This is a genomic window from Chryseobacterium sp., assembly GCF_041914225.1.
GTDB lineage: Bacteria > Bacteroidota > Bacteroidia > Flavobacteriales > Weeksellaceae > Chryseobacterium.
Window position 1 is genome coordinate 1 of record NZ_JAYSDT010000006.1, and the last position, 57671, is coordinate 57671.

The window sequence follows — 57671 nt, forward strand, 5'->3', positions numbered from 1 at the left end:
GCCCACGCTTTCTCTTTTTGTACCTTGAATTGTAATAGATTTCATTTATAAAAAATTTAAGGGTGCAAAGATATGTATTATTATTTAAATAAAGCAATATTTTAAAAAAAATCAGAAATGGTTTTTATTTTTGTTACCTTTAGCCTTCAGTACTTTATACACAATTATGAATAAAAATTTATGCAAGAAGGAATAAAGGAAAAACCAGCCGGCCAAAGAAAAGTTTCAATAGATATATTGAAAATAGTTATGGCTTTTTTAGTTGTCGGGCTGCATGGCAATAATTTTTTAGCGGATGTCAATCCACTTTTGGCTTATTTTTTCCGGGAAGGAATAGGCCGCACCGCCGTTCCAATGTTTTTACTGATCAATGGTTTTTATTTTTTTGAAATCAAATCAGAAAAACAATTCTTCAATTTGATAAAAAGACTTCTTTACCTATACTTAATCTAGGTTTTCCTATATTATCCTTTATGGTATTCACCTGGATCCAATATCCTGAAAATTGTAAAACAGTTATTAATCGGACCTCTTCATTTATGGTACCTTATAGAATCCTTATTTGCATTTATCATGCTTTGGGCTATAAGAAAATTGAATTATAAAATATTATTTTCAATATTCATTATATGTACCATCTCAGGCATCTGTCTTCAATATATGGATATTTATAACTTAAGAAAAATAACAATGACAGCGTACCGAAATTCTCTTTTCTTTTGCTTTCCTTTTATTTTTATAGGCTATAGTCTTAACAGGTTTTCATTTCAGGAAAAAAAAATGAAATGGGATATGTTGTTTTTATTAAGTATTATTATACTAATCGTTGAGGTTTCCCTGAATTATGCGTTTGGAAAAGGAAGCTTTGATATACTTGTGAGTCTTTATTTTATTTGTCCGCTGTTATTCTTAATAGCTTTAAACATAAATATCTACTCAAACAAGAAAACATTAGCATTATATTCTACAGGTGTTTATTTAGTTCATTGGTATGTTCTTAAATTACCTGTTTTAAATATTTTTAATTTACAGGGCACACCACGTATTATTTTTGCATTTATCCTATCTTTAATCCTATCCTGGTTTTTAATTCAAGTAAAGAAAAAATTCAAATATATTTTATAAAACCCCAACGATCAGTATTTTTTATCTAAATAATAAATTTGTCACTGATTGACTGATGCTCATGAACGCTCTTCATCACATCTGCAAATAACGGAGCGCATGATAGCACTTTGATTTTAGATGACATATTATCTTTAACAGGAATTGAGTCAGTTACAATAACCTCCAGGATTTTTGAATTCTCGATATTATCATAAGCTTTTCCTGAAAGCACACCATGCGTTGCCATAGCTCTTACCGTTCTTGCTCCTTTTTCAATCAAGATATCTGCAGCCTTGCAAAGTGTACCTGCAGTATCAATCATATCATCAATAAGGATAACGTTTTTACCTGTAACGTCACCGATAAGGAACATTTCTTCTACAACATTTGCCTTTTTTCTTTCTTTATAAGCAATTACCACTTCAGCACCTAAGTGACCGGCATAGTTTTTAGCTCTTTTTGCACCTCCCATATCCGGAGAAGCAATGGTAAGATTATCAAGGTTCAGAGATTTGATATAATCTACGAAAATAGTGGAAGCATACAGGTGATCTACCGGAATTTCGAAGAATCCCTGAATCTGATCTGCATGAAGATCCATTGTCATGATTCTTGTTGCACCTGCTGCAGTAAGAAGGTTGGCAACTAATTTTGCACCGATCGGCGCTCTTGGTTTGTCTTTTCTGTCCTGTCTGGCAAGTCCGAAGTAAGGGATTACTACGGTAATGCTCTTTGCAGAAGCTCTTTTTGCTGCATCAATCATTAGAAGAAGCTCCAAAAGATTGTCTGCAGGAGGGAATGTAGATCCAATCAGGAAAACTCTTCCTCCTCTTACAGATTCGTCCAAAACAGGCTCAAATTCCCCGTCGCTGAACTCCTGAAAGTTGATTTTTCCTAATTCTTTCCCATAATTCTGGGCAATTTTCTCTGCCAAGTCCCTGCTGGTTCTTGTACAAAATAGATAACTTAACTGATCGGCCATTTTTACTTTTTAAAAGATTTTGCAAATTTAAAAAAAAACCACAAGATTTACTCTTGTGGTTTCTAAGTTTTTATTTTATCAATTATTAAGGGAATTTAACTCCTGAATATTTGTTTGGATCTACCTGCGGAAGTGTAGAGTTGTATTTTGCATTGATAGACTTAATAAATTCATTAGCAACAATACCGTATCCACGTCCTGTCAGGTGAACTCCATCTAAAGAGAAAGCTCCTCCTGTTACAAATTTCGCAGTATATCTTACCCCGTCAAATAAAATTCCTGACTGGGCATTCAACTCCACCATCTTGGAATTCGCATCTACAAATGCAAGTCCATAAGAATCTGCAAGTGATTTTATGGAAGCATTATATGCATTTGTCGCTGTTTTCACATAGCCAGCCTCTGTTTTTGTTAATACATGCTGGTTTTGTAGCGGGTAAGAAATTCCATAAACATTTACCGGAGCAGGAACTCCCGCCGCAGTACTTCCAATTACAGAGCTTGTTGTAAGTAAAATATAATCATCCGCCGTTGCTTGTCTTGCCTGACCGAAGATCTGCCCAAACACCGTAGCTGTAGGCAGTCCTAAGGAAGGAGTAAGCGCAACTGTAAGCTGTGCCGATAAATCTGTAAGCGCAACATCTTTAATCAGAACCGGATTCGGACCTGTTGCAGAAAGTAAATTAATTCTATCCCCTGCACCAAAAGCGGTAAGTGCCTGCTTCAAAGGTCCGTACAGATTGGTATTAAGAGTTGTCAGATTTGATCCTAAAGCAGCAGGCGTCAAAGGGTTATATGGAACCGTCGTGAAAAAAGGAACGGAAGTAACTGAAGGAATGTTAGCAATAACACCTTTCGTTGTTCCAACACTTTTCAAACCGTCTAAGATTGCTTTAATAGACCCGGCAACAAGTGCAGGATCAGAAATATCATTTGATTTATACGTTGTAGGATTTGTATTTCCTGTCTGAACCGTAGCAGGCGTATAAGTTGTAACCCCTCCTACTGTCTGGGAATTTGTACCTCCATTGGTAGCATAAGACAATACATCATTGTTTCCTATCCAAAGAGAGAAGAATGTCGCTTTCTGAGCCATAGCATCTGCCAGCACACTTGTTGTAGCGGAAGAAGCAAATCTCACAAAATAAGGGTTAGCTGTTCCTGTTGCAAGACCTGCCTGGCTACCATAGCCCGGAGCCACTAAGTGGAATGACTTTGCACCAGGTACTCCCATATTATTATAGGTACCGCCACCGGATAAGATATCTAATGCCGCTGCAGGAGCGCTTGGAACCAGAGATAAAGAGCCGTTAACCACCTGAAGGGTTAGTTTTCCGGCAAATCCCGGAAGATTGTTGAATCCACCTACGTCATTAGGCATCAACGGTTGTTTAAAGTCTCCTCCACCCGCAAGCTTCATCTGTGCAGCAATCATACTTGGATAAGATTCATTCTGGCCGCTGCTGTACAGGGCGCCATCACGATATCCGGAAGTAAGGGAATTTCCCAGTGATATATATTTTGTAAAATCAGCGTCTCCTTTTGTTACCGGGATATCTTTCACATCCGTATCGAAATCCGTATTACAGCTTGTTACCGTAAAAAGAAGTGCAGAAACTGCAATTGTCGATATTATAATTTTTTTCATAGTCTTCTAAAATTAAAATGGATTATAAGAGAAACCTAGACCAAAGTAGAAAGCTATTGCTTTAGATTGCCCGTTAAGTCCAATATTAGCATTGTTTACCTTTCTGTACTGAGGCATTGCATATCCTCCCGCAACATCAATTCCGAATTGTTTCAGCTTGAAACCTACCCCTCCTGTAACCACATAGGTATCATATGAAGGTGTTTCCGGAATAAAGTTATCAGTAGTATAAGGTGCTTCGTCATAATAAGCTCCCAAACGTCCGTAGATCATATTTGTGAACGCATATTGAGTTCCCAGTCTGAATGTTTTGGAGTTTTTGAAATTCTTAGGATTGGTAAGAATTGTCGGATCTGAAGGATTGTTTCCGATAGGTGCATTATCAAAATCCAATGTCAGCTTACTGTATCTCTCCCATCCATGATAGTTAAAGTCTGCAGAAACCTGCCATTTCGGTGTCACTTTATAGGTTAAACCAATGGTATATTCTTCAACCAACGGAAGTGTTGCGGAGAAGCCATCTTGTCCCGCTGCATTCAGTCTTAACTGATTATAAACAGACTGTGACGGGAACTGGAATGTAGCCGTTCCTTTTTTAGCTTTCATATCTATTGCAGAACGGTAAGCAATACTCACATCTAATTTCGGATCAGGTCTGAAATAAAAACCGAATCCATATCCGTGACCTGTTGCGTTATTGTCATTAATATTAACCTTTCCGTCAAATTGTGTTACCGCTTTATCCCAATCTACTTTTCCTCTTGCGTAGATATAGCTGGCACCAAAAGATACCCACGGAGCCAGTTTCACAGAGACCATTGGCTGAAAATAGTAACTTTTCAGCTCCATCTTCTGTACCAATTCTTTACCTTCCCAGTTTTCTGGCCATTTGATTGTACTTCCAAAAGGCGTTGAAAAACTGAAACCTACGGATAGATTCTCTATTGGTTTATAAGTAATCGCTGCATATATAGGAGTTCCTATAGGATTGTCTGTTTCTGCACTTTGTAAAGTATTGAAGTTTTGAAAAGTAACTTTATTACTTGCACCGAACCCTCCTGCCACTACACTCAGTTTGGAAGGGATAAATGACATACCCGCCGGGTTAAAGAATGTCACACTCGCGTCTTCGGCATGAGCACTAGTATGCGCCATTGCCAATTGTTTTACCCCCTGCAGGGAAACTCTGAAGCCTCCTGCGTAAGATAGAACTCCCGCCAATAAAGCAGTTGATACTAATATTTTTTTCATAGACTATTATTATATAATCCAAATATAAAATTATTTTGAATACGTCTGTTAATATTTGCCAATATTTTAAACAATATCCTAAAAGAAAACTATGTTTAAAATAATATCTTCAAATAAATAAAAGATAAAACAGTCATTATTAAAGCATTAATACAACACAAACTCTATTCTAATTTTAATTGTTTAATTTTAAACGAATGTTTAATACCAACACTACAATGCTTTAAAAACCTATACGGAAGAACAAAATGATAATAAATGTTAAATTAAACAGCAATTGAAAAAAAATAATGAATTTAATATCTGTATCTTATTTATGTAATAACAATCTTTCCCGGCCTCCAGCATTCATTCTTGCTTAAAATACAGAAATGTTTTAACCTGAATTCAGGTTATTTGAGTATTTTAGAATCGCATAAAGATAAAAATACATAAATTTGCAGATTATAAATAATAGTAATATGAGTTGTGGATGTAAAACATCCGGCGATTCTGCACATTCTTGCGGCCCTAAAAAAACCGCAAATGGCTGTGAAAATGTAAATACCTGCGGGAATAGTTATAAATTAAGTGTTTTTGACTGGCTTTCTAACATCAACAATCCGGCACCAAACAGGTGTGATTTTGTAGAAGTTAGATTTAAAAATGACAGAAAATCGTTTTATAAGAATGTAAATAATATTCCTTTACATATCGGTAGTGTAGTTACAGTAGAATCAAGTCCGGGACACGATGTAGGCGTAGTAAGCCTTACGGGAGAATTAGTAAAGATTCAGATGAAAAAGAAAAAGTTTTCTGAAGAATCGGCACTTAAAATATACAGACAGGCCAACCAAAAAGACCTTGAGGTATGGCAGGAAGCAAGAAAAAAGGAAGACGGCGTAAAGCTTGAAGCAAGAAAAATTGCCCAGAGATTAGGCCTTGAAATGAAAGTTACTGATGTGGAATATCAGGGTGATGCTTCGAAAATCACCTTTTATTACACCGCTGATAACCGAGTGGATTTCAGGCAGTTAATTAAAGATTACGCCGGAGCTTTCCGTACTAAAATCGATATGAAACAAATCGGTTTCAGACAGGAAGCAGCCAAAGTAGGTGGAATCGGATCTTGCGGACGTGAACTTTGCTGCTCTACATGGCTTACAGATTTCAGATCTGTAAACACCAATGTGGCAAGGTATCAGCAACTAAGTATCAATCCCCAGAAACTGGCAGGACAGTGTGGTAAGCTTAAATGCTGCCTGAACTATGAACTGGACAGCTATCTGGATGCACTCAGCAACTTCCCTTCTTCTTCAACAACGTTGGAAACTGAAAAAGGAAAAGCATTCTGCATTAAAATCGATGTTTTCAAAAAGAAAATGTGGTTTGCCTATGTAGACAGCTCTATCGCATGGTATGATTTCGATATTGATCTTGTTAAAAAGCTGATTTCAAAAAACAAAAGAGGAGAGAAAACACTTCCTCTTGAAGATCTGAAACAGCCGGAAACTTCTATTCATACCATTGATCTGATCCAGGAAAACAATGTGGATCGTTTTGAAAAGAAAAACAGAGGAAACAGGAACAGAAACAACCAGAATAAGCAGCATAACAACCAACAGGGCCAGGGGCAAGGGCAAAAAAGAAACAGACCGGAGAAGCAGGAAAGACCGGAAAGGACTCAGAAAACCGAAAACCCAAATGCTCATTCAGCCAATCAGCCTAAGCCTCAGAAGCAGCAACCACAGCAAAAAGCCCCAGTGGAAAAAGCAGTGAGTAATGCTGATACTGATAAAAAGCCTCAGAGCAATAACCCAAACAAAAAGAAATTCAAAAAGAAATACCCTCCAAAAAAAGATAATAATGCGTAAAATTTTAGGATTACTTTCCCTTATCCTTTTCTTTAGCTGTAACTCTTCCTCAGGAGGAGATGTTATGATGAATTCCGTTGATAACAAATGGAATAAGAAAAGCGAGCAAAAATTTAATCTTGAAATTTCAGATCCGCAGAATCCTAAAAATATTATATTTGTTGTAAGAAATAACAACAGTTATCCTTACAGTAATATAAGGTTTATAGTGAATTTCACCAATCTTCAGAACAAAAAAAAGGAGACAGACACCCTGAATTATGTACTGGCAAAACCAAACGGAGAATGGCTTGGTACAGGGTTTGGTGATACGAAGGAAACTTTGTTTCAGTATAAATTAAATTATAAATTTCCGGGAAAAGGAAAATACGAAATCGGTTTAATTCAGGCGATGAGAAACGACAACCTTCCTGGAATTGAGGACATTGGTGTAAAAATAGAAACGGCTAAACCGTAACCATAAATGGAAGAGAACAAAAAAAATGCAGGAAATAAGGGGAAAACATTTCCTCTGCCTCCCAAGAAAAAGAAAGATACCTCCTGGAGAAAATGGGTTTCATTTATCTGGATCGGACTCATTGCAGTAGTTCTGGGAATTTCAGGGCTTTTCTTTTCAGTTTCTCAAGGGTTCCTTGGGGAAATGCCTGATGTAAAAGAACTTGAAAACCCCGATATCTTTGTTGCTTCTGAGATCATTTCTTCAGACGGAGTAACCCTGGGTAAATTCGAAAAGGAAAAAACCCAGCCAATTGTTTATAAGGACCTTCCTTCTTATCTTATTTATGCCCTTCAGGCTAAAGAAGATGAGCGTTTCAAAGAACACTCAGGAATCGATTTATATTCTGTTGCCAGAGCCGTGGCTTATGGTGGTGGACGTGGTGGAGGTTCTACCATTACGCAGCAGCTTGCCAAACTTCTTTTTACAGGAAATGCTTCCCAGAATAAAATTCAGAGAGCATTCCAGAAGCTTAAAGAATGGGTTGTGGCGGTAAGTCTTGAGAAAAGATATACCAAAGAAGAAATAATTACTCTTTATTTCAATAAGTTTGATTTCCTTTTCAATGCCAATGGTATTGAAATGGCTTCCAGAGTTTACTTTAACAAGAAAACCTCTGAACTTACATTACCTGAAGCGGCAACGTTTGTGGCCATGCTTGAAAATCCAAGAAAAAACAATCCTTACAGATACCCTGAAAAGGCAAAAGAAAGAAGAAATGTAGTATTGGATCAGATGCAGAAAACAGGATATATTGATGCTGCTACTTACGAAAAGGCAGCCAATACTCCGATTGAGGTGGATTTTCACCCGATCAAAAGCATCACTGACGGATACTCTGCTTATTATAAATTTTACCTGAGAAAAGAGATTGATAAATATCTTGAAACTCATGAAAAAGAAACCGGAAAAAAACTGAACCTTTACAAAGACGGTTTAAAAATATATGTGACTCTTGATTCTAAAATGCAGAAATATGCTGAGGAAGCCATCAAGGAACACTTAACAGACCTTCAAAAGAGATTTGATGCAGAACAAAGAGGAAGAAAAAACAGACCTTTCTACTATCTTACTGACAAGCAGATCAATGATGTGATGGTTCAGGCAATGAAAAGAACCGGCCGTTACAAGCTTTTGAAAGCTGACGGAATGCCTGAAGATTCTATCATGATGGAATTCAAGAAGCCTATTAAAACTTCACGATTCACCTGGAACGGAGAAGAAGAAGTTGAAATGTCTCCATGGGATTCTATCAGATATCATAAGCAAATTGCACAGGCAGGTTTGATGTCTATGGTTCCGGGAACCGGAGAGATCAAAGCCTGGGTAGGTGGTATAGACTGGCAGCACTTCCAGTATGACCACATCAAACAAGGTAAGAGACAGGTAGGATCTACCTTTAAGCCTTTCGTATACGCAACCGCTATTATGAAACTGGGAATGACACCTTGTTCGGCTGTTTCTAACGGAACTTATGATCATAACGGATGGCATGTACCGGGAAGAGGAGGAATGCTTACGCTAAAAGATGCATTGGCACACTCTCAAAACCCAGTTGCAGCAAGGCTTATTGAAATGACAGGAGTAGACGCTGTAATCCAGACCGCAAGAGATCTGGGAGTAACAGAAGATATTCCAAGAAACAATACAATCGCTTTAGGTTCATCAGATATTACGATTTACGAAATGTTAGGTGCTTACAGTACTTTTGCCAACTATGGTAATTACAATAAACCGGAGATGATCTGGAGAATTGAAGATGCCAACGGTAGAGTTATCAAGGAAGTAAACGTAGAACCTAAGGAAGTAATGAATCCAATGTATGCCTACACCATGATTGAACTGATGAAAGGTGTTGCACAGTACGGAACCGCTTCCGGCGAGCTTGGAAGAAGAGGGATCTCAAAAGCTGTAGAAATTGCTGCCAAAACAGGTACCACTCAGAACAACTCCGATGGATGGTTTATGGGAATTACCCCAAAACTGGCAACCGGAGCATGGGTTGGATGGGAAGACAGAGCAACTCACTTCTTTGGAACAGGAGAAGGTCAGGGTGCGAGAATGGCATTACCGATCTGGGCAATTTTCATGAAGAAAGTTTGGGCAGACAAGAGTTTAGGAGTTACTCCTGATGATAAGTTTGTTAAGCCTTCAGACTGGAAAGACGGCTGTTCAAACCTTAAAGGCCTTGGCGGAGGATATGGAGACGATGGAAGTCTTCAGACTATCGATGAGATTAAAAATCCAAGACCGGTAGATCCTACCCCTAAAAAACCTGCAGAGAAGAAAGAGGATAACATCAATGAAAACCTTCATACCAATGATGAAGTAGATTTCAATAAATAAATTCTCTTTTAGAAATATATAAGACCTTTCAATAATTTGGAAGGTCTTTTCTTTTATAATTAATACCTTTGAAAGATGAATATCGAACGTATCAGACAGCCATTTATTGAGAATTTTCCCGGTGATTTCTCCAACAATCCTATGCAAAGAAATACCCCAAAGGTTTTATTTGCCACCATCCGTCCTGCCGGCTTTAACAAGCCTGAACTGATCGCTTTTAACGAAGCCTTATCAGAAGAAATCGGTTTGGGAAAATACGAAGATAGAGACCTGGACTTTCTGGTTGGAAATAACCTTCCTGAAAACGTTCAAACCTATGCCACAGCTTATGCAGGCCATCAGTTTGGAAACTGGGCAGGGCAGCTTGGTGATGGAAGAGCTATTCTGGCAGGCGAGATAACTAATGAAAAAGGAAAAAAGACAGAAATCCAGTGGAAAGGAGCAGGAGCCACACCCTACTCCAGACATGCCGATGGAAGAGCCGTGTTACGATCTTCCGTTCGTGAATACCTGATGAGTGAAGCAATGTACCACTTAGGGGTTCCCACCACAAGAGCTCTCAGTCTCGCCTTTACCGGAGAAGATGTAATGCGTGACATCATGTATAACGGAAATCCGAAGCTGGAAAAAGGCGCGGTAGTAATCAGAACTGCTGAAAGTTTTTTACGTTTCGGCCACTTTGAACTGATGTCTGCCCAAAGAGAATACAATAGTCTTCAGGAACTTGCTGACTTTACCATTGAAAATTATTACCCAGAAATTACATCCGCTGACAGTAAGAAATACAAAGACTTTTTTGAAAGGATCTGCACCAGGACTGCTGATTTAATGGTTGAATGGTTCAGGGTAGGTTTTGTACACGGGGTTATGAATACAGATAATATGTCAGCGCTGGGATTAACTATTGATTATGGCCCCTATTCTATGATGGACGAATATGATTTGAATTTCACTCCCAATACAACCGATCTTCCGGGAAGAAGATATGCATTTGGAAAACAGGGACAGATCGCTCAATGGAATCTTTGGCAGCTGGCCAATGCCCTTCACCCGTTGATTAAGGATGAAAAATTTTTAGAAGATACTTTAAATAATTTCGGCACCTATTTCTGGGAAGCTCATGACAGGATGCTTTGCAAAAAATTCGGTTTTGATCAACTTCAGAAAGATGACGAGGAATTTTTCACCAACTGGCAGGGATTGATGCAGGAACTCCAGCTGGATTACACCTTATTTTTCAATCAACTGGAAAAAATAAACCAAAACACCAGCATAGCAGAACATTTTAAAGATGTCTCTTATATTAGTCTGAATGAAGAAAAGGTAGCGAAACTCGAACATTTTATCCGTAATTATGAAACCAGAATAGCATTGAACTCCATTTCAAGAGAAGCCTCTTTGGCAATGATGGAAAAATCAAATCCAAAATTTATTCTGCGGAATTATCTTCTTTATCAATGTATTGAAGAGATCAGCAACGGTAAAAGAGATATGCTGGAAAAACTTACCAAAGCCCTTGAAAATCCCTACCAGGAATTATATCCTGAATATTCTGCCAAAAGGCCATCCGGATATGATGATATTGCAGGATGCTCTACACTTTCGTGCAGTTCGTAATTAATAATATTCATAAAATATTAAATAATTAGTAATTATTTTCATTTTTTTATTACATTTACCACCAACTTTAAACGTAAACCAAATGAAAACAAAATTACTATTCATTTTCTTAGTCTCTTCTATATTGGGAAATGCACAGATTCTCACAGAGACTTTTCAGGGTACGACATTTCCTCCGACAGGATGGACGACAGGGACAAATGTAGCATCAAGACCTTGGGGATTCACAACAACAATATTCAATGCAACCGGCCAGGCTACATTTAACATTACAGGTGGAAAATCTGCAGGTATCGGGTGGATTGCCCAGGCACAGGATGCTCATTTAACAAGCCCTTCCTTCAGTTTGGCAGGAACAACAAATCCGGTGTTAAAGTTTAAGGCCAAAATAGGATATGAATACATGGTTGACCCTAATCCTAACGGAGACTTAAAAGTAGAAGTATCCACCGATGGGGGAACTACATGGAACCAGGTATGGGTTGAAGAAAATTATGGAGTTTATACAGATTACGAAACATTGGCTATTACAGTTAGTTTAGCTCAATATGCAGGACAGGCTAATGTAAAATTCAGATTCCATTACGTAGCTAACGATGCAGACAGCCTTTCAATAGATGATGTTGAGGTTTGGGCAAATGGTACATTATCTACTCAGGAAACAAATGCCAAAGTAAAAGACGTTACTAATATCTATCCTAACCCAACAAAAGGAGAAATAAACATCAAAACAGATAAGAAAATCAAATCTGCTACAGTATTTGATGTAAGCGGAAAATCTCTGCTTAACAACACTTCTGAGAGATTAGATATTTCTTCACTTCCAAAAGGAACTTACTTACTAAAAGTAGACTTCTCAGACGGAACTTCCAAAACAGAAAAGGTAATCAAACAATAACACCATTTATATAAACTTTTACAACCACCAGCTTTGGTGGTTTTTTTATTTACTTTTGCAAAAAATTTGACAGTGTCTTTTATCAAAACAAAAATCATCAGTTTTTTCAAATTGGTTTTTCCTTCCACTTATACAGAAGGGGCAGTATTTCTGTTCTTCCTTACCTGTTATGGAATTCTGGGATCTTATATTGCTCTTCATTACAGGATCATTTTCGACAGCAGAATTCCCTGGGATGCATACTTCAGTTTTGATAATAAATCGATCCTGATGACCGGAGGAAGCTTTGAAAGACATCCCCTGTCCTACTATTTTTTCAACTGGGTAAGAGAATTCTCATTATTTATTTCTGGAGGAAAAATGGACGCGAACTTCAGGCTTACTCTGGCATGGCTCAGTAATATTATCATCTCATTGAATATTATTCAGGTTTTCAAATATTTAAAGAATATTATCCGCCTTCCTTTGTGGTTAAGCATCTTAATTATTCTCTTCTTTGGAGCTTTTTCAACCAACATTATCCTCTCCTTCACTCCGGAGAATTTCACATATACTTTATTTTTGCTTTCCCTGTACAATCACTACGCAGCCGTAAAACTGAGAAAAGAAGAAAAAACACCTGCTGTCGCGTTATCACTCGCGGGTATTACGATCGGAGGACTTACTATAACTAATTTTATAAAGGTTTTTATCCCCCTCCTTTTTGAAAAAGATCTTTTCAGAAGCTGGAAAAAACTCGGGAATGCTGTGCTTAGGGTAGCTGTTGCTGTAATCTGTTTTGTACTTCTTTACCTGAACAGAATTGATTTTAAATACCAGAATATCTTTTCAAAAACCAATCAGCAATATGAAAAGTTCTCAAATGTAGAATCGATGCCAACATGGTATATGATTTTGTCCTTCTTTTTCGGAGGGAATATTCTTTTCCCGGGATTTATTATGTCAGACAAACATAATATGAAAGGATTCAACTTCAAAGGGCTTTATATGGATCTTTATTCATCCGTTCTGCCTTACTTTTTTATAGCAATATTATTGATCCTGATAAGTTGGAGTTATTTTAAAAATTTCAGAAATAAATGGGTCCAGATTATCACTATTTCATTTGCAGTTGATATCATCATCCATTGTGTGATGAGGTTCGGACTTCATACTTCCTATATCTATGGGGGACATTTCGTTTTTGTCTATCCGATACTGTTAGGGTGGCTGTTTTACGCTTACAGATCATCCTCTAAAATCATGGCATTTTTAACATTAACGCTGGTGATATTATTCACCTATCTGTTGGTCAATAATATCTTCAGAATGACAGAATTTTTCTGGTTTATGGAAAACTATTATCAATAAAAAAAAGCTGAGAAAATTTCTCAGCTTTTTGTTTTATGTTGAAATAAATAGGTCTTATTTTGCTTCAGCACAGAAAATTCTATATTGTACTGCTACTGCAGATTTAAAATATTCTCTGATTCTGGAAAGGTCACTTGCAGCACTTTGTTTGGTGAAATAACTTCCTGCTAAAATTTTATAATTAGGTCTTAAAGAAGCGTCTGTTTCCACTTTCAGGTTAGGAAATCTTTTTCTGAAATAAGATTTTACCTCATTAGCTTCCTCATTACTTTTCACTGTTGTAATCTGGATTTTGAACCCTAAAATTCTAGGATTTTTTCTACAAATTTCAGCATTGGTAAGCTCTCTGCTCGGCACAAAGATTTTAGGAGGTTTTGTGGTTATTCCGGTAGAAATTCCACTATCATTATTGCTGAAATCTTTAGTAGAATTTGTTGGGACAGCTTTAGCACATTTCCCTTCAACTCCCTCCAAAGCAGCATTTATTCTGGAATCCATTGTCATGACAAGTTCCGTCCCCGATAGGGTATCTTTTTTAACAACCTGCTGTGCCTCAATATTATAAAATCCAAATAATGATAATATCGAAAATATTTTGATTAGATTTCTCATTTAAACTTGTTTCCGCAAATTTATACAAATTAAAAAACTATACCAAACAGGTTATTTAGAATCAATACAAATTAACCTTAAATTACATTTTCCCCTTTTTATATGCCGTTAAATTTCTGTTAAAAATATTATTTTTGCCGAATTGATTGAATGTTCAATAATTTACTAACATAAGATAATTTAAATGATTAGTTGGAGAAAGCATTATAAAAAAACGTTGATCGCGATAGGCTTATTGCTATCAACCAGTGCTTCATTTTACGGGCAAGACGGCGATCCTAAAAACGGAGAGAAACTTTTCAAAGCGAATTGTACTGCATGTCACGCGCTGGACAAACAGGTTGTAGGACCACCATTAAAAGGGGTTGTAGAACGTGTAAAGACAGAAGGTGGTGTAGACAAAGACTGGCTTCACAAGTGGATCAAAGACAACAAAGCTCTTAGAGCTTCTGGGGATAAATACGCCAATGAGATTTTTGAAAAGTTTAATAAGACTGAAATGCAGGTCTTTCCGAATCTTACAGACAAGGATATTGACGACATTTTAGCTTTCACAACTAACCCTCCTGCTCCGGAGGAGAAAAAACCGGAAGCAACCCCTGCAACTGACGCTACTGCGGCAGCTCCTGCAGACAAAACTACTACAAACGTTGTAATCATTTCACTTTTAGCGATCGCAGCTTTACTGGTTTGGATCCTGGTAAAACTAAGACAACTGGTAAAATTGGGTCAGTCTGAAGATTTAGCCGGACTTAACGAAACAAGAGTTCGTTCTTTCGGTGAAATGTACGAGAAGTTCCACTACATTGGTAAAGGCTTACTGGCAATTCTTGCTATTCTTGCTGCTTACGGAGTATGGAACTGGCTAATGTGGATCGGTGTTTACAAAGGGTATAAGCCTGAACAGCCTATCTACTTCTCTCACAAAATCCACGCTGGAGAACAGAAAATTGACTGTCAGTTATGTCACTCCAGTGCTAAATACGGAAAAGTATCTGAAATCCCTTCTATGAACGTTTGTATGAACTGTCACAGAACAATTTCTGAATACAACGCAGATCACTACATGGAGCCAGGAAAAGACAAGGCATTCTATGACGGTGAAATCCAGAAGATCTACGCAGCAACAGGCTGGGATCCTGCAAAACAACAGTACACAGGAAAAACACAGCCGGTTGAATGGACAAGAATCCACAACATGCCAGACTTCGTTTACTTCAACCACTCTCAGCACGTAATTGCTGGAGAACAGGCAATCATCAACTCTTTCAACAAAAAGAATCCTAACAACAAAATCGATGTTGTATGTAAAGCTTGTCACGGTAAAATTGATACAATGAATGTTGTTCAGATGGCTAACGACTTTACTATGGGATGGTGTATCGAGTGCCACAGAACTACTGAAGTTGATATGAACAACGGTTATAATAAAGAGTACTTCAAGAATCTACATGACAAGTTGAAAAAACAATATCCACAAGATGGAGGTAAAATCACTGTAGATGCAATTGGAGGTCTTGAGTGTGGTAAATGTCATTATTAATAACTAAAAAATTAGAAGTATAAATGGCTTCAAACAAAATACAATTCAGAAGTATTCATGAACTTAAAGATCCGGCTTTGAATAATAAGCTGGCTCAGAAAGAGTTTCAGGAAGAAATTCCGGTAGAAGATTTCCTTGGAGATGCTGAGAAAAACGGATCAAGTACTTCAAGAAGAGATTTCCTTAAATTACTAGGATTCTCTACAGCAGCAGTTACATTGGCTGCCTGCGAAGCTCCGGTAATCAAAACGATTCCTTATGTGGTAAAGCCGCATGATATTATTCCGGGAATCCCTAACTATTACGCTTCAACTTATTTTGACGGTTTCGACTTTGCTAGTGTTTTAGTAAAAACCCGTGAAGGAAGACCTATCAAAATTGAACCCAACCCGGCTGGTGGTGATTTAGGTAAAACTAATGCAAGAGCTCAGGCAAGTGTACTTTCTCTTTATGATAACGATAAAGTAAAACAGCCTAAACTGGACGGAAAAGACGAAACTTTCGATAAAGTAGACAGTTTTGTTATTAAAGGGTTGGGAGAAGCTAAGGCGTCAGGCAAAAAGATTGTGGTTTTATCACACTCTTTTGCTTCACCAACTTTCAAAAAGTTATTCGCTGAATTCAAAGCTAAATATCCTACAGCAGAATTAGTAACTTATGATGCCTTCCCTTATTCTGCACAATTAGATGCAGCTCAGGAAGTATTCGGACAAAGAGCATTACCTGTTTATGACCTTAGAGGTTCTGAGCTGGTAGTTTCTTTCCAGGCTGATTTCTTAGGAGATTATAACGCTTCAAGCTTAGAAACTTCTTATGCAGCAGCAAGAAAGCCAGGACCAAACATGCTAAGACACATCCAGGTGGAGTCTAACATGTCATTAACCGGTGCTAATGCTGACTCAAGATATAGATTAAAACCAAGTGCTGTAAACAAGACTTTAGTTGAAGTTTACAATGCAATCGTAGGTGGTGGTACTTCTGATAAGACTGCAACTGAAATTGCTAACGAATTGAAAGCAAAAGGAAGCAAAGCTGTTGTTTTTGCTGACGGTTCTAAAGGAGCACAGGTTTTAGCACACTTAATCAACCAGAAATTAGGTTCAGTAGCTTTCACAGGTAAAGCCAACTTACTGAAAGAATTCGACGGTGCAAGATACCAGGAATTCCTTGGATGGGTAAACGGCGGACAAGTTGGTGTTTTAGTTACCAACAATGTGGATCCTATCTACTCTCATCCAAAAGGAGAAGATTTCAAAAAATCTTTATCTAAAGTTCCTTACGTAATTGCTGTAGCAGATAAGAAAAATGAAATGTACAAAGCAGCAAAAGCTGTGATTCCGGTTGCTAACTGGTTAGAGTCTTGGGGAGATATCGAACCACAGACAGGAGTATATTCATTAATGCAGCCTACCATCCAGAAAATCTACAAATCAAGACAGATTGAAGAATCATTATTGGTTTGGAAGAACGGAAAAAACAATGCCGCAAACAACTACTACGACTATTTAAAAGCAAGCTCTGCTTCTCTTTTAGGTGGTACTTCTTTCAACAAGGCATTGTATAATGGTATCAACGCATCTACTAACTCAACAACACTATCTTACGCAGGTGGAAACGCTGCTCAGGCTGTTGCTGAATTAGGAAACTTTAAACCTTCTGAATTAGAATTAGTATTATACACTAAGACTTCAATGGGAGACGGTACTCAGGCAAACAACCCTTGGTTACAAGAATTACCTGACCCAATCACAAGAATGTCTTGGGATAACTATTTGACAATTTCTCCAAAAGACGCAGAAAAATTCGGAATCGATAACGATCTTAACGCAAGAATGCAGTTGGATGGTTCTATCGTAAACCTTACTGTAAACGGAGTTACAATAAAAGACGTTCCTGTATTCGTACAACCGGGACAAGCTGAAGGATCTGTAGGTCTTGCACTTGGTTATGGTAAGAAAAACTCAGGAGCAACGGCTGATACCGGTGTAAACGCTTATCCATTATTTGACGGTTCTAACCTTGTTCTTTCAGGTGTTAAAATCGAAAAAACAGGAGAAGACCATGAATTCGCAGGTATCCAGCTTCAAAATACATTGATGGGTCGTTATGAGATCGCAAAAGAAGTTCCTTTGGCAGATTTCATCAACGTAGCTTTCGATGATGAGCACAAAGGATGGAACAAACCTTTGGAGTACCACACCATCAGCGGAGCTCTTCCTGCAAGAAAAATTGACCTTTGGGATGCTTTCGATGATACAGACGGACCTCACTTCAACTTATCTATTGACCTGAACTCTTGTACGGGTTGTGGAGCATGTATTATTGCTTGTCAGGCAGAAAACAACGTTCCTGTAGTAGGTAAAGAAGAAGTAAGAATGTCGAGAGATATGTACTGGTTAAGAATTGACCGTTACTATTCTTCAAGACAAACGGTAGAAGTATACGAAGGATTAAAAGACGGAATGGCTGTACCGGAATTATACGGTACCGCATTCAACAAAGAGGGAGGTGCATTGAACCACCCAGCTGATAATCCGGATGTAATCTTCCAGCCAGTAATGTGTCAGCACTGTAACCACGCTCCATGTGAAACTGTATGTCCGGTAGCGGCTACTTCACACGGTAAGCAAGGTCAGAACCATATGGCTTACAACAGATGTATCGGTACAAGATATTGTGCAAACAACTGTCCTTACAAAGTAAGACGTTTCAACTGGTTTACATACAACCTTAATGACAAGTTCGACTTCAACATGAATAACGATCTTGGAAGAATGGTTCTAAACCCAGACGTTGTTGTAAGAACAAGAGGGGTAATGGAGAAATGTTCATTATGTATCCAAATGACTCAGACGACTATTCTTGAAGCTAAAAAAGAGAACAGAGTAGTGAAAGACGGAGAATTCCAGACAGCATGTTCTAAAGCTTGTACTACAGGATCTATCCAGTTCGGAGACATGAATGATAAAGCATCTGAAGTTAGAAAATTATACGCTGGCGACAGAAGATATTATTTACTTGAAGAGATCGGAACCAAGCCAAATGTGTTCTATCATACTAAAGTAAGAAACAGAGTAGAAAAATAAAGTTTAAATAATAAATAGGTAAAAAATGTCAGGACATTACGAAGCTCCGATAAGGGAACCTCTAATTATTGGTCACAAAACTTATCACGATATCACAGAAGATATTGCACGACCTATCGAAGAAAGAGCAGGCAAATTATGGTGGATTTCATTGTATGCAGCCTTAGTTCTATTCATCTATGGATTCGGATGTATCGCTTATACTATCGGAACAGGTATTGGAGCATGGGGACTTAACAGAACTATTAACTGGGGTTGGGATATCACCAACTTCGTATGGTGGGTAGGTATCGGTCACGCCGGAACACTTATCTCCGCAGTATTATTATTATTTAGACAAAGATGGAGAATGTCTGTAAACAGATCTGCGGAAGCGATGACGATCTTCGCAGTTGTACAGGCAGCAATCTTCCCGGTAATTCACATGGGTAGAGTTTGGGTAGGATATTGGGTATTCCCTTTGCCAAACCAGTTCGGTTCTCTTTGGGGGAACTTCAACTCTCCTCTACTTTGGGACGTATTTGCAATCTCTACGTATTTCTCAGTATCTACAGTATTCTGGTTCATGGGACTAATTCCTGACTTTGCAATGATCAGAGACAGAGCAAAAACGCCTTGGACTAAAAAGATTTATACATTCCTTGCATTCGGTTGGGGTGGTAAAGCAAAACACTGGCAAAGATTCGAAGAACTTTCTTTGGTTCTTGCTGGGTTGGCAACACCGCTTGTATTCTCAGTACACACCACCGTATCTTTTGACTTCGCCACTTCGGTAATTAAAGGATGGCACTCTACGATCTATCCTCCTTACTTCGTTGCAGGTGCGATCTTCTCAGGATTTGCAATGGTACAGACTCTATTGCTTGTTGCAAGAAAAGTTTGTCACCTTGAAGATTATATCACTATGTATCATATTGAAATTATGAACATCGTAATTATCTTAACAGGAGGTATGGTAACAGTAGCTTACGCAACAGAATACTTCATCGGATGGTACTCAGGTTCAAGATTTGAAGATTTCACTTATCTTTCTCCAGGTGCTGCGGTAGGACCTTACTGGTGGGCGTTCTGGGCATTAATTTCTTGTAACTTAATTATTCCTGCGCTATTCTGGTTCAAGAAAGTAAGAACAAATATTATTGCAACATTTATCATTGCATTAATCATCAACATCGGTATGTGGTTTGAGCGTTTTGACATTATCGTTATTAACCTTTCAAGAGACTACTTACCTGGATCTTGGACGATGTTTAAGCCAACGATTATTGATGTGGGTGTATATTTAGGAACAATCGGATTCTTCTCTGTACTATTCTTATTATACGCAAGAACATTCCCTGTAATTGCACAGGCTGAATTAAAATCGATTTTGAAAATCTCAGGTGAAACTTATAAAGCAAAAGAAGGAGATGAGCACCACTAAAATTGTATACGGACTTTATGCTGACGACGACGATTTAATGAACGGCGTTAAAGCATTCAACGATAAAGGAATCGCAATCAACGAAGTTTATACTCCGTTTCCGGTTCACGGGCTAGACAAAGCTTTAGGGTTAAAGAAAACCAGAATTTCTGATGCCGCATTTCTTTACGCACTTTATGGAGTAACGATTGGAGCTACTTTAACCTGGTATGTTATGAACCACGACTGGCCTCAAAATATTGGTGGTAAGCCTGCTTTTGACTGGGCACACAATATGCCGGCATTCGTAGTACCAATGTTTGAGCTTATGGTATTCTGTGCAGCTCACATGATGTCATTAACTTTCTTGGTAAGAAATAAAATGTATCCCGGAGCGCCGGCACAAAACCCGGATCCGAGAACAACGGATGATAAATTCATGATGGAATTTGTAACTGAAGATGTAGAATCTGTAAAACAGTTACTCATTGAAACTGGAGTTGAAGAAATAACTGTTAAAGATGCTTAAAATGAAAAAGAATGTACTAAAAATTACAGCAGTTTTAGGTTTAACAACAGTTTTACTTAACTCTTGCGGACCAAAAGAAAACGTACCGTTGGTATATTTCCCTGATATGTACTTTCCGGTAGCATATGATCCATTGATGAAAGCTCAGGATGCTTATTCAGATCATGAAAATGAAATTCCTGCTTTCGTAAAAAATAACGGAGCAACAGGTCTTGCACCGGTAGAAGGATCAGTTCCTCAAAATAAAGACGGCGTTTTTGAAGAATCATTACTTCCTAAAACACCAGATCAGTATAACGCTGGCTATGACGCTTCAAAAAGTATGACTACTTCTCCTCTAAATCCGGCTAATGCAGCAAAAGATATTGAAAGAGGTAAAATATTGTTTGACCATACTTGTTCTGCATGTCATGGCACAGGAGGAGACGGACAAGGACCGATCGTTCAGTCAGGCGCTTTCTCTGGTGTACCAAACTATGCCGATAGAGAAATTACTGTAGGATCTGTTCATTATGTAATAACAAACGGTAGAAATGCAATGGGATCTTACGCGGGACAACTGAACGCAGGAGACAGATGGAGAGTTGCCATGTATGTGATGAATGCCTTTAAAAAAGGAGCTGCAGCACCGGCAACAGCTACAGCTGCAGAACCAGCAGCGACTGAAACAAAAACTACCGAAACTAAAAAATAAGAAAAGAAATGTATAGTTTTTCACCAAAATTAAAATCAACTTCTATAATACTTCTTGTTGTAGGTTTAGTTCTTTTCGGTATTGGTTTCTTTTTGAACAAAGGAATTTCTACTGAGAAAATAGAACAAATGATGGAAGCTGTCCATGCTTCAGGTCATACGGCTCCTACACACTCAAGTGAAATGGTTGGACCTCAGGATCACGCGGCTCACCTTGAGCATGCTACATTGCAGGTACACAACCAGCCTTTAGCAGCAATACATTTTGTAGCTGTATTTTTCTTTGGAGTAAGCTGCTGCGTATTATTCTTCTATTCTATTCAGCACGCTGCACACGCAGGATGGCCTATCATCATTACAAGAGTAATGGAAGCTATTGCTTCTTATATCCCTTACGGTGGTGCAATCTTAGTAATCCTGATGATCTTAAACATCACTCATAATGGTCATTTATTCCACTGGATGGACCCTGATTTAACAGATCCTTCTAAACCTAATTTTGATGTGATCTTATTCGAAAAGAAAAAATTCTTAAATATTCCTTTCTACGCAGTAAGAACTTTAATCTATGTGCTTGGAGCTTCTTTCTTCGCATGGAAATTAAAAGCTCAGTCTAAGAAAGTAGATGAAACGAAGTCTAAAGTAGAGTATCAGATGCTTTACAGATGGTCAGTAGGATACATCGCATTCTTTGGATTTGCTTCTGCAGCGTGGGCTTGGGACTGGTTGATGTCTATTGACCCTCACTGGTACTCTACAATGTATATCTGGTATTCAATGGTTAGCTGCCTTTCAAGTGGTATTGCCGTAATCATTTTATTAAGTGTTTACCTTAAGAAAAATGGTTTCTTACCACAGTTCAATGATAACCACTTACACGATTTAGGAGTATTCCTTTTCGCTACAAGTATGCTTTGGACATATACATGGTTTGCTCAGTTCATGCTTTACTGGTATGCCAACGTTCCGGAAGAGGTTAACTACTTCTTCGGTAGATTCCAACACTACTCTCCTACTTTCTTGCCGATGTTGATCATCAACTTCTTATTACCACTATTGGTATTGGTAAGCAGCAGCATCAAGAGAAACTACAAAGTAGTTACTACAATGGCAGTAGTGGTGATCTTGGGACACATCTTAGATTACTTCAACATGGTAATGCCAGGAACAGTAGGACCATACTGGAACACTCCTGAAGTATTCCTTTTAATCCTTGGAGCAATCCTGTTCGTAGTTGGATTATTTATGTTTACTGTACTTTCAGCTTTATCTAAACTGAAGTTGATTCCTACAGGAAACCCATTCTTACACGAATCTGAAATTTATGAGTATCCTTTCTAAGGACTTGTAACAAAATAAAATGATAAAAGACTGATTGTTAAAACGATCAGTCTTTTTTTATGCATTTTCATCAACAGCTAAAAAACAAAATTTATTATGAAAACAAAACTTTTCCTCTATTCACTCTTTCTTTTTCTGGCCAGCTTTATCCAGGCTCAGACCATCACTTTCGTTTCTGAAAAAAATAATATTCCCCTTCCCAGAGTTTCTGTGTTTGGAAAAGACGGAACCATTTTAGCCTATTCGGATTTTGAAGGTAAGATTGACAAACATTCATTGTCGCCTTCTCAGGAGAAGTTCCAGCTTGTCTACAATAATTTTCCGGTGGCTACTTTATCTTATTCGGACTTTGATCAGTCCGTTATAAAAATCAATGATCAGGTAAAGGAAATTGAAACAGTAGTTATCAAGAACAGCAAACCAGCCAGGTACATTTTTATCAAAGGAAATTTTAATGCCTACGTTACGGTAAATAATAAGCTGAACAGTTATGCAGACGGAATTGTAACCTATATTTTCGACAACAAAACAAAAAAACTGAAAAGTACCAATGTTGAGCAGTACAGGATATTCAGACTGGCAGAATCTAAAAACGAAAAGAAAGAAACTTCATCATGGGATTATGGTAACTCACTGAATCTTCCCAAACTTAAAAATGTAGGGGATCCGGAAGAATATAAAAGCTCAAAAAATACGATCAGGGAATTGAAAGGAAATCGCAGAGATCAGATTGAAGTAACAGGAGGAGTTCTGCGGGAAAAAGAATTTTCATTTTTAGGATACAGATTTTATGATATCAGAACCATTTTAAACATGTCCTTCGAAAAGGATTCAGAGAAGACCCTGAAAGATTTCCTGGAATATAATGAACTTGTTTTTGTTAAGCTAAAACATAAAAGTGAACCTGAATATAATCAGATTGCAGTGTACAATAATTTCTATCCTACGGAATTAAGCTTCAACAATGACAACGATATTGAAAAAGTAAAATTTGATAAAGACAACAGCAGTTATAAAACCCCTTATTGGCAGGATCCGTCATTCCCCAATATGCAGACAATTTTCAGCAACTTCTTTAAAGGAGATCTTAAAGAGAAGCCCAATAAACAATAAAACCATATAATATGAAAAAAATATTAACTCTTATTTTCATTACCATATTATGCATTGGAAATGCTCAGAATTCAGCGCACCGCTTCTTTTACGAATTATCTTACAGGCCCAATAAAGACTCAATGCGATATGAAAAAGAAACCATGATTCTGGATATTGATAAACATCAGTCCGTATATCAATCCTATGAACTTACTGTTCTGGATTCACTTTCTAATGATATCGTCTCTAAAAGTGAAAATGGTACCATGCCGGATTTTTCTACTGTACAGGATAGAAAGCCAATATCTTTTTCACACAGAATTTTCAAAAAATACCCGATACAGAATGTACTCTACACAGATGTCGTATTCAATGATGATTATTCCTATCTCGAAACACCTTCCATTACATGGACAATAAGTAATGAGAAGCGAAAAATGGGAAATTATGTCGTTCAAAAAGCGGAAACAGCTTATGGTGGAAGGCAGTGGACTGCGTGGTTTACAACTGATCTTCCTTTTCAGGATGGCCCGTATAAATTTTATGGTCTTCCGGGCCTAATCATTCAAATAGAAGACACGGAGAAAAATTACTCCTGGGAACTAAAAGGAAACAGAAAAATCAATCAAATTAAAAATATCCTCCTTCTCGAAAAATTTAACAAAAAAAATTCAAACTCAGGAATGCGTCAGCTTTCTAAAGAAAAATTTGAAGAAAAATACAATGAGTATAAAAAAGACCCGTTTGCCCAGATAAGACAGATGGCTTCACAACTGCCTTCTGATATGAAACTCCCGGATGGTTCCTCTGTTACGGATGGAATGCGGGAGGCAGATAAAAGGGCGAAAGAAATGGCTAAAAGAAATAACAACAGCATTGAAATTCCCCATAAAAACTGATAAAACAGGCCGGAAAGATAAATAAAAAATAAAATCCAGTATTAATAAAGGTTTTATTAAATTTGCAACAAACCAAATAAAAATGAAAAAGTTTTCTTTTCTACTTGTTTTCAGCCTGTTGCTTTTTACAGCATGCAAGAAAGATCATGTAGATGCTACGAATACTAAAACACTGCAGTCAAGTATCAACGATATGACTTCCAGTTTACCTACCATTAAACAGATTAAGTTTAATGAAGCTCTTTATATTCTTAAAACATTTGGAGTAGAAGCTGATGGTGATATCAATGAACTGAAAGCCCTTGGAAAACTGATCAACGGGAAAAAAGTTCCTGAGATTATGGCTCTGGCTGATGAAGTTGCACAGAAAAACGGAATCGAATGGGCAAGTACTGCCCCTCCATCACTGGGAGAAATGAATATCTTCGGGGATGATAAAGCTAAAGAAAGTGATCCTAATGATGTAAAAGCAGGATCATTAAGCCTTGTGACAAGACCTACAGGTGATGACGGAACCGGAGCACCTACAGCCATCCAGATTGTTCCGAGACTTGTAGACGCAGCAGGAAACCCTGTATCATTTACTGGAGCCGGCCTTGAAGCTACTCTTGAAGTCTTCAGTAACGGTGTAAGACTGGCAACAGCCAAAAACCTGATGCAGGATAACAACTTCAAAGGTTTCAACCTGAAATTCTCCTCTATCCCTGCTTCTAAAGTAGTGGATAATAAAATAGACATTACGGTTTCTGTAAAGACTACGGCTAAGACTTTCAAAATGTCAAAAATCGGGCTTGATGTAAATGCAGCAGCCCTGAAAGTACCTGCCGTTCCAAAAACAGATTCAACAGCTGTATCTGAACAGCCAAGCGCAGTGGTAGATCCAAATAACCCAACAGTTCCTTCCGGAACCACTACAGATCCTGCAGCGGCTACTCCTGCAGCACCAGCTGCACCAAAACAGCCGACCACAGATCCTAAAAATACCGTAAGCAAATTTTTGAACAGCGTGAGCTCTCAGAATTTAAAAGCAGCCTATGAAACATCCAGCAATCCTAGCTGGGGAAGCTACGAATCTTTCTCAAACCCTACTTCAGGTTTCGGGTCTGTGAAAAACGTGAGCGTAAAGAATATTACGACAAGCGGTGCTACAGCCAACAGCGCCAGCGTAAATGCTACTTATGATGTAACGGATAAAAGCGGAAAGACTACTTCCCTAAAAGTAACTTTCGGGCTTAAAAATGTAAACGGAGACTGGAAAATTTCCAGCTATAAAATCAATTAATAAATGGCTTCAGCAGAACTGATCAACAAATTAGAAGAAACAATTGAAAACATCCCCGATTTTCCGATCCCGGGAATACAGTTTAAGGATATTTCACCTATCTTTTTAAACCCAAAACTTTATGAAGAGGTAATTGCAGATCTTGCAGCTTTCAGTAAAGGAAAAATAGATGCAGTCTGCGGAATTGAAAGCCGTGGTTAACTTTTTGGAATTGCTATTGCTGTGGCATTGGAAGTTCCGTTTATTCTGATCAGAAAAGCCGGAAAACTTCCCCCTCCCATCATTTCGGAAGAATATGATCTGGAATATGGAAGTGCCATTATCGAAACCCGTGAAGGACAGTTAAAGCCAGGACAAAGAGTTTTGATCCACGACGATCTTTTAGCAACAGGAGGAACTACTGAGGCGGCTGCCAAACTGGTAGAAAAACAAGGAGCTACCGTTTCACAATTCAGCTTTCTGATTGGCTTAAAAGGACTGGGAGGTGATGAGAAATTGAAAAAATTCGGTGCTGAAGTCTACCATATTTTAGAATATTAAATACTACACAATCAGCATTAAAGGTCTGGAATGGAAAATCTGAGAGCACATTTCGAGGAGATCATTGATCTGACTGATGATGAATTTGCCTACATCCTTTCTCACTTCACTGCAAAAAAATTAAAAAAACATCAGTACCTCATTCAAAAAGATGATAATGTTCATCATACCTATTGGGTACAAAAAGGATTATTGAAGGCTTCCTATACTGATGAAAAAGAAAAGGAGCACATTATACAGTTTGCGATGGAAAATTGGTGGATTACAGATTATCAGGCCTATTTTACCCATACAAAAGCCATATTGAATGTAGACTGCCTCGAAAATACAGAGCTCCTTTGTTTATCTTATGAAAACCGGGAAAAACTGTGCAGGGAAATGCAAAAAGTAGAGCATTTTTTCAGGAAAAAAGCCAACAGCGGATTTGTTGCCCTGCAAAAAAGAATGCTCTCCTTTTTATCCGATAATGTAAAAGAACGCTATGAAGTTCTCCTTGCACAATATCCTGACCTTTTTCAAAGAGTTTCAAAAGCCATAATTGCTTCTTATCTTGGTGTTTCAAGGGAATCTCTGAGTCGCCTGCATTCAAAATAGTGATATTCATCACAAAATATTCGTGACATTCGTCCTTTTACATTTCATCATATACATCCATTTTTGTAGTAAAATTTCACTAAAAAATTGATGTAGATATGTACACCCTGAAAAAAATGATTCTCCTGTGTTTGTTTATAATAAACATCACTGCTTATGCTCAGAAGACAAGCCGCAAGGTTCAGATGAGTACCTTTGCTGAAAGCCAGCAGCTATGGACCGGCATCGCCATTTCAAAAACCAACCGTGTTTTTGTCAATTTCCCGAGGTGGTCTCAGGAAACACCCGTTTCCGTTGCAGAAATTATTGATGGGAAAACCATTCCCTTTCCTGACCTTCACTGGAATAGCTGGGCAGGAAACACAACAGACAACAATCAGTTTATATGTGTTCAAAGCATGTATGTAGATGATACAAACTTACTTTGGGTTTTGGATACCGGATATGAGCTTTCAACGGATTCAACAAAAGGAGCCCGTTTGTTTTGCTTTGATCCCAATAATAATATTCTTATACACAAATACTTTTTACCTGTAGAAAAAATAACCGGCAAGGCCTATTTAAATGATTTCAGGATAGACCATAAAAATCATGCTGTTTATTTTACAGACTCGCAGGTAGGTGGCATTGTTATCTTGGACTTAAATACCAATGAAGTAAGAAGGGTTCTTGCCAATCATTATTCTACCTTGACAGAAGTAGATAAAATTGTAATAGAAGGATATGAAAGAAAGCACCCTGTACATTCAGACGGAATAGAACTTGATCCTGACGGGAAATATTTATATTATTGTTCACTGATGGGCAAAAACATCTACAGAATTCCAGTTTCATCGTTATTGGATCAAAATATTTCCGACACCATGTTGGGCACAAAAGTGGAGAAGTATGCACAAACCGGAGCCAATGATGGAATCATCTTCAATAAAAAAGGAGAACTTTTTCTCAGCAGCCTAGAAAAAAATGCCATCAGTAAAATAAATAAAAGAGGCATTCTCACTGAAGTAATACAGGATGAAGCCATAAAATGGCCTGATTCATTTGCTTTTGACACCCATGGAAACCTCTATTTCACGACATCTCAAATACACTTACCGAAAGAAAAAAGAAGCACTTATAAAATATTTAAATTGAAGTTTTAAAAACAAAACCACGGAATCTTTTGATATTTAAGGCCACAAAAAGTAATAATCATAATTTATATTTTGTAAATCATTCAGAAACAATTAAATTTGCATTTCAATTTTTAAAAACTTATGGCAAAATTGGGAAAGAGTGCTCAGAACGAGCAAGAAGGTAAAGAAACGGTTGAGTTCTTTAAAGACCTTGACAGAGAAGCATTAAACACTGAAAGATTTGTTGAAAAATATTCAAAACCTTTGGGATTAATATTTGGAGCATTGCTTTTAGGGGTTTTAGGATTCTTTGCTTATAAGCAATTTGTAATTGCGCCAAAGAATGCTGAAGCTGTAAAAAGTTTCCTTGCTGCTCAGAAAAACCTTACAGAAGGTAAAGATAAAGATGCTTTAGGCGGAAAATCTGCTGCTAATCCTGGCTTTATAGGGACTGCTAACGAATATTCTTCTACTGAAATCGGTAAACTTTCTGCTTACAATGCCGGGTTATTAAAATTCAAAGAAGGAAAATTCCAGGAAGCTTACGATCTTTTGGATAAATTCTCTTCCAAAAACAAAACTCTGATGGCAATGAAGTATGGAGCTATGGCTGATGCAAAATCGGGTCTTAACAAAAATGACGAAGCTCTTTCTTTATTAGACCAGGCAGTATCAGCATCGGATGATCCTTATACAGCTTATTATTTCACGAGAAAAGCAGGTATCGTTGCATTAGGGTTAAAGAAAAATGCAGAAGCTAAAAAATACTTCGCTACAATTGACGAAAAATATCAGGACTACGACAACGGAATGTCTGATTCTTATATTGAAATGACTAAATATTATTAAAAAATGGCAACAGTTAATCTTTCTGATTACAAGCCACTTCATATAACTAATGCCGAAGATTTTTCTATCGGCATTGTTTTTTCTGAGTGGAATGATTTTGTAACGTACAATCTTCGTGATGCAGCTTTGGAAATTCTTGAAAAAGAAGGTGTAAAACCTGAAAACATCAAGCTTTTCCCGGTTCCGGGCGCATTTGAATTAAGCTATGCAAGTATGCAGCTTTGCAAAGAAAGGAAATATGATGCAGTAATCTCTATCGGATGCGTTATCCGTGGGGAAACACCGCATTTTGATTACGTATGTTCTGCAGTAGCACAGGGAATCAAGGATTGTAATATTATGACTGATACTCCTACTATTTTCTGTGTATTGACAGATGATACCAAAGAACAATCTATTGCAAGAAGCGGCGGTGATCTTGGAAACAAAGGTGTGGAAGCAGCCGTAACGGCTCTTAGAATGATTGATTTCAAAAAGAAATTATCTGATAAAAAAGGGAATATCGGTTTCGGACACTCTTAACCGGGATTCACTTTCAAAATATTATGGGACTATTTTTAATAGTCCTTTTTTATTGAATATTAATAAATCATAAATCTCATTAAGAAAAAGGATGTTTTTGTTTTTTTCCGTCAAAAGTTCTCTACAAAAACTATCTTTGTGAAAACTAATAAAAACAGCTAAACATGTTTTTAAAAAAAATAAAACCCTTCCTTTATTTAGGAATTTTCTATCTTATTATTTCATTGATAATAAGAACAATATTCTTTTTTCATCCTATTACAACGGCTGGTTTTGGATTTTTCGAAGTCGTAAAGGTTCTGCTGATAGGTCTGGTAAATGACGTTTTTGTCTTCATATTGGCCAGCTCCATTCTCGCCCTTTATTTCCTCTTCCTTTCCAATTCGAAATATAAAAAACCTTACGGCTCCATTATTTTGGGAGCATTGGTGCTGTTCTTCCTTTATATCTGGCTTGTACCGAACAATATTTTCAAGCAATACGGAGGCTCTGTAATGGAAATCGCTCTTGCCTTCGTAGGAATAAAAACTCTTTTCTTCGGATTGATGCTTTTTCTTCCTTCACAAAGAATTAAAATCCGTAATACACTTTATTTCATTACGCTATTCTTATACGTTCTTTTGATTATTTTCAATGGTGTAAGTGAATATTTCTTCTACAATGAATTTGGGGTACGTTATAATTTTATTGCAGTAGATTATCTTATTTATACGAATGAGGTGATCGGAAATATCATGGAAAGTTATCCTGTTATTCCATTGTTTTCTGCAATTATGATCGTTACGCTCGCCATAACATGGTTTATTTATAAGAAAACGAAAGATGAACTTCTGGACCTTCCTGATTTTAAACAAAAGATGGTGCTTCTCGGTAGTTTTATGGTGCTTTGTGCCCTCAGTGCACTGGCTATACCTTCTTTAATGCAGATCCGGTCAGACAATGTTTTTGCTGACGAAATTGAAGCGAACGGACTTCCTAAGTTCTATTGGGCCTTTACTCATAATGAGCTGGATTATTTCCAGTTTTATTCACAGATTAACCAGCAGCAGGCTGAAAAGAATTTCCTGAGCCAATATCCGCAGCATACACTATCCAGAGCAGTTGTTGCTGAACAGCCGGAAATGAAGAAGAATGTAGTATTGATTTCTATCGAAAGCCTTTCTGCAGATTTCATGGAACATTATGGAAATACACAGAAAATTACCCCTTTCCTGGATAGCCTTGCAGAAAAATCTCTGATGTTTACCAATCTTTATGCTACCGGAAACAGAACCGTACGAGGACTGGAAGCCTTAACATTGTGTATTCCTCCAACTGCGGGAGAAAGTATCATCAAAAGAGATGACAATAAGAATAAATTCACAACCGGAAATGTTTTTAAATCCAAGGGATATGATGTCAAATTTTTATACGGAGGTTACAGCTATTTCGATAATATGCAGGATTTCTTCGGAGGAAACGGATATGGTATTGTAGACAGAAACAGCTTTAAACCTGAAGAAATTACTTTTGCCAATGTCTGGGGTGTTGCTGATGAGGATATGGCCAGAAAAGCAATTCAGGTAATGAATGCTGAAGCGAAATCAGGAAAACCGTTTTTCAATCACTGGATGACGGTTTCCAATCACAGACCGTTTACATATCCTGACGGAAGAATCGATATTCCGGGAACAGCAAAATCCCGTGAAGGCGGTGTAAAATATACAGACTACTCGCTTAAACTGTTCTTTGAGATGGCTAAGAAGCAGGATTGGTATAAGAACACGGTTTTTGTGATCATTGCAGACCACTGCGCGTCAAGTGCTGGCAAAACAGAGCTTCCGATGGATAAATACAGAATTCCTGCGCTGGTATTCTCAGAAGGATTTATTCAGCCGCAAAAATTCAATGGACTGATGTCTCAGATCGATGTAATGCCTACCCTTTTCGGATTGTTAAATTTCAGCTATCAGTCTAAATTCCTTGGCCAGGATGTGTTCAAACCGGAGTTCCAGCCTAAAGCTTATGTGGCAACCTATCAGGACCTGGGCCTTATAAAAGATGAACATCTGACTATTATTTCTCCGGTAAAAAAGGTAAAACAATATTCTCTGGAACTGGAGAAGAGTGATCTTGCGCCTGAGTTTAAGCTGTATTACGACGAAAAATTATTAAAAAATCCAGATCAGAAACTGGTAGATGACGCTGTATCAGCATATCAGTCCACTTCTTACTGGTTAAAAACGAAGCAACTTAACAGATAAATATCTAAATATTTTCGCTTATAATCTGGTGTAAAATATTTAAATTAACCGATAAATTTATTAGTATGAAATGGACAGACGACAGAGGCGGAAACGTTGATGACCGCCGTGGTTCAGGAGGCGGAAGTGGCGGTATGATTGTAGGAGGCGGACTCGGAACCTTAATTATAGCAGCCATCGTGTTCTTTTTAGGAGGTGACCCATCCGGTATTTTGAATTCCGGAAGCATGCAGCCTTCAGGCAATACAGGCGAACAAAGAGAACTGACTGCCGGTGAAAAACAAGTCGGAGAAATGGTTGACATGATGGCCAAATGGAATATCCTTACCTGGGATCAAATTTTTAAAGAAAATGGAATGACTTACAGTGCTCCTCAGGTAGTTCTTTTCGAAAATACAACTTCTTCAGCATGTGGTACAGCGCAGTCTGCCATGGGACCATTCTATTGCCCGGCTGATCAGAAAGTGTATATGGATATGAGCTTCTTCAATGAACTTCAGCAAAAGTTCGGCGCCAAAGTAACGGAATTTACAGTGGCTTATGTTCTTGCGCATGAAGTAGGACACCATGTTCAGACTCTTTTGGGAACGACTCAAAAAGTAGATGCTTTAAGGAGAAGCGGAAGATATTCTGAAGAACAAATGAACAGAGTTTCCGTTGCTACAGAATTACAGGCTGATTTCTATGCAGGAGTGTGGGCGAAAAGAACCAATGACAGCAAACATATTCTGGAGCCCGGAGATATTGAATCTGCTATAGATGCTGCAGAAGCTGTTGGAGATGATAATATCCAGAGAAGAGCACAGGGATATGTAAATCAGGAAAGCTTTACTCACGGATCTTCTGCACAGCGTAAAGAATGGTTTATGAAAGGGTATAACACCGGCGATATCAGACAGGGTGATACTTTCAACCAGCTGTTGAAATAATTTTATAAAACTTTAAGATAAAAAAAATGCGGTCTCAGTGTGAGTCCGCATTTTTTATTATTGTAATTCGATCGGATTAGAATTTTTCTTTGCTTCTTCTTTTATCCGCTCTTCCATTCTCTTTCTCATATCGGCAGGATTCTGATTTCCGCCCCCGCCAGGGCCTCCAATTCTCATGGGTGCAGCTATACCACCACCTTGATTCATAAATGACATTGGATCTGTTTTAAATTTTTGCTGCTGTTTTACAAAATCTGCTCTTTTCACTTTTAAAGTATTTCCAAACTGGTTCAAAGTAGGAAATTCTGCAATTTTGTAGTTCTTCATGAGATCAAAAGAATAATCTCCTTTGTCATCTTCTATTTTTACAATTAATCCTGGAAGTCCACCAAACTTATAGGGACCGTCCTGATAAGGAAGATCCGTGGTAAACCATGCGGTCCATTTTCTGCCTCCAAAATCGGTTTCTGCTTTCTGAACTTTATATTCTCCTATTTTTCTTGTTTCTGACTCTATTTTCCAGTTCAGCGGTCTGTCTTCTTCGTACGAATAAATATCACGTCCGATTCTGTCTTTCAAGTAGATCTTTTGGTTTGTCTTATCCTTTTCTACAGAATAGTTGATATTGGACCTCAGACTTTCCATCTGATCCCGGTTGATACTTCCTCTTCCGCCTCCGCCCTGAAATGCCTTTTGCATAATAGAATCCCTTTTGATTCTGTTTTCAGAGTAAAACACCGATTTTTCAGGGGAAATATCCAGATAAGCATTTTCTGTCTTAATATCTGTTTTATTTTCTGCATCCGGCTTCATAGTCACCTGATACACAAACCTGTTTGTCTGTGCAAAAACATTCTGTATGAAGAGTGCCAATGCGATAATACCTAATTTTTTCATTTATATTTTTATTTATTTTAATTCAATTGGATTCTGGGCTGTATTGGTCAAAGAAGGAACTTCTTCAGACGAACCTGTTGAAACCGGTACTCCTTGATTTTCACCACCCATTCCTCTGTGCATTCCACCACCATGGCCACCGCCACTCATTCCTCCGCCACTCATTCCGCCCGTGCCACCATGTTTTCCTCCTCCAAAATTCGTATTTCCTGCCATTGCTTTTCTGCTTTTACCAAACTCCAGCTCCAGGGCTGCTTTATCTCCATGAAAATTTATCCTTGTACTTTGTTTGGCATCCGACTCAATCCGTTCTTCAAAAGCATTTTTAATGTTAATCTTTTTAACAAGATCAAATTTATAATCTCCTTTGTCATCTTCCAGCTTTACAATCAGGCCCGGCAATCCTGAGAATTTGTACGGCCCGTCAGAGAAAGGAATTTCTTTGGTAAACCATGCAGTCCAGGTTCTTCCGCCAAACTCTGTAACTGCTTTTTGGGCAGAATACCCGTTCTGTCTCTCAACAACATCTGTCACCTCCCATTTTACAGGTCTGTCTTCCTGATAGTAAATTTGTTTTCCGGCAACCTTTTCATAGTAATACACTTTCTGTTCCGGAATAGCTTTGGTAATAAAATATTCAAAAAAAGTAGGCTCAAAATATTTTCTTCCTTCTATTTTTGAAAAATCTTTTTCTTCTTTTCTTGTTTCTTTCGTTTCTGATCTTACAGAAGTAAGAAGAGAGTCTCTTTTCAGTTTATTTTCACTGATAAATAAGGAATTTCCTTCTTTAATATCCAGAAAAGTTCTCTCACTTTTCATGCTTACCAGATTGATTGAATCCGGGTTTACCAGCGTTTCATAAACAAATCTTGTGGTTTGCCCATAAGATATTGCAGTAAAAAACAACACAAAAAAAGTTATGATTTTTTGTCCCATTACTAATTTTCTTTATAGATCGGAAATACCTCAGAAGGTTAAAATTACAAATGAAATCTTCACATAAAGAGAAGAAATTTATCTGTTTTTAACATAAATCGTTGTCTTAAAAATCCCTATTAATATCAGAATCATTAAAATAGATATCTTCGATTTGAGATTGCGGAAATTAGTTCGTATTTTTGCATCATTAAATCATTCTAAATAAATACAATGATAAAAGTATCAGACCATGCAAAGGAAAAAGCCATCCAGTTGATGACGGAAGATGGTTTTAACCCTGCTGAAGATTATATAAGAGTAGGGGTGAAAAGCGGCGGATGCTCTGGTTTAGAGTATGTTTTAAAGTTTGACAACGAAAAAACAGACGCAGATCAGATTTTTGAAGATAATAACATTAAAATTATTATAGATAAAAAATCCATCCTTTATTTAGCAGGAACAACTCTTGAATATTCAGGAGGATTGAACGGAAAAGGGTTTGTTTTTAACAACCCGAATGCATCCAGAACATGTGGGTGCGGGGAATCATTTAGTCTTTAGAGAAAAGACATTAGATCCTAGATTTCAGACCTCAGAGCTATTCTGACTTCTGAAATCTAACATCTGAAATCTAAAAAATTATAATGAGTAAATATACAGAAGACGATTTAAGAGTCGATCTAGAAAATAAAAAATATGAATTCGGTTGGGAAACCAAAATAGATTATGAAGATTTCCCGACTGGATTAAATGAGGATATCATCCGTGCGATCTCTGCTAAAAAAGAAGAACCGGAATGGATGACTGAATGGCGACTGGAATCTTTCAAAATCTGGCAGAAAATGGTAGAACCTACATGGGCCAATATCAAATATGAAAAACCAGATTTTCAGGCAATCCGTTACTATGCTGCTCCTAAAGTAAAGCCCGAGCTGGCAAGCCTTGATGAGGTAGATCCTGAATTATTGAAAACATTCGAAAAGCTAGGGATTAATATCGAGGAACAAAAAAGACTTTCAGGAGTTGCTGTAGATATCGTAATGGACTCAGTTTCTGTGAAAACCACTTTCCAGGATACACTGGCAGAAAAAGGAATTATTTTCTGTTCAATTTCTGAGGCTATTAAAAACCATCCGGATTTAGTAAGAAAATATCTTGGAAAAGTAGTTCCGAGAGGAGATAACTTTTATGCAGCATTGAATTCCGCAGTATTCTCTGACGGAAGTTTCTGTTATATTCCCAAAGGGGTAAAATGCCCGATGGAACTTTCCACTTATTTCCGTATCAACCAGGCAGGAACAGGACAGTTTGAAAGAACGCTTCTTGTAGCTGATGAAGGAAGCTATGTTTCTTATCTTGAAGGATGTACAGCTCCGTCAAGAGACGAAAACCAGCTTCACGCTGCAGTAGTGGAACTGATTGCACTAGACAACGCTGAAATTAAATATTCAACCGTACAGAACTGGTACCCAGGTAATGAAGAAGGAAAAGGAGGGGTATTCAACTTCGTAACCAAAAGAGGGCTTTGCGAAAGAAATGCAAAAATCTCCTGGACACAGGTTGAAACAGGATCTGCAGTAACATGGAAATATCCTTCCTGTATCTTAAAAGGTGACAATTCAATCGGAGAGTTCTACTCTATCGCTGTAACGAACAATCACCAATATGCAGATACAGGAACAAAAATGATCCACATTGGTAAAAACACCAAATCTACGATCATTTCCAAAGGTATTTCTGCTGGAAAATCCCAGAATTCATACAGAGGACAGGTAAAAGTAATGCCTTCTGCAAAAGGAGCCAGAAACTTCTCCCAGTGTGATTCTTTATTGATGGGTAATGAATGTGGAGCACACACTTTCCCTTACATTGAAATCAAAGATCCTACTGCACAATTGGAGCATGAAGCAACCACTTCAAAAATCGGGGAAGATCAGATTTTCTACTGTAACCAGAGAGGTATTGATACTGAAAGAGCTATTGCCTTAATCGTAAATGGTTTCAGTAAAGAGGTTTTAAATAAGCTTCCAATGGAGTTCGCTATTGAAGCACAGAAACTACTTGAAATTTCATTAGAAGGATCAGTAGGATAAAAATATGTTAGCTACAGAAAGATTAATTTTAAGAAAACCGACAAAAGAAGATTTTGAAAAATTCTTCGAAATTAATCATGACCCTGAAACCAATATTCATAATCCAGCCGGACCCATGAGTTTTGAAAAAGCAGAAAGTACATTTACCAAAATGCTTGAACACTGGGAAAAGTATCATTTCGGAAGCTGGGCAATTACTGAAAAGGAATGTCCTGAAAATATAATAGGTTTTGGAGGTCTTAGCTATAAACTCTACGGAGAAAAAGAAAAATTGAATTTAGGCTATCGTTTTGCTTCCCAGGCATGGGGGAAAGGATATGCTACAGAATTCACCAGGAAAGCTATAGATTTTGGGCTTAATGAGGACAATAAAGAAGAAATATTTGCTGTTGTCCGTCCCGGTAATATAGCTTCTGTTAAAGTTTTGGAAAAGGCAGGTATGATCAAAATCGGGACCCTAAATGACGTTCCTGATCAACCTGAAAGTTTAGTATATAGAATTCAAAAATAATTTGTTTAAGCAAATAAAATGTTAGAAATTAAAAACCTTCACGCCAAAATTGAAGATGGTGCAGAAATATTAAAAGGGATTAATCTTGAAATAAAGCCAGGCGAAGTTCACGCTATCATGGGGCCAAACGGAGCCGGTAAGTCTACTCTTTCTTCTGTAATCGCCGGAAAAGAAGATTACGAAGTAACTGACGGAGAGATCCTTTTCGAAGGGCAAGACATCAGTGAAGATGCTCCTGAAGACAGAGCTCACAAAGGAATCTTCCTTTCTTTCCAGTATCCTGTGGAAATTCCGGGAGTTTCTGTAACGAACTTTATCAAAGCTGCTTTGAACGAAACAAGAAAAGCAAACGGACTGGAAGAAATGCCTGCAAAAGAAATGCTTGCCTTAATCCGTGAGAAATCTGAAAAACTGGGAATCAAAAAAGATTTTCTTTCAAGATCTCTGAACGAAGGATTTTCAGGAGGTGAAAAGAAAAGAAACGAAATTTTCCAGATGATGATGCTTAATCCTAAACTGGCTATTCTTGATGAGACCGATTCAGGACTTGATATCGATGCTTTAAGAATTGTAGCAGACGGAGTAAATTATTTTAAAAACGAAGGAAACGCAGTACTTTTGATTACACACTATCAAAGATTGCTTAATTATATTCAGCCTGACTTCGTTCACGTGTTAGCAGACGGGAAAATCATCAAAACAGGTGATAAGTCTTTAGCGTTAGAACTTGAAGAAAAAGGTTACGACTGGCTTTTAAATTAATTTGAAATTTACTATTTGAGATTTGAAATTATGGCAACCATTTATGAAGTGCAGCAAATATGAATCTCTAAAGTAAAAATTGGATTCCTATTCCTCGGAATAACAATATTTTAGTTCAAAAAAAAGAAAAAATGGTGCAAACCACAGATATACCAGTAATGGCATTAAAAGAACAAATTATAGAGAACCATAATGAGTTTTTGGAGAGTCTTCGTCACAGATTTCTGGATGATGAAAGAAAAACGGCGCTTCAAAGATTTACCAATATTGGTTTTCCTACTAAAAAAGACGAAGAATATAAATATACCAATCTAAAGGAGATCACGGAAAAAAGCTACAACTTCTTCCCGAAAGAGAACCATAATATCACTAAAGAGCAGTTTGATGAGCTGCATCTTGGAGAAGAAAATTTTGATTGGATTGTTTTTGTAAACGGCAAACTTCACAAAGAACTTTCAAAAGTTTCTATTGAAAACGTAGAGTTCCTTTCTTTCAACTATGCATTGAACGATGAGAAGCACAAAGAGGTTTTTGAAAAATACTTCAACACCATCGCTTCTAAAGAACAGGCCTTCACAAACTTAAACCTTGCTTACTGCAAATATGGTTTCTTTTTGAAAGTACCTAAAAATGTAGTCATTGAAAAGCCAATCCACGTTTTTTACATTTCCCAGAATCAGGAGGAAAATACATTCTACAATACAAGAAATCTTTTGATTGTAGAAGAAGGAGCAAAAGTAGAAGTGATTGAAAGCCATCATAATTTTGACAGCACTTATGTATTGACCAACTCTGTTACGGAGATCTTTACTTATCCCAATGCAAAAGCTGACTGGCACAAACTTCAGAACGATAATAATACAACTTATCTTATCGATAATACTTTTGCAAAACAGGAGAAAGACAGTTTAACCACTGTAAACACATTCTCTTTCGGAGGTAAACTAGTAAGAAACAACCTTGATTTTATTCATAACGGATCCAATATCAATTCATTTATGAACGGAATCACGATCATCGGAAAAGACCAGCTGGTAGACCACCATACAGCAGTTCACCATAACTTCCCGAACTGTGAAAGTTATCAGAACTATAAAGGAATCTTCGACGGCAATGCTCACGGAGTTTTCAACGGAAAAGTTTTTGTTGATAAAATTGCTCAGAAGACAAACGCTTATCAGCAGAACAACAACGTATTGCTAAGTGAAGGGGCAAGTATTGATACAAAACCTCAGTTAGAAATCTTTGCTGATGACGTAAAATGTTCTCATGGCTGTACAGTAGGCCAATTGAATGAAGATGCTTTATTCTACCTGAGAGCAAGAGGAATTTCTAAAAAAGAAGCGCAAGCGTTACTTCTATATGCTTTCGCAAATGATGCAATGCAGAATATTGATATAGAACCTCTGAAAGAAAAAATTTCAAAGCTACTGGCTGAGAAATTAGAAGTTGATATAGAATTTTAAGACTTATATATATTGATACACAAAAGCACTTCAAATGAAGTGCTTTTTTATTTTTATGATAAGTCGTTTTATTTTTTTAACCAGCTCTGGTTATCCTTATTATCTGAACGTTTTTTACCATTATCAAAATTATAAGCCAATCCTACGCCTAGTGTCTGCTTCAGCTGCGTCTTCCATATCTGATTGTGATCATACAAGAGATCAAGGGTAACGTTGGTAGAAATGTACTTATTGATCTTCATGCTTAAAACTCCGCTATATCCCAGAACAAGCCTGTCCGGGTGATCAAGGTAGTTTGAGAAGACAGACGCTGTATTCAGCAAGGTAATATTCTCCATAATTTTCAGCTTATACATAGCCGTTCCTAAAAAACCGAACTGGAAAAGAGAAGAATCTCCATCATTTTTAAGACCATAAGTACCTGCTTTCTGAAGATCTTTGTCTAAAACAAATGTCCATCTGGCGTTCGCCGGACGTAAAGTTACTGTAAGGTTGTCATTAGGGCGGTAAGTAACACCAGCTCCTAAATTCAGATAACCAGGCGCCATAAAGTTCGAAATTTTGGCAGCATCCGGATTATTCCCGTCTTCATATCCGGGAGCAAATTGGGTCTGAAGTCCTGCGCCTGCAGAGAAGTACCAGTGTTTGGCGAATTCTCTACCATAATTGGTTGAAAGATTGATAACGTCCTGGGTTTTTCTTACCCCTGTTCCCTGGGTATTATTTTGCCCATAACCCAGAATAATAATATTCTCCCAGAGATCTTTTCCTTTTTCATAGGTCAGATTGTAATTAACTCCGGCAAGCCATCCTACGTTGTTGGCTCCCCCACCTACCCAATTGGAAAAGGCAGCCTGATTAAGCATTAATGTATTTTGCCCCTGAATAGACCAGGCTTTCACAGTGTCTGATGCCGGAGCATCTGTTTTCGTCTCCTGAGCCAGCGCTAAAGCTCCGAAAGAGATAGAACTGATCAATAAAATTTTTTTCATAATAACGATTTAATACAAATGTATAAATAATAATCTACGTCTTTATAAAATTCACTTTAAAATGAATTTAACATTGCTGATTTTCCTCCTCTAATACTATGAAAACTAATTATTTAAACCTTACCCCCTTGCCCTGCAAACTTAAATCAACTTAAAATGACAGTATTTTAAAAGCAAAAAGCACCTCATTTCTGAAGTGCTTTCTTTATTAGTTTATGGTTCTTTATTATTTTTTGATCCACCACTGGCTGTCTTTCCGGTCGGAACGCTTTACCCCATTATCGAGTGTATAAGCGAACCCTATTCCCAAGGTTTGTTTCAGCTGTGTCTTTTCTATCTGATTATGATCGTACAGCAAATCCAACGTCACATTGGATGAAATATATTTGTTTACTTTCAGGTTCAGTAAAGCCCCGTAAGCCAGAACCAATCTGTCCGGATGGTCAAGGTAATTGGAGAAGACAGACGCTGTATTGGTCAGGTAAATATCTTCCATGATTTTTAATTTGTACATTGCCGTTCCCAGAAAACCGAATTGCAGTAATGAAGTATCACCATCATTCTTTAAACCGTAGCTTCCTGCCGTCTGAAGGTCTTTATCCAGTACAAATGTCCATCTGGCGTTGGTAGAGCGTAAGGTAACCGTAAGATCATCATTTGGCCTGTATGTGATACCCATCCCGACGTTCAGGTAGCCTGGTGCCATAAAGTTTGAGATTTTTTTAGCCTCTGGATTGTTTCCATCTTCATATCCTGCGGCAAACTGTGACTGAAACCCTGCTCCCATAGAGAAATACCAGCTTTTTGAGAATTTTCGCCCATAATTGGTAGAAACGTTAATGATATCCTGAGTTTTTCTTATTCCCAATCCTTTCGTGTCATTCTGCCCATAGCCCAGTATGATAATATTTTCCCAAAGATCTTTATCTTTTTCATAGGTCAGATTGTAATTGACACCGGCAAGCCAACCTACGTTATTGGCTCCACCTCCAACCCAATTTGAAAATGCGGCCTGGTTAATCATCAATGTGTTTTTTCCTATTACTGACCAGTATTTTACTGTGTCTGCCACCACGGAATCTTTTTTCAATTCTTCTTGAGCACTTGCATACATTCCTACAAAAAAGGAAAGAATCAATAAAAACTTCTTCATTACTCTAAATAATTTTCAATGCAAAAGTATTAATATAATTTTTTTAAACGATACATTCAGCTTTAAAGAATTCCATTTCAATAAAGTTTAATTACCTAACAACAAGGTATTTCTATAAAATCAGTGCCAAATAATAAGCTTAAAAATTAAATTTGATACCTTTTGTCTTAAAATCAGGTAAGTAGAAACTCATTCATCGACAAATTTTCCGAAATTTATCATTGGCTTTTGATTTGACGTAAAATCCGCATGTTTAAGAATGTAATTTCCAAAAGAGCGATTATATATCCGCTGCTGATGCTTTCAGCAATGTGGTTCGGGTATTTTTTACAAATGCAGGGCTTCTTTCAAAGCTGTTTTGGAGCCATTATTCCTCTTTTGCCCGAGGGATTACTTGGCATCATTACATCGCCTCTTTTACATGGAAATATTGATCATATCATAGGAAATTCCATTCCGATAGCAGCACTTATGTTTTTGCTGTATCAGTTCTATCCTTTGGTCGCCAACAAGGTTTTTATTATCGGGTGGCTGGCAACAGGACTTTTGGTATGGCTTCTTCCTCCTATTGACATTCTCACCGGCGAATATATGTACACCTGCACAATCGGAGCCAGTGGTGTGGTATATGTACTTGCTTTTTTCCTTTTTTTCAGCGGGGTATTCAAATGGAATACGAAACTTCTGACCATTTCAATGCTTGTTGTGCTATATTATGGAAGTTTGGTATGGGGAATGCTTCCGGAAGAACTTTTCTACAATATGGAGGAGCCCAGTAAAATTTCATGGCAGGCACACCTTTCCGGAGCTGTAGTAGGAAGTATCATTGCCTTTGCTTTTAAAAATGTTGGAGAAAAAAAGAAAAAATTCATCTGGGAATTCCCTAATTACTATAGTGAAAAGGATGATAAATTGTGGCAGGAATACAAGGAGAACCATCCTGAAGATTTTATGGAACTTCCTTACAAGAAAAAAGATGATATCTGGGATCATCTGGATGAATTGAGGAAGAGATAAAACTTATTTCACTACATTTGAAAAAAAACACACATGATCTCCGAAGAATACTTATATGCCATCGCCCTCCGCGAGTGCAACCAGATTGGCGATATTCAATTCCATAAACTTGTCCGTACTTTCGGAAGTGCCCGGGAAGCATGGAAAATAGCAAAAAAAGAGTATAAAAAGCTCGAAGGAATAGGACAAAAAACCGTTTCCGATATTGGAAATGCAGCTCATTTGAAATTCGCAGAAGAAGAATTAAATTTTTGCGAAAAAAATAATATCAGGATCAGGCTGAAACATCATAATGAAATTCCTTTCCTTCTTAATGAATGCAATGATGCACCTGCTATTCTTTATCAAAAAGGAGAACTTCATGACACACATCCAAAAGTAAGTATTGTAGGCACCCGGAATATGACAGATTACGGCCGGCAGTTTATTGAAAACTTCTTTGAAGCAACCCAGTTTTCAAAATATACCTCTGTGAGTGGTCTTGCCTTAGGCGTTGACAAAGAAGTTCATGAACAGTCTCTTCATTACCGGAAACCTACTGTAGCGGTCTTAGCACATGGCTTTCAATATTTATATCCTGCAAAAAACAGAAGGCTCTCTGAGAAAATTTTACATGAGGGAGGCGCATTAATAACGGAGTTCAGCTCTTCAAGAAAACCTGACCGGGAGAACTTCATTCAGAGAAACAGAATTATTGCCGGATTGTCTCCTTCTACAATTGTGGTAGAAACAGGTTTTGGAGGCGGTTCGGTAAGCACAGCTGCCTTTGCCAATGATTATAACCGCGATGTTTTTGCCTTACCCGGAAAAATCACAGATGTATCAAGTCAAGGGTGTAATCAGTTGATTTTCCATAATAAAGCAACGGCAATTTCTACCATCAAAGATATTGTCCGTCTATTGGAATTTGATGATCCTAAAGAAAAAACCGCAGAGTTATTTCCTTATAGTGAAACAGCTATACAATTAACTAACAATCAGCATTTAATATATCAGTCTATTAAAGAATACCCTCATATTTCTTTGGACGATCTTGCACAAAAAATTGCTGTTTCCACTCACAAAATCTTACCAATAATTTTGGAATTGGAGCTTTTAGGGAAAGTAAAATCGTTTTCCGGGAGGCAATTTATAGCGATTTGATATTTAACGATTTCTTAATATTGCATTATTTCATACATAACATTTCATTTTTAATAAAATTTGAAGATAAATTATCAATTTAATAATATTACGAAACATTATTATTTAATTTTTAACAATGTTAAAATATGGTGTTGTGAATCTTGAAAAAAAAATTAAATTTGTTGACAATAATATTCAACCTTAATATATGGAACAATATAATATTGACCAGAAAATCCAAGAGTTTATTGCAAAAATTGAAGCAAAAAATCCTAACGAACCGGAGTTTTTACAGGCTGTAAAAGAAGTTGCCGTAACTGTAATTCCATTCATTGCTACGAAAAAAGAATATACCGGAATGAAGCTGCTTGAAAGAATGGCTGAAGCTGAAAGAATTATTATTTTCAGAGTTCCATGGGTTGATGACAAAGGAGAAATTCAGGTTAACAGAGGTTTCAGAATTCAGATGAACTCTGCTATTGGGCCATACAAAGGAGGAATCCGTTTCCACCCTACTGTAAACTTATCCGTTCTTAAGTTCTTAGCTTTTGAGCAGGTATTTAAAAACTCTTTAACAACGCTTCCGATGGGAGGTGGTAAAGGAGGTTCAGATTTTGATCCGCAAGGAAAATCTGATATGGAGGTAATGCGTTTCTGCCAGGCTTTCATGACAGAATTATGTAAGCACGTTGGTCCTGAAACAGACGTCCCTGCAGGAGATATCGGAGTTGGAGCAAGAGAAATCGGGTATTTATTCGGACAATATAAGAAAATCAGAAATGAATTTACCGGAGTTCTTACAGGAAAAGGTCTTGCTTACGGAGGTTCACTGATCCGTCCTGAAGCTACAGGATATGGTGTAGTATACTTCGCTGAGCAGATGCTTAAGACAATCGGACAAGATTTCCAGGGTAAAACCGTAACCGTATCAGGTTTTGGAAACGTTGCGTGGGGAGTTATCAAAAAAGCAACTGAACTAGGTGCTAAAGTAGTAACTATCTCTGGTCCTGACGGATACATCTATGATAAAGATGGTATCAGCGGAGAAAAGATCGATTATTTATTAGAACTTAGATCTTCAGGAAACAACAGAGCTGAGGATTATGCTAAAAAATATCCTTCTGCTGAATTCCACGCCGGAAAACGTCCTTGGGAAGTAAAATGTGATGTTGCATTCCCTTCTGCAACCCAAAACGAATTAGATTTAGATGATGCAAGAAAATTAGTTGAAAACGGATGTATCTGTGTTACAGAAGCGGCTAACATGCCTTCTACATTAGATGCCATCAACTATTTCTTAGACAATAAAGTATTATTCTCTCCTGGTAAAGCTTCCAACGCAGGAGGTGTTGCTACATCAGGATTAGAAATGACTCAGAACTCTATCCGTCTTAACTGGACTTCTGAAGAAGTTGATGCAAGATTAAAGGAAATCATGATCGGTATCCATAAGGCTTGCAGAGACTATGGAAAAGACGAGGACGGTTATGTAAACTATGTAAAAGGTGCAAATATTGCCGGCTTCGTAAAGGTAGCAGAAGCAATGTTGGCTCAAGGAGTTGTGTAACAAAAAATACAAAGGTTGGGAAAAATTCCCGACCTTTTTTGATATAGCCTGTTCCCGGGATAATGGGAAAAAAGTAAAAAGTGAAAGGAGAAAGCGCTGCTAAATGCAGCGCTTTTTTTATTTTCATAAAAGGTTCCGGTTAATAAAAAAGGGTAAAACAAAAAAATCCTGAAATACGAGATTTCAGGATTCCGACTAGTGTTTGCTAAAGTGCTTTTACTTTTTCTTTTTCTTGTCTTTCTTTTCCTCTTTAGGAGTATCTGCAGGCTTGGTTGCATCAGTAGGTGTTGTACTTACTGACGGATCTGTTGCTGGTGCAGTCTCCGTTGTAGTTGCAGGTGATTTTTCCTGGGTTTTCGGATCCGAAGGACTTGTAGTCTGGGTATTCGGTTGTTGGGTTTGAGTTGTCGTAGTGTTATTAGTAGAAGTATCTGCCGGCTTCTGGGTTGTTGATTGTGCTGATACTGCGATTACTCCGACTAATGTAAACGCTGCCGTTAAAAATAACTTTTTCATAATGATAATATTTAAATGATTGTTTAACTTAAACGAAGCATCATTTATAAAATTATGTGTAAACTGCTTATTTAACGGACTTTATGATTATTTAAGAGGAATTTGCAAAAATAATTTCGTTTGATTTGGCTGGAAGAGTGATGCTGGAAGCAGGAAGATTTTAAAGTGAAAAAACAATTCAACAGATTATTTAATTAAGTTTAAAATCAAAGAAATAACAGTTTTACTATCAACAATGAGTGCTTCAGCACCCATTTTCCATCTTCCTGCTCACCAGGTTACTTACCTATATTCTTCATCATTTTTTCTACAAATTCAAATGCTGCAGGGCAGATCACCGTATTTTTCAGCATTAAATTATTAATCTGGTAAATCTTCTTCCGGTCAGTATGCGGGTATTCACGACAGGCTTTTGGTCTTACTTCATAGATGGAGCAGGTATTATCACTGTTCAGGAAAAAACAGGGAAGATGCTGCAGTACTTTATCATTATCCTCATCTACTCTTAAAAACTTAGCTTCAAAGTCTGCAGGCTTCATTCGCAGATGTCTGGCAATACGTTCAATATCTTTTTCTGTATAAAGAGGGCCGGTTGTCTTGCAGCAATTGGCACACTGCAGGCAATCTATCTCCTCAAAAACTTCATCATGGGTTTCCTGCACTATATAGTCAAGATTTTTGGGCGGCTTTTTCTTTAATCCGTCCAGAAATTTCTTGTGCTCTTTCTGCTTTTGTATAGCCTGTTTTTTATAAAAATCTAAATTCATTTATTCTTTATTTCTTACAGCATCCGGAAGCTCTTCTCTCCTGTATTCATTAATTTTATCCAGATCCAGCACCGTTGAAAGATTTTCTTTATTGGGGTAATACATCGGAACAAATTTTGCACCGTATACAATTTCTCCTGTTGTATATGAGGATCTTTGAACCACAGTGTTTGAAAATACTTCATCAAATGCACGCACCTGCACGATGAGTTCAATATCCGTATTTTTAAAATCCTCTTCGGAAAAGCCATAAAACGGAGAATTCTCATCAATTTTATGCACCACAGTCCAGTTGAGCGCTAAGGTATTAATCTTACTTAGCTGGGTTTCAAGCCTATAAAAATTGCTTTTGGCAACTCCGTTTTCTATCACTTCAATAGCTGCAGATACAATCACATCAGCATCCGTTAATGCATTATTTTTATATGGGGCAAGCCTGAACATTAATGCAGAAGATTCCTGAAAAGGAGCAATAATCGCAATATCGGAAAATCTAAGATAGGCCCGCGGCCTTGAAAATCTTCCGTAAAAAAGACCGGTTGCAATGGCAAAGGTAAGCAATCCCAGAAAAGCTTCAAAAGTGGCCACAAGGCTCGCCAAAAAACCTACCGGTGCTATTCTTCCGTACCCTACTGTGGTAAAGGTCTGGGAGCTGAAGAAAAAAACATCAATAAACTCGTTTAGCGGATCACTTTTGTCGATGCCGGTAAGGTGTTCCACGCCGATCAGATAATAGATCATGGCGAAAGCCAGGTTTACAAGAATATAAGCAATAACCAGATAGGAAATAAAACGGAATGAAGAAAGATTCAGCATGGTGTGATACCAGCTTAGCCTGTTAAAAACATTGACACCTCTTCTCTGAACATTCGGGAGACCGTCCTTATTGATAAATCTTCCGGATGCATTGGTCCCGAAACCACTGTTCTCCGCATTTTTCTGACGGATCTTTTTTCTGAATCCTCTTGTCATTTTTATAGCATTTTCTTACCGTTTGTGATGCAAAGATAAAATATTGTTTTGATGAATTTTATCAACTGATTCATTTGAGTTTTAAATCGATTTTGGAGTACATTTGAAGTATGAAAAAACTGGAATCGAGAGAGGACATTGAACACCTTGTCAACTCATTTTATGCAAAGGTAGTTAAAGATGAAACCATAGGATTCTTTTTTAATGATATCGCTAAAGTAGATTGGGACAAACATCTTCCTAAAATGTATTCTTTCTGGGAGTCTATCCTTTTCGGGCAGATGACCTATAAAGGAAATCCTATGGTGGTACACTTCCCGATTAATGAGATACAGGCTATGGAGCAGAAACATTTTAACAGATGGCTTGAGCTCTGGAGGACGACCATTGAAGAAAACTTCGTGGGAGAAAATGCTGACATGGCGATCTACAAATCCGAAAATATAGCAAAGCTGATGGCTTTCAAAATGGATCTGGCCAGAAGGCTGTAACGTGCCTCGGGATCCGGGATTCGTGGTATGCGATAAGAATTACAAGATCAGGGGTTAAGGTCTGACATTTTTGCTAATCAACAGATTTGTGATTATTTTTTCGATTATGTCTTTTACCATCTTTTCTTAAGGAACAATTACTGTAAAGATATAAGCTGCCAGATTCACTAATAAAACGGTCCCGTACAGGATGTTCGTTTTTCCGCGACTCAGGGAAAGCATTACGATAAATACGGATAAAGAGAGCAAAATAACGTCTTTTTTGTCCAGGCCAAGCACCAATGGTATATCATACATAATACAAACCACTGACACCGCAGGAATAGTTAATCCGATACTTGCCAATGCGGATCCTAATGCCAGATTTAAACTGGACTGAATCTGGTTAGCCCGTGCTGCACGGATCGCAGCTACTCCCTCAGGAAGGAGAACAACGGCTGCAATAATTACTCCTACAAGAGATTTTGGCGCTCCCAGACTTCTTACCATATTCTCAATCGTGCCTGATAATCCTTTTGCCATAAGCACTACAATTGCCAGGCAAATAAGCAGGAAAACAAAGCTTATCAGAGTTTTGACCAATGTAGGAATATAATGCTCCTCCGGATGTTCATCAGGAACAATAAAGTAGCTTCTGTGACGCACCGTCTGAACCATCAGGAAGATACCATAAATGATGAGACATGCTATGGATATAAAAATAAGCTGAGCTTCGTTATAGAAAGGTCCGTTAACACTTGAAGTAAAATTAGGAAGGACCAGCGTAAGCACCAGAATGGAAACAATGCTTACCAGATAAGTAGTGGCTGAGGTTCTTGCAAAGAACTGCTCATGGTATTTAACACCTCCGACAAGAATACATATCCCCAGAATTCCGTTAAGAATAAGCATTACGGCGGCAAAAACAGTATCTCTGGCCAGCGTGATCGCCTGATCTCCGCCGGCAACCATCAGCGAGATGATCAGCGCTACTTCAATAATGGTGATACAAAGAGCCAGGATAATAGTTCCGAAAGGCTCCCCTACTTTATGGGCCACAACTTCAGCATGATGCACTGCTGATAAAACACTCCCGATTAATAAAATACCTGCAAGAATATCATAAAGAACTCCCGTTCCCATCAGTCCGGAAAAGTAATACCCTACCGCAAGGAGAGGAAAAATATAGGTGTAATGTAAGAATTCTCTAAGTCTCATAAAGTGACTACAAAATACAAAAAATCTATAATATTTTCAATATCAAAAGAAATTATTAATGTTATTTTAATGAGGCCAGAAGTTAAAATCCTGATAATCTGTCAGCATATGAAGCAGAAGCCCAATTCCTATGATTCTGATATTGCCTCTGAAAAACAGCATCAAAAAATACACCGCAATAGCATAATAGGAATGTAAAAAATGAAAACCAATACTTTCCCTTGACGGATCAAAAACAGGATTGGCAAAAAGATGGTCCAGATCTACCAGCATTGTTGCCAATAAAATGAGATACACTTTTTTCCAGTTCTTAGGATAAAAAACCAATGCTATAAATACCGGAAACACAAAATGTAAAAAATAATGCGTACATGTTTTAAGCAGAGCAATTTCAGATGGAGCCATTAATGGTATATATTTTCAGTTTAGATTACCACCGCAAAATTAGGAGTAAATCTCCTTTCTTTGCTTTTATTTTTAGCCAATAATTCTGTGCTCTATTTCCATACATCACATAGTCAATATCTGAAATAACTTTTTTCTCAATGTCAGTCAATGATTTTAAAGATGAATAGAGCAAAGCATTATTCCTGATCAGGAAGTAATTTTCGTTTAACTGAGGTGATAACTTTACAGGTTTCCAGGTCGATTGTATGACAACCCTATTATTATTCAAACTGATCTTATTAGGCTGGAAGGGAATAGCCGTGAATTGATTTTCACTATTGATCCATTTCTTAGTTTGGAAATACTCCCATATTTTTACGGCATTATCGCTTTGAAGATCAATAATATAATTGGGTTGTATAATCTTCTGAAAGGTCTTTTTTTCCACTTCATTAAAGTTGTCATCATATTCATAACTGATAATGGTATCATTAACCTGCTCCAGATCAGCAACGGCTTTCAAGGAATTTGCCTGTAAGGAATCCGCAGTGTCTTTATTGAAAAAACGGGTAAAATTTCTGATGTTTTCTTTATCAAGTTCCAGTTCAAGAAAATGATTTCCTTTCTGAATTTTTGAAGCGATATCATTAAAAATTTCAAAATCTGAGCTATTCCTGATTTCAATTTCATCATCGTTCAGTTCAATAGAAAAATTTTGAATTTTCTTTCCGGAAATGAATGAAATACTTCCCAATGTATTGTGAATAAGCTGATCTGCATCCCAAATATGATTTGCGGAAGGATGAAGAACCTGTTTATGAATCGTTTTAAAAGCAGAATCAGAAGTTCCTGCAATACAATTGTTTCCTTCTACCCTAAGGAAGATCTGGCCCTTCTGAAAGCAGTTATTTCCTTTATCAGTAAACTTTTGCTTCTTTAAATAAATAATGAATTTCTGTGGATCTTTAAGTTCTAAAATGGTATACCATTCCGAAAATCTGGTATCTTTAATATGGAAAATCTGTAAAAAATCAGGAACTCTGACTCCTGAGTCTTTAGCCGGGCCGGAGCTTTTACTTTTTGTTTTACTTCCGGACCATACTGAGGGATGTGTAAGCCAGCTGAAGAGATATTGTCCCGTTAATTTCTTAGTGTCAATTAAAACAACCGCATCTGCATTCTGAGGAATATATCTTAGTTTTTTATCTTTACGAAAAACTGTAAAATATACTGCAACAACCAGCAATAAAAGTAATGGGACAATAATCTTCTTTTTATTCATCTATAAAATCTGTGGTTTCTTTTCTGTTTCTTTTGTTTTAAAAACCTGATCGAATATATCAAAGAAATACATTAAGCTGTTCTCTGAAGAGTCTTTGATATTATAATCCATTTCAGTACGGATGCTTTCTCCTTCTACTTCCGTTTTATAGTATAACTCTCCCATATTTTTTCTGACAGCATCCAGTGCTCTTCTTTCTTTCGCACTCTTGAATTCTTTATCTAACCCTGTCAAAAGCTTCCTGATATCCAGCCTTCCTGACAAAGGGTATTTGGCCGAATCCTTTGCCCATTTTCTGGAAATTTCAGACTGGCTTACGGATAAAATATTGTCGGCAGAACTCATCAGATATACTATCCCGTCTTTTACCGTAAAGAACAGCTGGTCAATATATCCTCCGTCTTTCTCTTCTTTGAATGTGTACAGATTTCCTTTTTTAGAGAATCTTTTAGAAAATTTCTTGTTGGTTGCCAGCACATCAAAAATACGGTTCCAGTAGCCTTCATTTTCCGTTGCGAAAGCGAAAGTAAAGTTAGGAACAGCAATCTCTTTGGTTTTCTTTACTTCTTTTTCATTGAAGTCAGCATCATATTCGTAATCTGTATATTCTACTGTTTTGGATTTCAGTTCATTCAAAACGAATATTCCGTTTCCGGGAGCTATTTTCGTAATGGCTTCTTCATCCAGAACAATTTTCATCGTTTCCATGATCAGTTCCATTTCTTTTTTGTATTCGTTCTCCCCGGAGCTCTGAAGAAGACTGTACATCATATCAAAGCATTTTGCCCCGTTGACATTCATGGCATAGTAACCAACACTTTTCTCATTGATCAGCTCCAGCAGTTTTTTGTTTTTTTACCTTTATAAACAGCCGCAATATTCTTTTGAATATCAGCATTTTTATGCTGATAATGATTAACCAGCCTTACTTTATCCTTATCAAAATACAAGTTGTATGAATAATTGGAATCATACATATTCCGGAAAAACTTATCATAACTATAGAATTTCGTCATCTTACCATAAATTCCTTCATTAACAATTCTTCCATAGTCTGTGTACACAAAAACATCAGAATTGGAGTCCCGGAATTTCAGCATTTCTTTAGGAACTTCAATTTCTAAATTGGAACTGAAATATTGATCAAACCTTTCTTCGGCATTCTTTTTAACAATCATGAAGTTTTCTCTACGGATAGAATCCTGCTCTTTCTGAAAAGCTTTTTCTTCTTCCTCGTCATAAGCGGTATCAGGCATCTCTTCTCCATTTTCAGGGCTTTCAGCGCTTTCCTTTTCTTCAGGGTATTTATGATGTTTTTGGAGATACTTAATATCTTTCTGAATTCTTGCGATTTCGTTGTTGTTATCTTTAATGCTTTCTTTCAGATATTTAATATCCTCCTTCAGGTTTTTGATTTCCTCTTTATAATCAAACGGTTTTTCCGGTTCATCCGTATAAGCTGTATCCCCTGCATCCACAGCAACGCTGTCTGCGGCTACCACCGAAGTACTGTCTGCAACGGCTTCTGTAGCCCATATGTCTTTATAAGGTTTGGTATAGCTGATCATGCTGAGAACTGCACGGCTTCCGTTCCATGCCACAAAAACATCATCATTGATATCTACGTAAGAATAGTTTTTTCTGCTGGAAACTTCCTGCCCTTTTTTCTTCACTGAATTAATGAATTCCCGGAACTTTTCCTTATTATCGATGATAAAGTGGGTATTATACGTCTTAATAGAATCATTGAAGCTTGCATAGTGATACTGAACAGCATCGTATTTGATTCCTGTTTTGGAGTAATCTGTCCATGAAAGATTTTCTTTGCTTTTTTTGCTGAGCTCATGCAGCAAAGGATTCAGTTTATTCCAGTTGATTTTATTATTAAGCTGCTTTCCGTTGACCTCCATATAAAATACAGCATCAGAAGGGATCTTCATGCTGTTCTGGGCTAAAACCAACGTAAAACCAAAAAGTACGAAAATAATTTTTTGTGTTTTTAATAAGATAGATTTCATGACTATAGTTTAGAAATTTATTGAAAAAGAATTGTGTTTTGGATTTGTTTTTTCTGAAGAATCAGATCCAGGATATCAGCATCCAGTTTGAGTGCTTTTTTATTTGGTGAAAGTATATAATTATTATTGGTTTGTGATTTCACCGTATTTTCAAATTGCATGATGGAAGTATATTTTGCATCATTAAAAACTTCTTTGTCTGCCTTACTCAATTTGTCGTAATCAGCCTTAAAAGTATTCACTTTATTTCTGGTGAATGTCTTTTTTTCAGGATTCTGACTATAGACCTGAGTAGGGACCATTTTGCCTAATATATTCTGGGCTTTTAATTTTTCCAGTCCGGCATTGATGTTTTCAATTTTTTTAAAATTACAGCTGAGTCTGATGATATAATTATCAAAATCCATGGATGTTTTCACATTGCTGATTCCGGGAGTTGCCTTAAAAATTTTTGCGGCTTCATTGATCTTGTTTTCAATCTCCGCCTTTTTGGGAACTTTCTTCCCGTTGATGGTTTCCATTTTGGAGATAGAAGCCAGTCTTGTTTTGCTTTTGCTGGCATTTAGAATTATGGTATATTCTCCAGTACCGTCAGCTTTCACATTCACTTTATCAAGAATATCGAAGCAGCTTGTCAGAAATAGTAAAGGCAGAAATAGAAGAAATAATCTGAGAAAATTTTTCATGATTGGGTTTAAAAGCACAAAATTACTCAATTCCGGCCTTACAACCTTACAATCTTTTATTTTTTGAGCATAAATAGCTGTTTTCCGGTACCTTTTAATACGGGAACAATGCGATTGTAGTTTTATTGTATTTAAATACGTCCTTTCAGATATTCCTGGCGGAGGTCCTCATCCAGCTTTTCTATAGCGTAACGCAGGCAGGTTCTCGGCATTTCTTTGTAATATGAATTCAGATAGCTGATCAGCTCGCCTTCATTCTTATTTCCCATCTCCCTAAGCAGCCAACCGTTTGCCTTATGCATCAAATCGTGAGGATGCGTCATATTTCTGGTTACGAATTCTTTTGTAAGATCAAATGAACCTTTTTTTATATAATGGATCGTCCCCACTACAGCGATTCTCTTATGCCACATCTCTTCAGATTCTGAAAGTTCTCTAAGGAGGTTTTCTTTCTGATTTTCAAAAGCATGCCTGCCTAAGATTTTGTAACAGGTAGAATCTACCAGATCCCAGTTATTGACATAAGGAAGATGATCAAGATAAAAAGCAACCACTTCTTCTTTTACAGCTTTATCTTTTGTTTTTTCAAATTTTGAAATCAGCATAAAAAGAGCCGTTAATCTATGCTCATGGTATTCTGAAGAAAGTAAGATGCTGAGTTCCTGCAGGCTTATTTTAGGGTAATATTCCTTTGCAACCGAGCGTTGATCAGGAACTTTTACTCCCAGAAACAAATCGCCTTCGCCATATTCTCCTTTTCCGGTTTTAAAAAATCTCGGAAAGAATTCTGCCTTTTCAGGGATGGAAAGAACAGCTAATGCTTCCTGTATCTCTTTTACAATACTCATATTCCGAATGTCTGTTACGTTTAAGCTTTCTCTTCTACAGCGATATTCTCCTGCTCTTCTTCCTCTTTGGCAATCTTATTAGGGTTGGCTACTTTAGCAATGGTAAGTCCCTGAACAATAATTGAGAAGACCACTACACAGTAGGTAATACTTAAGATAATCTGGCTGTATTCACTTTTAGGAATAGACATCGCCAATGCAATAGACACTCCCCCACGGATACCTCCCCAAACGAGAACTTTTACGGTCTGCGGACTGAAACTTCTCCTCAGAGAAGTAAATTTTGAAGGTCCCCAGATAGAAATAAATCTTGCCAATAAAACTACCACAATGGCAACCAAGCCAGGAATCATGAAGTGTCTGAGATCTTTAATCATCAGGAGCTCAAATCCGATGAACAGGAATAATACGGCATTCAGGATTTCATCAATCAGTTCCCAGAATTTGATCAGATAGTCCTGAGTGATGGATTTCATTTTAAATCTCACATTAAAATTCCCCATAAATAATCCGGCGGCAACCATCGTCAATGGTCCGGAGATATGCATTTGCCTTGCAATAAGATACCCTCCCATCACAACGGAAAGTGTTACCAGCACGGAAATAATATAGTCATCCACTTCACGCATCAGTCTGGAAGTCACCCATCCAAGCAATCCGCCCAGCAAAATTCCTCCTCCGGCTTCTCTCAGCAGCAGTAAACCTATGTTTTCAATTCCAAGATCCACTTCTTTTCCAATGGCAAGCTGCAGAACAACGGTGAAGACCACTACTGCCATACCATCATTGAAAAGGGATTCTCCGGCAACCTTTGTTTCCAGTGATTTGGAAACATTTGCCTGTTTCAGGACACTCAGAACCGCAACGGGATCTGTAGGCGAGATCAGCGCTCCAAAAACAAGACAGTAGATAAAAGGAAGATTAATCCCTACATAAGGCAGTAAATAAAACATCCCGAAACCTACTACAAAAGTGGAAATAACAACACCTACCGTAGAAAATATCAATACCGGCCGGAACTGTTCCTTCAGGTCATTAATATTAATGTGAATTCCTCCCGCAAAAAGAAGAAAATTAAGCATAGCTCCCATCAAAACCTCTGTAAAGTCGATGCTGTTCATCAGATTGTGAAGGTGTCCGAAAGTTCTCGGAAGTACTGTTTCCCCGAACATTACCAGAAAAATAGAGACCACAATAGCTATCACCATAATTCCGATGGTACTCGGAAGTTTTAAGAACCTGTAGTTAAGATATGCAAATATTGATGCTAATACGATTAATGCTGAAAATGAATAATATAATTCCACTAAGTGTTTTTATTTTGAGATTAATTGGTTAGTTCCAAATAAAGTATTTTAATATAAATCTGCTTTCCATCTTTTTCCCAGATGTCAAACATGCCATCTTTGGCCGGCTTTGAACTCCTTTTATAATCCTGTCCTACATTCAGAATGTTGAGCAGGATATATTCATCCCCTACAGAATTAACGATATAAGCCGTTTTTTCAGATTTCCCGTCTCCTGAGCCTTTTATGCCGTCAGTGAGCGCACGAAACTGATTCAGGTGATGGATAAAGTTGCTTCCATCCTTTAAAGAATCATATGCCCTGAGCATAATAAGTAAAATGTCCAGGTTTGTAGGATCTTTATCATACAATGCCTTTCCCTGCTTGATGCAGTCTGCAAAATTATTCTGCTTAAAAGCATCCACAAGATTTTTAAATCGGTCTTCTGATGTGCTTACCTTATCGTCCCTGAAGTTTCTTCCGTAGTACAGGTATTGTGATTCTATACTGTCTAAAGATTTCGGATATCCTTTAAACTTAAAAATAAGCTTCTCGTAATTGTAAGGAGAATCAGAATTTTTGAGGCTTTTCTCAATAGCTTTTAAATCAATTTTTGATTTCTGGCTGAAACCAAAAACCGAAAACAGGATGAATAAAAGGAAAAAGTGATATTTCATTAATTGTTGCTTTCTTCTTCCTCATCATCGAAATATTCGAAAAGGAAATCATTGTACGGGAATCTGGAAATATGAATCTTCATGACCTCATCGTAGATCATTTTCTTCATTTCCGGGAAATTTTCCTTTGTTAAGGCAGAAATGAAAACCGTTGGGTATTTTGATTTTGCCATCCATGTTTTTTTCCATTCCTCCAGAGAGATGTTTTTACGGGTTGAAGGTGTAAGATCATCTTCATCCTTTTTCTCATAGCTGAAATCATCAATTTTATTGAAAACCATAATCATAGGTTTCTGATGTGCATTGATTTCCATCAGAATATGATTTACAGATTCAATATGATCTTCAAAGCTTTCATGAGAAATGTCTACCACATGAATCAGAAGATCTGCTTCACGAACCTCATCCAAAGTGGATTTAAAAGATTCTACCAGCTGGGTCGGTAATTTCCTGATGAATCCTACCGTATCTGTAAGCAGAAACGGTAAATTTCCGATCACTACTTTTCTTACTGTGGTATCCAGTGTTGCAAATAATTTATTTTCTGCAAAGACTTCAGATTTTGAAATAGAATTCATCAAAGTAGATTTTCCTACGTTGGTATACCCTACCAGAGCGGCACGAACTACCTTTCCACGGTTGTTACGCTGGGTAGCCATCTGCTTGTCAATTGTCTTAAGTTTATCTTTCAGTAATGTAATTCTGTCACGGATAATACGACGGTCAGTCTCAATTTCCGTTTCACCGGGACCTCTCATCCCAATCCCCCCTTTCTGGCGCTCAAGGTGGGTCCACATTCTTGTTAATCGTGGTAAAAGATATTGATACTGGGCTAATTCTACCTGAGTTCTTGCATAAGAAGTCTGTGCTCTCTGGGCAAAAATATCGAGAATAAGGTTGGTACGATCAAGGATTTTAACTTCCATTTCTCTTTCAAGGTTTTTAAGCTGTGAAGGTGAAAGTTCATCATCGAAAATGACTGTTCCTATCTCGTTTTCTTTTACATATTCTTTTATCTCAATGGCTTTTCCGCTTCCGATAAAGGTTTTGGAGTCAGGCTGAGTCAGTTTTTGGGTAAAACGTTTTTGTACGGTTGCTCCTGCTGTGAAAGCTAAAAACTCAAGTTCATCCAAATACTCCGTCAGTTTTTCTTCGTCCTGATTCTGGGTAATAACACCCACCAGGACCGCTTTCTCATAGTTATGTTCTTTCTTTTCT

Annotated in this window: 53 protein-coding genes and 1 pseudogene (1 of these 54 running past the window's edge); 33 read left to right on the plus strand and 21 right to left on the minus strand. The window is 37.4% G+C overall.

What is annotated here, in order from left to right:
* Positions 1 to 180 precede the first annotated feature (180 nt).
* Both ACE3RB_RS04315 and ACE3RB_RS04320 read left to right on the plus strand, forming a co-directional pair.
* The gene (locus ACE3RB_RS04315) at positions 181 to 453 is read left to right on the plus strand and encodes a hypothetical protein (protein WP_374463082.1); all 273 of its coding nucleotides are present in this window, start codon (positions 181 to 183) and stop codon (positions 451 to 453) included.
* A gap of 69 nt (positions 454 to 522) precedes the next feature.
* Positions 523 to 1125 (plus strand): acyltransferase family protein, encoded by a 603-nt coding sequence (locus ACE3RB_RS04320; protein WP_374463196.1) that lies wholly within the window; start codon positions 523 to 525, stop codon positions 1123 to 1125.
* 25 nt (positions 1126 to 1150) lie between these two features.
* Here ACE3RB_RS04320 and ACE3RB_RS04325 read toward each other — a convergent pair whose 3' ends face one another.
* The 3 genes from ACE3RB_RS04325 to ACE3RB_RS04335 all read right to left on the minus strand — a co-directional run bounded on the left by ACE3RB_RS04325 (position 1151) and on the right by ACE3RB_RS04335 (position 4988).
* Positions 1151 to 2089 (minus strand): ribose-phosphate pyrophosphokinase, encoded by a 939-nt coding sequence (locus ACE3RB_RS04325; RefSeq protein WP_374463083.1) that lies wholly within the window; start codon positions 2087 to 2089, stop codon positions 1151 to 1153.
* Between the two features lie 85 nt (positions 2090 to 2174).
* Positions 2175 to 3737, minus strand: coding sequence for a G-D-S-L family lipolytic protein (locus tag ACE3RB_RS04330; RefSeq protein ID WP_374463084.1), 1563 nt, complete (start codon positions 3735 to 3737; stop codon positions 2175 to 2177).
* A 12-nt stretch (positions 3738 to 3749) separates the two neighbouring features.
* Positions 3750 to 4988 (minus strand): OmpP1/FadL family transporter, encoded by a 1239-nt coding sequence (locus tag ACE3RB_RS04335; protein ID WP_374463085.1) that lies wholly within the window; start codon positions 4986 to 4988, stop codon positions 3750 to 3752.
* Positions 4989 to 5449: 461 nt separating this feature from the next.
* Here ACE3RB_RS04335 and ACE3RB_RS04340 point away from each other — a divergent pair, with 461 nt between their 5' ends.
* The 6 genes from ACE3RB_RS04340 to ACE3RB_RS04365 all read left to right on the plus strand — a co-directional run bounded on the left by ACE3RB_RS04340 (position 5450) and on the right by ACE3RB_RS04365 (position 13551).
* Positions 5450 to 6841 carry a stage 0 sporulation family protein gene (locus ACE3RB_RS04340; protein WP_374463086.1) on the plus strand — a complete coding sequence of 464 codons (1392 nt, stop codon included), beginning with the start codon at positions 5450 to 5452 and terminating at the stop codon, positions 6839 to 6841.
* Entirely contained in the window at positions 6834 to 7298 is a 465-nt protein-coding gene (locus tag ACE3RB_RS04345) for a gliding motility lipoprotein GldH (RefSeq protein WP_374463087.1), read from the plus strand. The genes ACE3RB_RS04340 and ACE3RB_RS04345 overlap by 8 nt, the downstream gene beginning before the upstream one ends.
* A gap of 6 nt (positions 7299 to 7304) precedes the next feature.
* Complete coding sequence (locus ACE3RB_RS04350; RefSeq protein WP_374463088.1) at positions 7305 to 9683, plus strand: transglycosylase domain-containing protein; 2379 nt, start codon at positions 7305 to 7307, stop codon at positions 9681 to 9683.
* 75 nt (positions 9684 to 9758) lie between these two features.
* Entirely contained in the window at positions 9759 to 11300 is a 1542-nt protein-coding gene (locus ACE3RB_RS04355; RefSeq protein WP_374463089.1) for a YdiU family protein, read from the plus strand.
* Between the two features lie 85 nt (positions 11301 to 11385).
* Positions 11386 to 12201 carry a T9SS type A sorting domain-containing protein gene (locus ACE3RB_RS04360; protein WP_374463090.1) on the plus strand — a complete coding sequence of 272 codons (816 nt, stop codon included), beginning with the start codon at positions 11386 to 11388 and terminating at the stop codon, positions 12199 to 12201.
* Between the two features lie 72 nt (positions 12202 to 12273).
* Positions 12274 to 13551, plus strand: coding sequence for a DUF6080 domain-containing protein (locus ACE3RB_RS04365; RefSeq protein ID WP_374463091.1), 1278 nt, complete (start codon positions 12274 to 12276; stop codon positions 13549 to 13551).
* 54 nt (positions 13552 to 13605) lie between these two features.
* Here the strand turns inward: ACE3RB_RS04365 and ACE3RB_RS04370 are convergent, their stop codons facing one another.
* Complete coding sequence (locus ACE3RB_RS04370) at positions 13606 to 14163, minus strand: SPOR domain-containing protein (protein WP_374463092.1); 558 nt, start codon at positions 14161 to 14163, stop codon at positions 13606 to 13608.
* Positions 14164 to 14347: 184 nt separating this feature from the next.
* Here ACE3RB_RS04370 and ACE3RB_RS04375 point away from each other — a divergent pair, with 184 nt between their 5' ends.
* The 16 genes and pseudogenes from ACE3RB_RS04375 (at position 14348) to ACE3RB_RS04450 (ending at position 32825) form a co-directional block, all read left to right on the plus strand.
* Positions 14348 to 15706: a c-type cytochrome gene (locus ACE3RB_RS04375; RefSeq protein ID WP_374463093.1), complete on the plus strand. Its 1359-nt coding sequence runs from the start codon at positions 14348 to 14350 to the stop codon at positions 15704 to 15706.
* Positions 15707 to 15729: 23 nt separating this feature from the next.
* On the plus strand, positions 15730 to 18792 hold the full coding sequence (locus ACE3RB_RS04380; protein WP_374463094.1) for a TAT-variant-translocated molybdopterin oxidoreductase: 3063 nt from the start codon (positions 15730 to 15732) through the stop codon (positions 18790 to 18792).
* Between the two features lie 25 nt (positions 18793 to 18817).
* Entirely contained in the window at positions 18818 to 20215 is a 1398-nt protein-coding gene (nrfD, locus tag ACE3RB_RS04385) for an NrfD/PsrC family molybdoenzyme membrane anchor subunit (RefSeq protein ID WP_089857943.1), read from the plus strand.
* Positions 20202 to 20723, plus strand: a complete 522-nt coding sequence (locus ACE3RB_RS04390) for a DUF3341 domain-containing protein (protein WP_089693017.1) — start codon at positions 20202 to 20204, stop codon at positions 20721 to 20723. The genes nrfD and ACE3RB_RS04390 overlap by 14 nt, the downstream gene beginning before the upstream one ends.
* On the plus strand, positions 20716 to 21417 hold the full coding sequence (locus ACE3RB_RS04395; protein WP_374461297.1) for a cytochrome c: 702 nt from the start codon (positions 20716 to 20718) through the stop codon (positions 21415 to 21417). The genes ACE3RB_RS04390 and ACE3RB_RS04395 overlap by 8 nt, the downstream gene beginning before the upstream one ends.
* Before the next feature lie 8 nt (positions 21418 to 21425).
* Positions 21426 to 22757: a quinol:cytochrome C oxidoreductase gene (locus ACE3RB_RS04400; RefSeq protein ID WP_374463095.1), complete on the plus strand. Its 1332-nt coding sequence runs from the start codon at positions 21426 to 21428 to the stop codon at positions 22755 to 22757.
* Positions 22758 to 22853: 96 nt separating this feature from the next.
* Entirely contained in the window at positions 22854 to 23870 is a 1017-nt protein-coding gene (locus ACE3RB_RS04405; RefSeq protein ID WP_374463096.1) for a hypothetical protein, read from the plus strand.
* An 11-nt stretch (positions 23871 to 23881) separates the two neighbouring features.
* Positions 23882 to 24751, plus strand: a complete 870-nt coding sequence (locus ACE3RB_RS04410; protein WP_374463097.1) for a GLPGLI family protein — start codon at positions 23882 to 23884, stop codon at positions 24749 to 24751.
* 82 nt (positions 24752 to 24833) lie between these two features.
* Positions 24834 to 26033 carry a hypothetical protein gene (locus tag ACE3RB_RS04415; protein WP_374463098.1) on the plus strand — a complete coding sequence of 400 codons (1200 nt, stop codon included), beginning with the start codon at positions 24834 to 24836 and terminating at the stop codon, positions 26031 to 26033.
* 3 nt (positions 26034 to 26036) lie between these two features.
* Positions 26037 to 26573 (plus strand): annotated as a pseudogene (locus tag ACE3RB_RS04420) (adenine phosphoribosyltransferase).
* 30 nt (positions 26574 to 26603) lie between these two features.
* Positions 26604 to 27167, plus strand: a complete 564-nt coding sequence (locus ACE3RB_RS04425; protein ID WP_374463099.1) for a Crp/Fnr family transcriptional regulator — start codon at positions 26604 to 26606, stop codon at positions 27165 to 27167.
* Positions 27168 to 27298: 131 nt separating this feature from the next.
* On the plus strand, positions 27299 to 28309 hold the full coding sequence (locus tag ACE3RB_RS04430) for an SMP-30/gluconolactonase/LRE family protein (RefSeq protein WP_374463100.1): 1011 nt from the start codon (positions 27299 to 27301) through the stop codon (positions 28307 to 28309).
* 114 nt (positions 28310 to 28423) lie between these two features.
* Positions 28424 to 29131 (plus strand): tetratricopeptide repeat protein, encoded by a 708-nt coding sequence (locus ACE3RB_RS04435; RefSeq protein ID WP_374463101.1) that lies wholly within the window; start codon positions 28424 to 28426, stop codon positions 29129 to 29131.
* Positions 29132 to 29134: 3 nt separating this feature from the next.
* Positions 29135 to 29653 carry a 6,7-dimethyl-8-ribityllumazine synthase gene (gene ribH / locus ACE3RB_RS04440; protein WP_065400059.1) on the plus strand — a complete coding sequence of 173 codons (519 nt, stop codon included), beginning with the start codon at positions 29135 to 29137 and terminating at the stop codon, positions 29651 to 29653.
* A 164-nt stretch (positions 29654 to 29817) separates the two neighbouring features.
* Entirely contained in the window at positions 29818 to 31896 is a 2079-nt protein-coding gene (locus tag ACE3RB_RS04445; protein ID WP_374463102.1) for an LTA synthase family protein, read from the plus strand.
* A gap of 65 nt (positions 31897 to 31961) precedes the next feature.
* Positions 31962 to 32825 (plus strand): neutral zinc metallopeptidase, encoded by an 864-nt coding sequence (locus ACE3RB_RS04450; RefSeq protein WP_332388641.1) that lies wholly within the window; start codon positions 31962 to 31964, stop codon positions 32823 to 32825.
* Positions 32826 to 32882: 57 nt separating this feature from the next.
* Here the strand turns inward: ACE3RB_RS04450 and ACE3RB_RS04455 are convergent, their stop codons facing one another.
* Complete coding sequence (locus ACE3RB_RS04455; protein WP_374463103.1) at positions 32883 to 33722, minus strand: GLPGLI family protein; 840 nt, start codon at positions 33720 to 33722, stop codon at positions 32883 to 32885.
* A 12-nt stretch (positions 33723 to 33734) separates the two neighbouring features.
* Positions 33735 to 34658 (minus strand): GLPGLI family protein, encoded by a 924-nt coding sequence (locus ACE3RB_RS04460; RefSeq protein WP_374463104.1) that lies wholly within the window; start codon positions 34656 to 34658, stop codon positions 33735 to 33737.
* 213 nt (positions 34659 to 34871) lie between these two features.
* Here ACE3RB_RS04460 and ACE3RB_RS04465 point away from each other — a divergent pair, with 213 nt between their 5' ends.
* The 5 genes from ACE3RB_RS04465 (at position 34872) to sufD (ending at position 39472) form a co-directional block, all read left to right on the plus strand.
* Positions 34872 to 35201: an iron-sulfur cluster assembly accessory protein gene (locus tag ACE3RB_RS04465; RefSeq protein WP_002982371.1), complete on the plus strand. Its 330-nt coding sequence runs from the start codon at positions 34872 to 34874 to the stop codon at positions 35199 to 35201.
* Between the two features lie 83 nt (positions 35202 to 35284).
* Positions 35285 to 36733, plus strand: a complete 1449-nt coding sequence (gene sufB, locus ACE3RB_RS04470) for a Fe-S cluster assembly protein SufB (RefSeq protein WP_374463105.1) — start codon at positions 35285 to 35287, stop codon at positions 36731 to 36733.
* A 4-nt stretch (positions 36734 to 36737) separates the two neighbouring features.
* Positions 36738 to 37244 carry a GNAT family N-acetyltransferase gene (locus ACE3RB_RS04475; protein WP_374463106.1) on the plus strand — a complete coding sequence of 169 codons (507 nt, stop codon included), beginning with the start codon at positions 36738 to 36740 and terminating at the stop codon, positions 37242 to 37244.
* 18 nt (positions 37245 to 37262) lie between these two features.
* Complete coding sequence (gene sufC, locus ACE3RB_RS04480) at positions 37263 to 38006, plus strand: Fe-S cluster assembly ATPase SufC (RefSeq protein ID WP_374463108.1); 744 nt, start codon at positions 37263 to 37265, stop codon at positions 38004 to 38006.
* 158 nt (positions 38007 to 38164) lie between these two features.
* Positions 38165 to 39472 (plus strand): Fe-S cluster assembly protein SufD, encoded by a 1308-nt coding sequence (sufD, locus tag ACE3RB_RS04485; RefSeq protein WP_374463197.1) that lies wholly within the window; start codon positions 38165 to 38167, stop codon positions 39470 to 39472.
* Between the two features lie 68 nt (positions 39473 to 39540).
* Here the strand turns inward: sufD and ACE3RB_RS04490 are convergent, their stop codons facing one another.
* Together ACE3RB_RS04490 and ACE3RB_RS04495 are read right to left on the minus strand one after the other, a co-directional pair.
* Positions 39541 to 40464 carry a DUF3078 domain-containing protein gene (locus ACE3RB_RS04490; RefSeq protein ID WP_374463109.1) on the minus strand — a complete coding sequence of 308 codons (924 nt, stop codon included), beginning with the start codon at positions 40462 to 40464 and terminating at the stop codon, positions 39541 to 39543.
* Between the two features lie 226 nt (positions 40465 to 40690).
* A complete protein-coding gene (locus ACE3RB_RS04495; RefSeq protein WP_374463110.1) occupies positions 40691 to 41617 on the minus strand; it encodes a DUF3078 domain-containing protein in 927 nt (308 codons plus the stop codon).
* 249 nt (positions 41618 to 41866) lie between these two features.
* Between ACE3RB_RS04495 and ACE3RB_RS04500 the strand changes: the two genes are divergently transcribed.
* The 3 genes from ACE3RB_RS04500 to gdhA all read left to right on the plus strand — a co-directional run bounded on the left by ACE3RB_RS04500 (position 41867) and on the right by gdhA (position 45326).
* Complete coding sequence (locus ACE3RB_RS04500; RefSeq protein WP_002982351.1) at positions 41867 to 42634, plus strand: rhomboid family intramembrane serine protease; 768 nt, start codon at positions 41867 to 41869, stop codon at positions 42632 to 42634.
* A 33-nt stretch (positions 42635 to 42667) separates the two neighbouring features.
* On the plus strand, positions 42668 to 43777 hold the full coding sequence (gene dprA / locus ACE3RB_RS04505; RefSeq protein WP_374463112.1) for a DNA-processing protein DprA: 1110 nt from the start codon (positions 42668 to 42670) through the stop codon (positions 43775 to 43777).
* A gap of 190 nt (positions 43778 to 43967) precedes the next feature.
* Positions 43968 to 45326 (plus strand): NADP-specific glutamate dehydrogenase, encoded by a 1359-nt coding sequence (gene gdhA, locus ACE3RB_RS04510; RefSeq protein WP_131437063.1) that lies wholly within the window; start codon positions 43968 to 43970, stop codon positions 45324 to 45326.
* 216 nt (positions 45327 to 45542) lie between these two features.
* Here gdhA and ACE3RB_RS04515 read toward each other — a convergent pair whose 3' ends face one another.
* From ACE3RB_RS04515 to ACE3RB_RS04525, 3 genes are all read right to left on the minus strand, one after another.
* Complete coding sequence (locus ACE3RB_RS04515) at positions 45543 to 45842, minus strand: hypothetical protein (protein ID WP_041461964.1); 300 nt, start codon at positions 45840 to 45842, stop codon at positions 45543 to 45545.
* Between the two features lie 278 nt (positions 45843 to 46120).
* The gene (locus ACE3RB_RS04520) at positions 46121 to 46609 is read right to left on the minus strand and encodes a YkgJ family cysteine cluster protein (RefSeq protein ID WP_374463113.1); all 489 of its coding nucleotides are present in this window, start codon (positions 46607 to 46609) and stop codon (positions 46121 to 46123) included.
* On the minus strand, positions 46610 to 47581 hold the full coding sequence (locus ACE3RB_RS04525; protein WP_374463114.1) for an ion channel: 972 nt from the start codon (positions 47579 to 47581) through the stop codon (positions 46610 to 46612).
* A gap of 110 nt (positions 47582 to 47691) precedes the next feature.
* Here ACE3RB_RS04525 and ACE3RB_RS04530 point away from each other — a divergent pair, with 110 nt between their 5' ends.
* Positions 47692 to 48072, plus strand: coding sequence for a group III truncated hemoglobin (locus tag ACE3RB_RS04530; protein WP_374463115.1), 381 nt, complete (start codon positions 47692 to 47694; stop codon positions 48070 to 48072).
* 126 nt (positions 48073 to 48198) lie between these two features.
* Here the strand turns inward: ACE3RB_RS04530 and ACE3RB_RS04535 are convergent, their stop codons facing one another.
* From ACE3RB_RS04535 to hflX, 10 genes are all read right to left on the minus strand, one after another.
* Positions 48199 to 49269: a calcium:proton antiporter gene (locus ACE3RB_RS04535; protein ID WP_374463116.1), complete on the minus strand. Its 1071-nt coding sequence runs from the start codon at positions 49267 to 49269 to the stop codon at positions 48199 to 48201.
* Positions 49270 to 49335: 66 nt separating this feature from the next.
* Positions 49336 to 49674 carry a DUF6122 family protein gene (locus ACE3RB_RS04540; protein WP_374463117.1) on the minus strand — a complete coding sequence of 113 codons (339 nt, stop codon included), beginning with the start codon at positions 49672 to 49674 and terminating at the stop codon, positions 49336 to 49338.
* Between the two features lie 25 nt (positions 49675 to 49699).
* On the minus strand, positions 49700 to 50938 hold the full coding sequence (locus ACE3RB_RS04545; protein ID WP_374463118.1) for a hypothetical protein: 1239 nt from the start codon (positions 50936 to 50938) through the stop codon (positions 49700 to 49702).
* On the minus strand, positions 50939 to 51709 hold the full coding sequence (locus ACE3RB_RS04550; RefSeq protein ID WP_374463119.1) for a hypothetical protein: 771 nt from the start codon (positions 51707 to 51709) through the stop codon (positions 50939 to 50941). It abuts the gene before it with no gap.
* Between the two features lie 59 nt (positions 51710 to 51768).
* Positions 51769 to 52956 carry a hypothetical protein gene (locus ACE3RB_RS04555; protein ID WP_374463120.1) on the minus strand — a complete coding sequence of 396 codons (1188 nt, stop codon included), beginning with the start codon at positions 52954 to 52956 and terminating at the stop codon, positions 51769 to 51771.
* A gap of 17 nt (positions 52957 to 52973) precedes the next feature.
* Complete coding sequence (locus ACE3RB_RS04560) at positions 52974 to 53642, minus strand: hypothetical protein (protein ID WP_374463121.1); 669 nt, start codon at positions 53640 to 53642, stop codon at positions 52974 to 52976.
* Between the two features lie 131 nt (positions 53643 to 53773).
* Positions 53774 to 54490, minus strand: a complete 717-nt coding sequence (locus ACE3RB_RS04565) for a DNA alkylation repair protein (RefSeq protein ID WP_374463122.1) — start codon at positions 54488 to 54490, stop codon at positions 53774 to 53776.
* A gap of 20 nt (positions 54491 to 54510) precedes the next feature.
* The gene (locus ACE3RB_RS04570; protein WP_374463123.1) at positions 54511 to 55797 is read right to left on the minus strand and encodes a cation:proton antiporter; all 1287 of its coding nucleotides are present in this window, start codon (positions 55795 to 55797) and stop codon (positions 54511 to 54513) included.
* A gap of 20 nt (positions 55798 to 55817) precedes the next feature.
* Positions 55818 to 56453 (minus strand): DUF4919 domain-containing protein, encoded by a 636-nt coding sequence (locus ACE3RB_RS04575; RefSeq protein ID WP_374463124.1) that lies wholly within the window; start codon positions 56451 to 56453, stop codon positions 55818 to 55820.
* Positions 56453 to 57671, minus strand: the 3' portion of a protein-coding gene (hflX, locus tag ACE3RB_RS04580) for a GTPase HflX (protein ID WP_002982307.1). It continues 5 nt past the right edge of the window; only the last 1219 of its 1224 coding nucleotides appear in the window; its start codon lies off the right edge, out of view — the gene reads right to left on this strand; it ends in the stop codon at positions 56453 to 56455. Before hflX ends, ACE3RB_RS04575 begins: the two co-directional genes overlap by 1 nt.

Bases quoted from the DNA above. Each gene is read 5' to 3' on its own strand.
- ACE3RB_RS04415 (WP_374463098.1), top strand. From the start codon at position 24,834: ATGAAAAAGTTTTCTTTTCTACTTGTTTTCAGCCTGTTGCTTTTTACA.
- ACE3RB_RS04325 (WP_374463083.1), bottom strand. From the start codon at position 2,089: ATGGCCGATCAGTTAAGTTATCTATTTTGTACAAGAACCAGCAGGGAC.
- ACE3RB_RS04395 (WP_374461297.1), top strand. From the start codon at position 20,716: ATGCTTAAAATGAAAAAGAATGTACTAAAAATTACAGCAGTTTTAGGT.
- ACE3RB_RS04335 (WP_374463085.1), bottom strand. From the start codon at position 4,988: ATGAAAAAAATATTAGTATCAACTGCTTTATTGGCGGGAGTTCTATCT.
- ACE3RB_RS04345 (WP_374463087.1), top strand. From the start codon at position 6,834: ATGCGTAAAATTTTAGGATTACTTTCCCTTATCCTTTTCTTTAGCTGT.
- ACE3RB_RS04370 (WP_374463092.1), bottom strand. From the start codon at position 14,163: ATGAGAAATCTAATCAAAATATTTTCGATATTATCATTATTTGGATTT.
- ACE3RB_RS04375 (WP_374463093.1), top strand. From the start codon at position 14,348: ATGATTAGTTGGAGAAAGCATTATAAAAAAACGTTGATCGCGATAGGC.
- ACE3RB_RS04350 (WP_374463088.1), top strand. From the start codon at position 7,305: ATGGAAGAGAACAAAAAAAATGCAGGAAATAAGGGGAAAACATTTCCT.
- ACE3RB_RS04460 (WP_374463104.1), bottom strand. From the start codon at position 34,658: ATGGGACAAAAAATCATAACTTTTTTTGTGTTGTTTTTTACTGCAATA.
- ACE3RB_RS04575 (WP_374463124.1), bottom strand. From the start codon at position 56,453: ATGAAATATCACTTTTTCCTTTTATTCATCCTGTTTTCGGTTTTTGGT.
- ACE3RB_RS04445 (WP_374463102.1), top strand. From the start codon at position 29,818: ATGTTTTTAAAAAAAATAAAACCCTTCCTTTATTTAGGAATTTTCTAT.
- ACE3RB_RS04340 (WP_374463086.1), top strand. From the start codon at position 5,450: ATGAGTTGTGGATGTAAAACATCCGGCGATTCTGCACATTCTTGCGGC.
- nrfD (WP_089857943.1), top strand. From the start codon at position 18,818: ATGTCAGGACATTACGAAGCTCCGATAAGGGAACCTCTAATTATTGGT.
- ribH (WP_065400059.1), top strand. From the start codon at position 29,135: ATGGCAACAGTTAATCTTTCTGATTACAAGCCACTTCATATAACTAAT.
- ACE3RB_RS04545 (WP_374463118.1), bottom strand. From the start codon at position 50,938: ATGAATAAAAAGAAGATTATTGTCCCATTACTTTTATTGCTGGTTGTT.
- ACE3RB_RS04490 (WP_374463109.1), bottom strand. From the start codon at position 40,464: ATGAAAAAAATTTTATTGATCAGTTCTATCTCTTTCGGAGCTTTAGCG.
- ACE3RB_RS04535 (WP_374463116.1), bottom strand. From the start codon at position 49,269: ATGAGACTTAGAGAATTCTTACATTACACCTATATTTTTCCTCTCCTT.
- ACE3RB_RS04500 (WP_002982351.1), top strand. From the start codon at position 41,867: ATGTTTAAGAATGTAATTTCCAAAAGAGCGATTATATATCCGCTGCTG.
- ACE3RB_RS04525 (WP_374463114.1), bottom strand. From the start codon at position 47,581: ATGACAAGAGGATTCAGAAAAAAGATCCGTCAGAAAAATGCGGAGAAC.
- ACE3RB_RS04515 (WP_041461964.1), bottom strand. From the start codon at position 45,842: ATGAAAAAGTTATTTTTAACGGCAGCGTTTACATTAGTCGGAGTAATC.
- ACE3RB_RS04400 (WP_374463095.1), top strand. From the start codon at position 21,426: ATGTATAGTTTTTCACCAAAATTAAAATCAACTTCTATAATACTTCTT.
- ACE3RB_RS04425 (WP_374463099.1), top strand. From the start codon at position 26,604: ATGGAAAATCTGAGAGCACATTTCGAGGAGATCATTGATCTGACTGAT.
- ACE3RB_RS04540 (WP_374463117.1), bottom strand. From the start codon at position 49,674: ATGGCTCCATCTGAAATTGCTCTGCTTAAAACATGTACGCATTATTTT.
- ACE3RB_RS04360 (WP_374463090.1), top strand. From the start codon at position 11,386: ATGAAAACAAAATTACTATTCATTTTCTTAGTCTCTTCTATATTGGGA.
- ACE3RB_RS04555 (WP_374463120.1), bottom strand. From the start codon at position 52,956: ATGAAATCTATCTTATTAAAAACACAAAAAATTATTTTCGTACTTTTT.
- ACE3RB_RS04550 (WP_374463119.1), bottom strand. From the start codon at position 51,709: ATGATGTACAGTCTTCTTCAGAGCTCCGGGGAGAACGAATACAAAAAA.
- ACE3RB_RS04560 (WP_374463121.1), bottom strand. From the start codon at position 53,642: ATGAAAAATTTTCTCAGATTATTTCTTCTATTTCTGCCTTTACTATTT.
- sufB (WP_374463105.1), top strand. From the start codon at position 35,285: ATGAGTAAATATACAGAAGACGATTTAAGAGTCGATCTAGAAAATAAA.
- ACE3RB_RS04455 (WP_374463103.1), bottom strand. From the start codon at position 33,722: ATGAAAAAATTAGGTATTATCGCATTGGCACTCTTCATACAGAATGTT.
- dprA (WP_374463112.1), top strand. From the start codon at position 42,668: ATGATCTCCGAAGAATACTTATATGCCATCGCCCTCCGCGAGTGCAAC.
- ACE3RB_RS04405 (WP_374463096.1), top strand. From the start codon at position 22,854: ATGAAAACAAAACTTTTCCTCTATTCACTCTTTCTTTTTCTGGCCAGC.
- ACE3RB_RS04390 (WP_089693017.1), top strand. From the start codon at position 20,202: ATGAGCACCACTAAAATTGTATACGGACTTTATGCTGACGACGACGAT.
- ACE3RB_RS04565 (WP_374463122.1), bottom strand. From the start codon at position 54,490: ATGAGTATTGTAAAAGAGATACAGGAAGCATTAGCTGTTCTTTCCATC.
- ACE3RB_RS04520 (WP_374463113.1), bottom strand. From the start codon at position 46,609: ATGAATTTAGATTTTTATAAAAAACAGGCTATACAAAAGCAGAAAGAG.
- sufC (WP_374463108.1), top strand. From the start codon at position 37,263: ATGTTAGAAATTAAAAACCTTCACGCCAAAATTGAAGATGGTGCAGAA.
- ACE3RB_RS04475 (WP_374463106.1), top strand. From the start codon at position 36,738: ATGTTAGCTACAGAAAGATTAATTTTAAGAAAACCGACAAAAGAAGAT.
- gdhA (WP_131437063.1), top strand. From the start codon at position 43,968: ATGGAACAATATAATATTGACCAGAAAATCCAAGAGTTTATTGCAAAA.
- ACE3RB_RS04380 (WP_374463094.1), top strand. From the start codon at position 15,730: ATGGCTTCAAACAAAATACAATTCAGAAGTATTCATGAACTTAAAGAT.
- ACE3RB_RS04495 (WP_374463110.1), bottom strand. From the start codon at position 41,617: ATGAAGAAGTTTTTATTGATTCTTTCCTTTTTTGTAGGAATGTATGCA.
- ACE3RB_RS04355 (WP_374463089.1), top strand. From the start codon at position 9,759: ATGAATATCGAACGTATCAGACAGCCATTTATTGAGAATTTTCCCGGT.
- ACE3RB_RS04435 (WP_374463101.1), top strand. From the start codon at position 28,424: ATGGCAAAATTGGGAAAGAGTGCTCAGAACGAGCAAGAAGGTAAAGAA.
- ACE3RB_RS04450 (WP_332388641.1), top strand. From the start codon at position 31,962: ATGAAATGGACAGACGACAGAGGCGGAAACGTTGATGACCGCCGTGGT.
- ACE3RB_RS04410 (WP_374463097.1), top strand. From the start codon at position 23,882: ATGAAAAAAATATTAACTCTTATTTTCATTACCATATTATGCATTGGA.
- ACE3RB_RS04315 (WP_374463082.1), top strand. From the start codon at position 181: ATGCAAGAAGGAATAAAGGAAAAACCAGCCGGCCAAAGAAAAGTTTCA.
- ACE3RB_RS04530 (WP_374463115.1), top strand. From the start codon at position 47,692: ATGAAAAAACTGGAATCGAGAGAGGACATTGAACACCTTGTCAACTCA.
- ACE3RB_RS04330 (WP_374463084.1), bottom strand. From the start codon at position 3,737: ATGAAAAAAATTATAATATCGACAATTGCAGTTTCTGCACTTCTTTTT.
- sufD (WP_374463197.1), top strand. From the start codon at position 38,165: ATGGCATTAAAAGAACAAATTATAGAGAACCATAATGAGTTTTTGGAG.
- ACE3RB_RS04465 (WP_002982371.1), top strand. From the start codon at position 34,872: ATGATAAAAGTATCAGACCATGCAAAGGAAAAAGCCATCCAGTTGATG.